Here is a 57,671-nt window from a genome sequence, read left to right on the forward strand (position 1 = left end):
AACACGAACATCATTATAGTTACGTACACCAATACCACATTCCATTCCGTTACGAACTTCATTAACGTCATCTTTAAAGCGACGAAGTGATTCAAGTTCGCCTTCATAAATAACCACGTTATCACGTAAAACACGGATTGGATTATGACGTTTAACCACACCTTCAGTAACCATACAACCAGCGATTGCACCAAATTTAGGTGATTTAAACACATCACGGACTTCGGCAAGACCAATAATTTCTTGTTTGTACTCTGGAGCTAGCATACCACTCATGGCTTGTTTCACTTCATCAATCAGATCATAAATAACTGAATAGTAGCGAAGGTCTAAATTTTCTGTTTCAATCACTTTACGAGCTGAAGCATCGGCACGTACGTTAAAGCCTAAAATTATGGCATTAGAAGCCGCAGCAAGCGATGCGTCCGTTTCGGTAATTCCACCAACACCCGAACCAATAATTTTAACTTTAACTTCATCGGTTGAGAGTTTAAGTAGTGAGTCAGAAATCGCTTCAACCGAACCTTGAACGTCGGCTTTTAGCACGATATTAAGTTCAGATACATCACCTTCAGTCATGTTAGTAAACATGTTTTCGAGTTTCGCTTTTTGTTGTCGAGCAAGTTTAACGTCACGGAATTTTCCTTGACGATATAATGCCACTTCACGTGCTTTCTTTTCATCACGTACAACTGTTGCTTCATCACCAGCAGAAGGTACGCCCGATAGACCTAAAATCTCAACAGGAATTGATGGACCTGCTTCAGTCACTTCTTTACCTAATTCGTTGCGCATTGCACGAATACGACCATATTCAAACCCACATAGAACGATATCGCCTTTACGTAATGTTCCTGATTGAACAAGTACTGTAGCAACAGAACCACGACCTTTATCAAGGAATGATTCAATAACCACACCACTAGCCATACCGGTTTCGTAAGCTGTGAGTTCAAGCACTTCCGCTTGTAACAAAATGGCTTCAAGCAGTTGATCTATACCTGTTCCTGCTTTAGCTGATACATGAACAAATTGTGTGTCTCCACCCCAATCTTCTGACATGACACCATATTGTGCAAGTTCACCTTTTACACGTTCTGGATCGGCTTCGGGTTTATCGATTTTGTTTACGGCAACAACCATAGGTACATTTGCAGCTTTAGCATGTTGGATTGCTTCGATAGTTTGAGGCATGACGCCATCATCAGCTGCCACGACAAGAACAACAATATCAGTTGCTCTTGCACCACGAGCACGCATTGAAGTAAATGCCGCATGTCCCGGTGTATCTAAGAAAGTGATCTCACCATTTGCTGTTTTAACATGATAAGCACCGATATGCTGAGTAATACCACCTGCTTCGCCTGAGGCAACTTTTGCTTTACGAATATAGTCAAGCAATGAAGTTTTACCATGGTCTACATGTCCCATAATGGTCACAACCGGAGCCCGTGACACTTTTTCCGCACCCGTATCACGATCACTCATTAAAGATTCTTCTAGTTCGTTTTCACGACGAAGAACGACTTTGTGTCCCATTTCTTCAGCAACTAGCTGAGCTGTTTCCTGATCGATAACCTGATTAATGGTTGCCATTGCTCCCATTTTCATCATCGTTTTGATAACTTCTGAACCTTTTACTGCCATTTTGTTAGCGAGTTCAGCAACGGTAATCGTTTCACCAATAACTACATCTCGGTTAACCGCTTGTACAGGTTTATTAAAACTTTGTTGTAAGGTACTTTTACCTTTCTTTTTATTATTACCACGAGTAACAGCACGTGCTTCTTCACGTTCTGCTTTACCTTCAGATAATTTGCTGCCTTTTTTCTGTTTGGTCTGTTTTGCATTACGACCTCGACCACGTGCGCTTTCAACTTCACGGTCGGTATCGTCTTCTGCTGCGCGTGCAAATTTAGACGTAGTAACATGATAATCTTCTTCATCACCATTGTTGTCATTGTCATTATCATCAGCATCACTATATTGTTCTGCTAATTTTCGCGCTTCTTCAGCCATGCGTTTAGCTTCGGCTTCTAGTTTGCGACGATTTTCTTCTTCAGCTTTACGTTTAATTTCGTTAGCTTCGGCTTCAAGACGCGCTTTTTCTTCTTGTGCTTTTTTTACCTTAGGTGTCACTGGTTGTTCTGCTGCTTTTTCAGCTTCTTTCGCTTTTGCTTCTTGTGCACGTTTTTCAGCTTCGGCCTCTTCACGTTTTTTGGCTTCTTGAGCAGCTAATTGTGCTTGCGCTTCAGCTTCTTTACGTGCTTTTAATTCAGCTTCCTGTTTGGCTTTGCGTTCAGCTTCAAGTCGTGCTTTTTCAAGTTCAGCAGGATCTTGCTTAACAATTGTACGTTTTTTGCGTACTTCTATTTTAATTTCTTTGCTTTTGCCACCGCCACTCGATACATTCAAGGTAGAATGTGTTTTACGTTGTAACGTTAATTTTGTTGGGCCTTGCTGAGGATTTAGATGCGCAAGCAAAGCTTCTTTTTCCTTTTGTGTAACAGTATCTGTTGCAGTTTTTTTAATACCTGCATCAGCAAACTGTTGCAAAAGTGTTTGCACTGGAGTATTTATCTCTTGAGCCAGTGTTTCGATTGATACTTTGGTCATGTATTACTATCCCTCAATTATTCATTTGCAAACCAACAAATATTACGAGCAGCCATAATAAAGTCGCCAGCTTGATTACTTGTTAAACCTTCAATCCCGACTAGATCATCTGTACCTTGTTCAGCTAAGTCTTCCAAGGTGATTACATCATGTTGGGCTAATTGATAGGCTAATTCTTGTGTCATACCTGGCAAATCTAATAAATCTTGCGCAGGTCGTTTATCACCACTATTCGCTAATGCTATTGTGGTTAATGCATCTTTAGCTCGGTTTCTTAATGCTTCAACGAGTTCTTCATCAAGTTCTTCAATTTCAAGCAATTCATCAACAGGAACGTAAGCAAGTTCTTCCAGTGAAGTAAATCCTTCTTCTACTAAAAGTTTTGCTAACTCTTCATCAATGTCCAGATGTTTAATCAGATTATTAATTGCTGCAAATGATTCTGCATGATGCTTTTCTTGCAAATCTTCGGTACTCATGACATTTAATGTCCAGCCGGTCAGCTGCGAAGCTAAACGAATATTTTGACCGTTACGACCAATTGCCTGTGGTAAAGTGTCGGCATTGACAGCAACATCCATTGTATGTTTATCTTCATCAACAACAATAGAAACTACATCGGCAGGCGCCATAGCATTAATTACAAATTGTGCCGGATTATCATCCCATAAAACGATATCAATACGCTCACCACCAAATTCATTGGATACAGCCTGAACACGCGCACCACGCATCCCAACACAAGCACCAACAGGATCGATACGACGATCATTACTGCTTACTGCGATTTTAGCGCGTGAGCCTGGATCACGAGCAACACCTTTAATATCAATCATTTCTTCACCAATTTCTGGTACTTCAATGCGGAATAACTCTTCCATCATTTGTGGATTTGAACGACTGATACAAAGTTGTGCCGGTTTATTATCTTGTTCAACTAAATATAAGATCCCGCGAACCCTATCGCCTATACGAAAGTTTTCTCGTGGTAACATATCATGGCGGGACATCATCGCATCAGCATTATTTCCTAAGTCAAGGATAACGCTATCACGATTAGTCTTTTTAACAATACCTGTTACGATATCGCCGATTCGATTTCTAAACATGTCGATAACCATCGCACGTTCAGCTTCACGAACTTTTTGCACAATCACTTGTTTGGCTGTTTGCGTAGTAATACGGTCGAAGGCAACCGATTCTATCTGCTCTTGAACGTAATCACCAATTTTTACTGAAGGATCTTCGTATTGCGCAGCTTCTAAAGTCATTTCTTTCGTCGGTTGAGTAACTTCGTTCACAACAAGCCAACGACGGAATGTGTCATAATCACCCGTTTTGTGATCAATCTTAACGACAACATCAATATCAACTGTATGTTTCTTTTTGGTTGCCGTCGCTAATGCGGTTTCTAACGCCTCAAAAATTTTATCTCGCGTAAGTGCTTTTTCATTTGATACCGCTTCAACAACAGCTAAAATTTCTTTATTCATCCTTTACACCCGTACTCTATTTAAGGTTAAAATTAGGTACAATGTTTGCTTTTTGTATATTACTAAAAGCAAATACCTCATCATTATTATCAACTGTTAATGTAATCATCTCATTATCAATGGATTTAATATGTCCTTTCCATTTACGACGATTAGCAACAGGGATACGTAAACTCATCGTAATTTCTTCACCAATAAAACGTTTATAATGCTCAAGCGTGAATAATGGTCTGTCCATACCTGGTGATGAGACTTCAAGATTGTAGGCATCTTTGATAGGATCTTCGACATCAAGTACCGCACTAATTTGTCGGCTAACATCAGCACAATCATCAACAGAAATACCCTCTTCACTATCAATATAAACTCGTAACACTGGGTAACGGCCACGGATATATTCAATACCGACTAATTCAAAACCAAGCGCATTAACAGGCTCTTGAATGATATCGGTCAATTGTTGCTCTATATTAGCCAAACAAACCTCCACTGCAGAAAATAAAAAAGGGCATGAAGCCCAACATTCCTTAAAAACTTACGCTTAAATCGAAACGTAAAAAAACCTCGACATGCGAGGCTTACATTTAAAACTAACTATAATGAAGCCACTTGTTTCGAACTTTCATGCAATAATAACAGGATAAATGGTTATGGATGAAAAGTTAAGTGGTTGCGGGGGCTGGATTTGAACCAACGACCTTCGGGTTATGAGCCCGACGAGCTACCAAGCTGCTCCACCCCGCGATAGATGGTTGATGAGTATACTATATTTTGAAAAAAATGCAACTGAAAATCACGCTTTTTTAACAGTTTTACTTGAAGTTATTGAAATATTTCAGATAGTCATTTTGTCTTATTTTTTTAATTACTCACATTAAATTACATTATAATATTTTCTAATGAAATCATAAGGATTTCCGCTGATTTTTCAGCGGAAAAACGTGTTTTTGTGATTAATATTAAATAACGATTTTTGGAGGCTATTTTATAGTTGCATTTTTCATTTTATTGACAAAAATGGCTAATTCATGCAACATTTTTTGAGGGTTATCCAAATGTTGCTCAATAATTTTGACTGTCGCAGAACCAGCAATTGCTCCCGCTGCTCCCGATTTAATTGCTTCACTTACTTGGTTAGGATCAGATATACCAAATCCTTGAATAGCAGGAGGTGCATTAAATTCAATGAGTTTTTTCAATAAATGGGTAAGGGGTTTATTGGCACGATTTTCAGTTCCTGTAACACCAGCGCGAGACACCAAATAAGTATACCCTTTACCATATTTAGCAATATTTTTAATCACTTCATCATCGGCATTAGGTGGACAAATAAATATAGGGGCAATACCATTTTTTTCAGCTGAGCCTATAAACTCTTGCGCATACTCAACAGGTAAATCTGCAATCAATACAGAATCTATCCCTGCTTTAGCGCACTTGGCATAGAAGTTATCAATACCATTTTTAAATACTAAGTTAGCATAGATGAGTAATCCAATAGGGATATTGGCATTATGATTTCTGATGTTGGCTAAAATATCGAAGCATTTATCTACGGTGATACCACCTTGAAATGCCCGAATATTGGCGTTTTGAATGGTGGGACCATCCGCCATGGGATCCGAAAATGGAATGCCTAGTTCCAATGCATCAGCACCCGCATCAATTAATGTTTGAATTATTTGTAATGAGAGCTTTGGATTGGGATCACCAACGGGAACAAAAGGAACAAATGCACCTCGTTTTTCTTGCTTTAACTTATCAAATAGTTTTTGATAGCGGCTCATTCAACTTCTCCTTTTGCTTTTAAAATATCATAAACAGTAAAGATATCTTTATCCCCACGACCAGATAAATTGACAATTAATAACTGTTCTTTGTTTGGATTTTCTTTGATCATCTTAATAGCGTACGCTAAGGCATGCGATGACTCTAATGCGGGGATTATGCCTTCGCTACGTGATAGAGCTTTAAAGGCCGCTAATGCTTCGTCATCAGTAATCGATACATAATCAGCCCGTCCAATACTGTCTAAATATGCATGTTGAGGTCCTACCGACGGAAAATCCAAACCCGCAGATATCGAATAAGATTCTTCAATTTGTCCTTCATCGGTTTGCATCATTGGCGATTTCATCCCAAAATAAATGCCTAGTTTACCATGTTTTAATGATGCGCCATGCTCGCCACTATCAATACCATGACCTCCCGGTTCAACACCAATTAATCTGACCGATTTATCTTCAATAAAATTGGCAAACATTCCAATAGCGTTTGACCCCCCTCCAACACAAGCAATGACAGCATCAGGCAAGCGACCTTCTTTTTCTAAAATTTGCTGTTTTGCTTCACGGCTGATCATTTGTTGAAACTCTCGGACAATGGTCGGAAACGGATGCGGTCCGGCAGCTGTGCCTAACATATAATGTGCTTTTTCATAACTACCTGACCAGTCTCGTAATGCTTCGTTACAAGCATCTTTCAATGTTGCAGAACCTGTTTCAACAGGAATGACTGTTGCGCCCATTAAACGCATTCTAAAAACATTGGGTGCTTGGCGCTTAACATCTTTTGCCCCCATATAAATGCGGCATTTTAGACCTAATAGTGCGCACGCTAAAGCCGACGCAACGCCATGTTGCCCTGCACCGGTTTCGGCGATTATTTCCGTTTTTCCCATTCTTTTGGCTAGTAAAGCTTGCCCTAATACTTGATTTGTTTTGTGTGCCCCACCATGCACAAGATCTTCTCGTTTTAAATAGAGTTTGGTTTTCGTACCCGCCGTTAAATTTTTACATAATGTGAGTGCTGTAGGTCGACCTGCATAGTTAACTAACAAATCGTTAAACTCTTTTTGGAAGCTGGGATCGTTGATCGCAGAGATAAAAGCATCCTCAAGTTGTTCAAGTACAGGCATCAATATTTGAGGGACATATTGCCCGCCAAATTCACCAAAATAAGGATTTAATTTAGACATAACCATTCCTTTTTAAAATTAATTAAATTTGTTCAAATACGGCTTTAATTTTCTGTTTATCTTTAATTCCAGCAGACATTTCCACACCGGAATTAATATCAACGCCAATAACTTTAGTGGCTAATGCAGATTTGACATTTTGTGAATTTATACCACCCGCTAAAATCACATTATTTAAATCCAGTCCATTTAGTAATGACCAATCAAAACGTTGTCCTGTTCCCCCTGCTCCATGATCAAAGATATAGCGACTAATTAGCGGATGATGATGTTCTGGGATGACATCGCTAATACTTAGCGCTTTCCAGATTTGACAGGATTGAGGCAGCTGTTGACGTAAGGTTTGTAAATACTCTTCGTTTTCATCGCCATGTAATTGAACGGCATAAAGTGATAATTGTTTGGCAATTTGACTTACTTGCTCGATGTCTTCATTTTTAAACACACCAACCCAATTAAGTGGAGCCACTGACATAAGCGAACGCGCTTTAATGGGTGAAATATAGCGTGGTGATTGGGGGACAAAAATTAATCCACCATAAACAGCGCCAGCTTGATAAGCCGCAACAGCATCTTCTGTTCGCGTCAAACCACATACTTTATTTTCACCTAGCATAACTTTTCGAATCGCTATCGCTAAGTTAGATTCCGACATTAATGCACTGCCAATTAAAAAACCATTAGCAAATTGACTGAGTTCTTTCACCTGATTATGGGTGTATATACCTGATTCACTGATAATGATGCGATCCGTCGGAATTGTTTTAGACAAATTCTTGACCCGATTTAAATCGACACTTAAATCACGTAAATTACGATTATTTATACCGATGACTTTAGCACCAAGTTCAATGGCTCGTTCGACTTCTTTTTCAGTACTCGCTTCAGTTAGTACACCCATATTAAGTTGATGAGCAATCTGACTTAAATGACGATATTCATCATCGGTAACAACAGATAGCATTAATAAAATAGCATCTGCTTGATAATAACGCGCTAAATAGATTTGGTATTCGTCAATAATAAAATCTTTACATAGAACGGGTTGTGTCACTTCGTTGCGAACAATTGGCAAAAATTCAAAACGACCTTGAAAGTATTTTTCATCAGTCAGTACAGAAATAGCCGAAGCATAATCTTTATAGACTTTAGCAATACTCGCTGGATCAAAATCGTTACGAATTAAGCCTTTTGAAGGCGACGCTTTTTTACACTCTAAAATAAACACCGTTTTAGGCTGATTTAAGGCTTGATAAAAATCACGATCACTTGGTTTAATTTCTGATTGAAATGTGTCTAGTGGTTTTTGTTTTTTTTGTTCGATTAGCCATTGCTTTTTATCATCAATGATCTGTTTTAAAACAGTCGCCATTTCAACATTTTCGGTTAATGTATTTACAACCATGTTACTCTCCATTTTACCTTGCTGCTAATTGTTGTAACAGCGTATAGGCTTTGCCACTATGCATCATATCAATTGCTTGCTGCGCATTTTGTTTTAAATCTGACTGACCAAACAGGCTCATTAACATGGCGACATTAGCAGCAATGGCTGCTTCATGCGCCGGTTTACCATGCCCTTGTAAAATGGCAATTAACATATCACGATTCATTTCTGGTGTGCCGCCTTCAATGTCTTTTAAGGTATACTGTTTTAGCCCAAAATCTTGTGGCATCAAAGTAAAATAGCGAATTTCGCCATTTCGAACTTCAGCCACTTGGGTTTCACCATGAATAGCAACTTCATCCATTCCAGAGCCATGAACGACATAAGCATGAGTATAACCGAGCATTTTTAGCGTTTCAGCAATTGGTTTGATTAAATCGGGATGATAAACTCCTAATAAAATACGTTTTGGTCTGGACGGATTTATCAACGGCCCAAGCACATTGAAAATAGTCCTTGTTTTTAATTGCTGACGTACGGGCGCAGCATGACGAAAGCCTGAATGATATTGTTGAGCAAATAAAAAACAGACCCCCAATTCATCTAATGCTTTACGAGATGCTTCCGCAGGCATATTTAACTTTATCCCTAAAGCGGATAATACATCGGACGATCCCGATTTACTTGATACACCACGATTACCATGCTTAGCCACTTTATAGCCTAATGCTGCTGCAACAAAAGCGCTTGCTGTGGAGATATTAATACTATTGGTGCCATCGCCACCGGTTCCCACAATATCGGTAAAGTCATAATCGGGAATATCAAAACTATCCGCATTTTCCAGCAAGGCTTGAGCAGCGCCAGCAATTTCATCAGGTTTTTCACCCCTTACTTTCATGCTAATCACCGCAGTTGCTAAAACGGTTGGTTCAATTTTGCCTTGAATAATAAGATTAAATAAAATTTTACTCTCATTTTGGGTTAATGTTTGTCCTAAATACAATTTATTAATAATAGGTTGAATGTTGTATTCTTGTTTATCAATAATGGCCTCAGGTTTCGATTGTGACTCTGATTGTGGTGGATTGAGTGCCCACTCAATCGTTTGTTCTAACAATTTTACACCTTGAATCGTTAAAATTGATTCGGGGTGAAATTGAAAGCCATAAACCCGATCATGATCATTGCGCACCGCCATTACAATATTATTACAAAGTGCATTAATGGTGAGTGTATTTGGAATATTTTCGCCTTTTAATGAATGGTATCGAGCAACAGGTAGTGGGTTGGATAACCCTTTAAACATAGCTTGTTCATCGTGTTCAATAAGCGATGCTTTACCATGTAAGATATCACCTGCTGGTACAATACTTCCCCCATAGGACTCGACAATTGCTTGATGACCAAGACAGATACCAATTATTGGCAATTTTCCTTTCAGACGCTTAAGTAGTTCTGGCATGCATCCTGCTTCGCTTGGCGTACCGGGACCTGGTGATAGCATTAAAATAGGATTTTGCATTTGAGATAATTTTTCAATAATGACGTCGGCTGGAATCGTATTACGATAAACAGTGACACAATGTTTGCTATTACGCAGTTGATCGACTAAGTTATAAGTAAAGGAATCAACATTATCAATAAATAAAATATTAGCCATTAAAATACACCTTCTACATGATGTGCTGCCATAATCGCACGAACAACGGCACGAGCTTTATTACGTGACTCATCAGACTCAAATTGTGGTTCTGAATCTAACACTACCCCCCCACCTGCTTGAACGGTTGCAATTCCTGCTTCCACGTAGGCACTACGAATGACTATGCAAGTATCCAAATCGCCATTGGCGGTAAAATATCCAACCGCTCCACCGTAACTACCTCGTTTAATTTTTTCCGATTCAGCAATTAATTGCATGGCTCGAACTTTCGGCGCTCCCGTTAACGTTCCCATATTCATTGTTGCTTGATAAGCATGTAAGGCATCCAAATCATGTCTTAATTGTCCCACCACTCTTGATACCAAATGCATAACAAAAGAGTAACGATCAACTTTTAATAATTCTTTAGTATAGCGAGTACCGGGTTGACATATACGCGCTAAATCATTACGGGCTAAGTCAACTAACATTAAATGTTCTGCTAACTCTTTCTTATCGGTACGCATATCAAGTTCTAATCGACTGTCTAAATCATAATCAATTTCACCATTCGCCGTTAATCCTCGAGGGCGAGTACCAGCAATCGGGTAGATTTCAACTTGATTTGTCGCTTTAGTATATTTAAGCGCGCTTTCAGGTGATGCCCCAAACAAGACAAAATCACGATCTTGCATATAAAACATATATGGACTTGGATTGTTATTTTTTAGCACTTGATAAGCCGATAATGGGGCTGGACAAGGTAACGTAAAACGTCTGGAAGGCACTGCCTGAAAAATTTCGCCTTGTTGGATAGCATCTTGCATTTTTTTTACAACCGTGTTGAAATCGTCATCACTTTTATTACACGTAACATCAATGCTTGCCAGTGATTGAGTTTGAATTGGTTTCATCGGCTTGCTTAATCTCACATCTAATTCAGCTAAACGATGAGTTAAGCGAGATATTTCAATCTGATCTGACGTAAAAGCGGTAGCCTTCAAAATTGATACATGATCTTGATGATTAATTTCTAATAGAGTTTCCGCTAAATAGAAACAAAAATCTTGGCAACGTTGTTCTGTTGGTAAAATAGGTAAGTTTTCAAATCCTGCCACCAAGTCATAACAAAATAACCCACCAACAAATATGACATCCGAGCTACTTTGTTCAGGGATATTTACTATTTTAAGTAAAGTTCTTAACGCATCGAAAATCGATAGCGACTTTAAACGAGAATCCTCATCTTGCAGGCTATCAATCGTTGGAAAACTCAAGGTTAATTTTTGGGAATGATCGAATATTTTAATGACCTTTTCGTCAAAAGCATGGTGCAATAAAGGTAACAACTTTTCACCATTAGTGGTCAAGGCTTCAAAAGTCACTTGCGTGTTTATTGCCGAGATACGTAATGCACTATCAACAATCATGACACTTTTAATACCTTGCTTATTATCAATTTCAGCCGATTCGAGCAATAACGTTGCAGGACGATTTTCACATAATTGGTTAAATACTAACGTCGGATCTTGATGATAACAAATAGTTTTAGTTAGCTGGGTTAAAGTTGGCTTATTCATTGTCGACTCACTATTATCAAATTTTTATTTAATTTTTTTATCATTAATTCAAAACTAAAAAACCCGCTTTAAGCGGGTTTATGAAAAAAACAGATAATCACATCACCCGAAATAGCTAATGTGCCACCGACCAAAGCCTATGAATGAATAAATAACTAGGTATAAGTACTGTAATGTCATCATCATTATCTGTTTAATATATTTTGTACTATTAAACTAGTTCATTAGTGTGTTGTCAACAATTAAATTTAAGTAAAGTATCGATAACCGTTTTAATATAAATAAGTTAATAATAACTAGTCAAATTAGAAATTTATCATTAAAATAGCCCCGAATTCTAATTACTAAGGAAATGTTGTCTATGCCTACTTTTTACATCGTTATTGGCGTTATCGTTATACTTGCTTTAATTACTGTATTAAAAGCCATTACTATTGTTCCGCAAGGTTTTCAATATACTATAGAGCGCTTTGGTAAATATACCCATACTCTTGAACCCGGATTAAATATCATTATTCCATTTATGGATGGTGTGGGACGAAAAATTAATATGATGGAACAAGTGCTTGATATTCCATCACAAGAAGTAATTTCAAAAGATAATGCGAATGTGCAAATTGATGCGGTTTGTTTTATCCAAGTACAAGATGCAGCAAGAGCCGCTTATCAAGTTAATCAATTAGAGCGTGCTGTGATTAACTTAATGATGACCAATATACGTACTGTACTGGGTAGTATGGAACTTGATGAAATGTTATCACAACGTGATCATATTAACTCAAAATTATTGGGTATTGTCGATGATGCAACTAGCCCTTGGGGTATTAAAATTACCCGTATTGAAATTCGTGACGTTCGTCCACCTGCTGAATTAATTGCAGCTATGAATGCTCAAATGAAAGCAGAACGTAATAAGCGTGCTGAAATTCTTGAAGCAGAAGGTATTCGCCAAGCAGCAATTTTACGTTCAGAAGGTGAAAAACAATCTGAAATTCTTAAAGCTGAGGGTGAAAAACAAGCCGCATTCTTACAAGCTGAAGCGCGTGAACGTGCTGCTGAAGCCGAAGCAAAAGCAACTCAAATGGTTTCTGAAGCTATTGCCGCCGGTAATATCAATGCAATTAATTATTTTGTTGCGCAAAAATATACCGAAGCACTTCAAGAAATTGGTTCTGCTAAAAATAGCAAAGTGATAATGATGCCGTTGGATGCTTCAAATCTAATGGGTAGTATTGGCGGTATTGCAGAATTAATTAAAGAATCAAAAACTAATTCATAATAATTTTTCGATAATTATGCCTCTAATTTAGCGAATTTATACAGTGCTAAAGCAGAGGCATTATTTTAATTTTTATAAAATGAAAGGTAAAAATAATGGCTGATTTTTTTACAGTTATTTATAACTCTCCTCAATGGATTTTCATTGCCTTAGGCGTTATTTTTCTGATTGCCGAATTATTGGGTATAGGTGGATATGCACTTTGGTGTGGAATTTCAGCCATTTGTGTGGGAATAATAGCTTGGGTAATTCCATTATCTTGGCCAACTTTATGGTTCTTATTTTCAATTTTTACGGTCGTTTCTGTTTATCTCTGGTATGTCTGGCTTAAAAGCAAAGGAAAACATCGTTCAAGTAAAAACCAAATTAATCAACCTCAACAAGACTTAATTGGTATTAAAACCGTTGTCACTGATGCAATTATTAATGGTACTGGTCGAGTTAAAATTAAAGATGGCACATGGTCAGCTAGATGTAATCAAGATTTACCAGTAGGTCAATCCGTTATTGTTACTTCTGTCGATGGAATAATTTTAAGTGTTGAACCTATCATTTAAAATGTTTTCATATCATATTTGAAAAACAAATATCAGAAAAATAACATTGAGAAGATGATTGAAATTTGTAAAGAAAATAAGATTTATATATGGAAAGATGATACCCAAAATGCACCAAAATTTATGCATTCTTTATTGTGTAACAAAGCAGTATCATTGATTCGATACTATTAATCTTAACATTCATTTATCCTATTAGCCAATAATCATTATTGGCTAATTTTTTTAGTTAATAAACCGCAAATATTTGTCATAACAGTGACGATAAATTGTTCACCTTCCTTTGACTTATCCATGCGATATGCTATCACACTGGTAATGACATATAGAGAGTTATGCCGACAACGCTAAATTTCTTAATTTAACAAGTTTTATTTAGAATATTGTAAGCATTTTTTCATTGCAAAAATAGAAAAGCCCAACAATGTCTCATTGTTGAGCTTTAACTAAAATAATTGGAGTTTACTATCGAGAGGTAATATCACTATGACATCTCGCTCCAGACCACTTAATGTGACATAGAAGTTTTAACACCACCTTCTGGTATAGGAACATAAGCGGTTTCTTTATCTGTTCTTTGTTTATTGTTGCGAACTTTAAGCGCGGTTTTAATACCAAAGAAAATAATCGTATATACCACAAGTAAGAATAAAATACTTAATCCTGCATTGGTATAATTATTGATAATAATATGATGCATATTATCAATTTGTTGAGCAGTTAACTCTTTACTACCTTCAGCAATTTGACGTTTATATTCATTAGCTAAATAGAAGAAGCCTTCTAATTGCGGATTATCACTGAATAATTTTAGACCTAATGCCCATGTTGTACAGATTAACAACCAAATTGCCGGAATGATCGTGACCCAAATGTATTGCGCACGTTTCATTTTAATCAATACGACTGTTGCTAAAATCAGCGCGACAGCAGCTAACATTTGATTAGATATACCGAATAGTGGCCATAAACTCTTCACACCACCTAATGGGTCAACAACGCCTTGATAGAGGAGATATCCCCATAATCCTACACACCCCAGCGTACCAATAAAGCCGGCGATAAGTGAGTCTGTTTTTTTCAAGAACGGTACAAAATTACCTAATAAATCTTGTAACATAAATCGACCTGAACGTGTTCCTGCATCAAGCGCCGTTAAAATAAATAGGGCTTCAAACAAAATACCGAAATGATACCAAAAGCCCATATTCGCTCCTGGTAATATTTGGTTGAATACATAAGCAATCCCTACCGCTAGCGTTGGTGCACCACCTGCACGATTCAAGACGGACGGTTCACCTATGTCTTTGGCGGTTTGTAGGATTTGTTCAGGAGAGATCACAAAGCCCCATGAACTCACTGTCGCAGCTGCATGAACGGTGACATCTTTTAATTGCGCCATTATCATTGGTGCATCATCAGTCCCCAATTTATGCAAATCAGGCATTGTAATCCCTAATCCTGCTGGCGGAGTATTCATCGCAAAATAGAGACCAGGCTCAATAATTGAAGCTGCTACTAACGCCATTATGGCGACAAATGACTCCATTAACATTGCACCATATCCGATAAAGCGTGCGTCTTTTTCGTTAGCTAATAATTTAGGCGTGGTACCAGAAGAAATAAGCGCATGGAATCCAGAAACCGCACCACAAGCTATCGTAATAAATAAGAATGGAAATAATGATCCCTTCCAAACAGGGCCCGTCCCATCAACATATTGTGTTACATCTGGCATTTTTAAATCAGGATTTAATATGACTATTCCTATTGCTAAACCAACAATGACGCCAATTTTCAGAAACGTCGCTAAATAATCACGTGGTGCCAATATTAACCATACAGGTAACATCGCAGAGATAAAGGCATAACCGACTAGCACATAAGTGATCGTTGTGTCTTTAAATGTTAACGCTGGTCCCCAGTAAGGATCGTGAGCAATAACGCCCCCAAACCAAATGGATAATATAAGTAAAACGATACCAATGACTGAGATTTCAAGAACTCGACCGGGTCTTAAAAATCGCATATAGATACCCATAAACAGCGCAATGGGTACGGTTGAACACACCGTGAAAACACCCCAAGGACTTTCTGCTAATGCTTTCACAACAATTAACGCTAAAACCGCTAAAATGATAAGCATAATCAAAAAGCAACCAAATAAGGCGATAGCACCTGGAATTGGCCCCATCTCGCTTTTAATCATTTCACCCAGTGAAGAACCATTACGGCGAGATGAAAGGAAAAGCACCATAAAATCTTGTACGGCGCCAGCAAAAACAACACCAGCAAGTAGCCAAAGTGTACCGGGCAAATAACCAACTTGTGCAGCAAGAACGGGACCAACTAGTGGACCTGCACCAGCTATAGCAGCAAAATGGTGACCAAATAAAACATATTTATTGGTTGGAACATAATTTAGTCCGTCGTTATTAATGACAGCAGGCGTTGCTCGAGTAGGATCTAATCGCATAACCTTATTAGCGATATAAAGGCTATAATATCGATAAGCAACTAAATATACAGATACAGCAGCAGCAACAATCCATAATGCACTGATGTGTTCACCTCGCCGTAATGCAACAACTGCTAGACAGCATGCACCAACAAAAGCAAGAATGACCCAAGGAATATGCTTTAATATTTTATTATTCATAATGATTCTCTTTTTGGGTTTTAAGATTATAAAAACGATACTTAACACCATTAAAATGCTACTTGGCTTGGTGTTTGGATAAATAAAAAACAATTTTTTTACTATCTTCCACTATTCCTTACCTATTTTATGGTTTTGAGTATACCTTTGTGACTTATATATCAAGCTTATAGTAAATTTTTGTTGATAAGAATGGTATCGCTATTTAAGCCATAGGTTGAATGGCAACAATGAGTGGTTAAAATCAGTCAATGAGCGGTTTAATAAAATTTACATAAATCGATAATTGAAATCATAATCCTAACATTTCTTTGAGTGATTTTAGATATCGACGACTAACAGGGACTGAAATATCGTTATTTAAAATAATACTTACGCCCGTTGATTCATTAAAGCGAATCTCTTTAAGTTTTTTTAAATTAACTAAGTATTGTCTGTGACATCGAATAAGAGGGGTTTTATCTTCTAATGTCTTTAAAGTTAACTCAGTAAAATATTCATCATTGTTTTGATTAAATACATAGATACCACTTATTTTGGAAGCGATATAAAATACATCATCTAAATTTAATAAATAGATACGGTTATGACCAACACAAGGGATATAATCTAAATTTTGATTAACCATATCTAAATGCTTTACATTATTAGGTAATTGATATTGATGTAAACGGCATAGTGTTTTATTGAGACGGTCTTGTTCTACCGGTTTAAGTAAATAATCAAAGGCTTGTTCTTCAAAAGCTTTAACGGCAAATTCACTGTATGCAGTTAAAAAGACAATGCTAGGCATCGTCTGGGGATCAAGCATCGATAACATTTCAAACCCATTTATTTTGGGCATATGTATATCTAAAAATACCACGTCAGGTTGTAGGCGGTGTATTTTACTGATTGCTTCCATTGCATTATGACACTCAGCAATAATAGCAACATCGGGATCTTTTTCGAGCAAACAACGTAAATTTTCACGTGCAGGGAGTTCATCATCCACAATAATAACATTTAACATTAACTAATTACATCCTCTTGCAATGGTAGTGATAATATCACTTTCGTATATTCGTCAGGTTGACAGAAAATCGCTAAACCATATCTTTCACCATAACGAATATGAATTCTTTTATCGACTAAATTTAGTCCTAATCCTTTCATATCTTTTTTATTTTCTCGATAATTACCCGCATTATCGATGACTTCTAAATACAATGTTAAATCTTTTGTATAAGCATTTATACTCACTTTTCCTTCACCAATCAATTGGGAAGTACCATGTTTTATGGCATTTTCAACGATTGGTTGCAATGAAAATGCAGGAAGACGAGCATTTTCTAAATCTGCTGGAATATGAATATCAAGCGTGAGTTGATCCATAAAACGCATTTTTTCAATTTGTAAATAAGCATTAACATGCTCTATTTCATCTTTGAGCGTAACTATTTCGTCCGTTCTTTTTAGATTTTTTCGAAAAAATGTCGATAGATTTTGCACCAGCTCAGATGCTTGCACTTTATCACGCCGAATAACCGCGACTAGCGTATTTAAGGCATTAAATAAGAAATGTGGATTAACTTGAGCGTGTAATAACTTAATTTCGGTTTTAGACAATAATTGTTTGTAATGCTCATTTTGACCCGCTAGGATTTGTGCCGATAATAAACTGGCTATCCCTTCCCCTAATGTTCGATTGATTGAACTAAATAAAGTATTTTTTGCCTCATATAATTTAATCGTACCAACGACAGTATTATTTTCACCTCGCAGTGGAATTACCAGCGTTGATCCAAGACGGCAATTTTTATTAATTGAACATTGATACGGTAAATGTGCGCCATCCAGATATTGTACTTCATTTTTTTCAATAGCTTCTAAAGTACTATTTGACGTGATCAGTGTACCCGGTAAATGGTGATCATCTCCAATTCCAATAAAAGCCAAGATTTTTTCTCTGTCAGTAATGGAAACCGCACCAATATCCAACTCTTGATAAATAATTTCTGCCACTTTTGTACTATTTTCTTGATTGAAACCATCACGTAACAGCCCCTCAGTGCTCACTGCAATTTGTAATGCTTTTGCCGAAAAAGCCGAGGTATAGCGTTCGAAAATAGCTCGTCGATCCAATAAAATTCGCATAAACATCGCTGAACCAATACTATTGGCGATAATCATGGGCGCTGCAATACTTTTTACCGCATGTAAAACAGTATCAAAAGGGCGTGAGATTAATAATACTAAAATCATTTCAAGCGATTCGACCAATAAACCCAGCACGCCGACTAACAAAGGATTATAGATAAGATCAACCCGACCTTTTTTCATTAACGCGTAATGCAATAATCCACTGATTAGCCCAATTAATATAGTCGATAACATACAACTTTCAGCCGTTATTCCCCCCAATGTATAGCGGTGAATCCCCCCTGTCACACCGACTAAAAAACCAACCATAGGACCACCAAGAAGACCACCTAAGATCGCCCCGATAGCACGGGTATTTGCAATAGTATCTTCAATGTGAAGTCCAAAATAGCTCCCCATAATACAAAACAGTGAGAAGATAAAATAGCAAACTAATTTATGCGGTAAATGCACTGTGACTTGCATGAGCGGAATAACAATTGGGGTTTTACTTAGTAAATAGGCAATAACCAAATAAACACACATCTGTTGTAAAAGTTGTAAAATTAGATCGAATTCAAGCATAATTTAAATCTATTAAGCCTATCCCACTAACGAAGGTTAATGGGATAAAAAAGTTTAGTTATTCAATAAAGTAAAAGTTTGTTTGTTTTGTGTAGTTGAATCCGAGCCAATAAACACATTAAATTTACCTGGCTCTGCCACATATTGCATTTTGTCATTCCAAAATTTTAACATTTCAGGCTTAATAATAAAGTGCACTTCTCCTTTTTCATGTGCTTTCAATGTAATGCTCTCAAAGCCTTTTAGTTCTTTAACGGGTCTACTTACCGAAGCAGTCACATCTTGTAAGTAAAGTTGAACGGTTTGAGTACCTTCCCTGTTTCCTGTATTTTCAACTATTGCTGTCACAATAATTTGACCATTTTGTTGCATTTCTGTCGCTGAAAGAGAAAAAGTGATGTTGAAATCAGTATAACTTAGTCCATAGCCAAAAGAGAACAAAGGTTCATTAGGACTGTCCAAATAAGATGTCGTGTATTTCCCCATATTCTCCGTTCCGTGTGGGCGACCTGTGTTTAAATGGCTGTAATAGACAGGTATCTGTCCAACATTACGTGGAAATGACATAGGTAATTTTCCAGACGGATTATAATCGCCAAACAATACATCAGCAATGGCATTACCGCCTTCTGTACCTAAAAACCATGTTTCAAGCATCGCATCGGCTTGTTGAAATTCATCGACTAATGTTAACGGGCGACCATTCATTAAAGCAATAACAAGGGGTTTACCGGTTGCTTTAAGTGCTCGAAGTAATCTTTTTTGACTTTCAGGAAGGGAAATATCTGTTCGACTTGACGACTCATGTGCCATTCCTTGCGCTTCACCAACGAAAGCGACAACAACATCTGCATTTTTCGCTAATTCGACCGCTTCACTAATCATCTTTTCAACAGGTCTGTCATCAAATTTTGCCGTAACTTCGTAAAGATTTAAGAATTTAAATAGTGCGGGATCATCCGAAAGATTAGCACCCAATGCATAACTGACATTTTTGGGGTTGTTTATTGCGTGATTAATGCCTTCCAAGGGAGTCACGGCTAAATTAGCTCGACCTGCACCCGACCAACTCCCTAATATATCGCGTTTGGAGTCTGCTAGTGGACCAATAACCGCAATTTTTTGATCTTTAGATAAAGGTAAAACCTTATTATCATTTTTTAATAACACAATACTGCGTCGTGCCACTTCTCTGGCTTCTTTTCGATGTAATCGATTATCAGCAAACATCGTTTCAATGTCTAAGTTTGGATCTAAATTACGATGAGGGTGACGAAACAATCCCATATCATATTTAAGCGACAACACGTGTCGACATGCATTGTTAATATCATCTTCACTCAATGCCCCTTCTTTGACCAGTTGGGGGATAAATTGAAGGAAATATTCATCATTCATACTAACATCAATACCGGCTTTAATTGCAATGCGAACAGCATCTTTGGCATCACTGGCAACACCATGATTAATTAGTTCCCGAATTGCACCATGATCGCTAATGACTACGCCATTAAAATGCCATTGATGACGTAGCACATCGGTCAAAAGCCAATGATTTGCGGTAGCCGGAACACCATTTACCGTAACCAACGATACCATAATAGCTTGACTTCCTGCATCTATTGCCGCTTTGTAGGGAACCAGATATTCTTGAAACATTTTTCGTTCACTCATATCGGTACTATTGTATTCTCGCCACCTTCAACCGCACCATAAAGCGCAAAGTGTTTAACGGTTGTCACCAACGAATTTTTTTCCGCCAAAGACGGCTTTTGCATTTGTTCAACAAAAATCCGCCCAGCTTCTGAAGTAAGATAAGGATCTTCACCAAAACCTTCAGAAACTCTACCCCATCGTGGGTCTCGGGTAATATCAACCATGGGAGCCCAAGTAATATTAAGTCCATCAGAAGTAGCTTCATCAGCGGAAACTTGTGCGACAAGAGCCATTGCTTGGCGATCCCAAGTAGAGGCAATACCTAAATTGATTGGAAACACAGTGCGATGACCATGCACAATGTCAAATCCTAATAATAACGGGATCTTGTTAGGTGAATTTAAAGCACGATCTTGCATTCGTGACAAGTCAGGCTCGACAACAGTATTAAATATCCCCCCAATTTCGCCAGCTTCAATTTGATCTAAGACTTTATCGAGTGTGAGTTCTCCGCCCACACTGATTAAACGCAATTGTCCAACCTTCTGTTCAATGGTCATTTTTGATAATAGTGCATCAATAAAGGCTTTTTTATCCTCGCTATGTTCATTTTGCGCAAGAATAGAAGAAGAGAAGAGACACATGAATAACAATAAGATTAATTTTTTCATCATTAGGTTCGCTGTCACTGTCGTTGTGAGGATTAAAATAAGAATAGAATAGCTGAATCGCTAAAAAAAATCTCAATCTTTACTAAATTTGTGAAAATCAACTTTATGATAGTATGGTGAAATTTTTTAGTAATAATAAGAAAAAATGAGGATTATGCTAAAATGAAGACCGGATATTCAATAAGCAAACTTGCCGACAACATTATCGGCAAATTTAAGCGTTGTTTAGTCTCGAAAATTGGTAAATTGAAAAGGTTGTCCTAATTCACCATTCTTGACTAAAGCCATTGTCGCTTGTAAATCATCACGAGACTTACCAGTTACACGAACTTGATCACCTTGAACTTGAGCTTGAACTTTAATTTTACTATCTTTAATTAATTTCACTATTTTTTTAGCTAACTCTTTATCAATACCTTGCTTCAGTTTGACAGTGATACTGTAAAGTTTACCGCTATGCTCCAATTCTTCAGGAATGTCTAAAGCACCGCCATCAATACCACGTTTAGCCAATTTATCTCGTAAGATATCAAGAAGTTGCTGAACTTGAAACTCAGATTGACTGGTGGCTTTAATTGTCTCGTTTTTTTCGTTCAATTCAAACGAAGCTTCAACATTTTTAAAATCCCAGCGCGTGGTCAATTCACGTGACGCGTTCTCGACGCCATTTTTCACTTCTGGCATTTGGATTTCTGATACGATATCGAAAGAAGGCATAAACTCTCCTCTTCAAAAGATTAAAAATATAAATAGAATTCTAAGAAAAATACAAAGATATATGCCACTTAGTTAGTGGCATTTTTAAGTGTGATTAAAAAATTAATCGATAGTGCGAAGTAACTCATTGATACCCACTTTTCCTAAAGTTTTGGCATCCACTTTCTTAACAATAACGGCACAATAAAGGCTATATTTACCATCTTTAGTTGGTAAGTTACCGGAAACAACAACAGAACCTGCAGGCACACGACCATAATGAACTTCACCGGTTGCACGATCATAAATTTTGGTACTTTGCCCAATAAATACGCCCATTGAAATAACCGAACCTTCTTCAACTACCACGCCTTCTACAATTTCACTACGGGCACCGATAAAGCAGTTATCTTCAATAATCGTTGGATTTGCTTGTAATGGCTCTAAGACTCCACCAATACCTACACCACCAGACAAATGAACATTTTTACCAATTTGGGCACATGAACCAACTGTAACCCATGTATCAACCATTGTTCCTTCATCAACATAAGCACCAATATTAACATAAGATGGCATTAATACGGTGTTACGAGCGACATAAGCCCCTTTACGAGCAATGGCAGACGGAACAACACGAAAACCCTCTTGCGCAAATCTAGCTTCATCATAGTCAGCAAATTTTAACGGCACTTTATCGTAATAATTAGTTGGACCAGCATTGATCAACTGATTTTCGTTAATACGAAACGAGAGCAATACAGCTTTTTTCAACCATTGATGGGTGACCCACTCACCATTAATTTTTTCAGCGACACGCATTTTTCCGCTATCTAATAGATGAATACATTGATTAATTGCATCACGTGTAACAGCATCTACATTGGATGGTGTGATTTCCGCACGACGTTCAAATGCGGCGTCAATAATAGTTTGTAATTGTTGCATCTCTTGTTTCCTTTAACTTTTAAGTCCGTTGGCAAATTTAATCAGGATTGACAGTATAATATAATATCCGGCACTTTTTAAGCGGTTTGTCATATCATCTTAATACTGTTTAATAAAAAGGACATTAATTTGTGAAATGTGTTCCAATTTTGACAATAAAAAATCGTTATTTGAATGTCATTATTTACTATCATCATATCGCTAATTTAACCAATATGTATAATGCAAAATTCAGGATTTTCTTTATTAGAGTTGATCGTTGTTGTGGGCATTTGTGCCATATTTGCTTCCATTGGTGTAACACAATGGAAAACGTTACAACTTAAAGAAGAATTACTTACCACCACTAAACAATTAACGCATTTTTTTAACGAAGTGCAAATTAACGCATACACTTATAATCATACTTATCATTTCTATCTTTTTTCCTCGCCTTGGTGTTTAGTTGCCAGTAAAGGCGATAAACCCAATTCCTGTATGGAGAGTGAATTACGATATATTAAATCCAACAATTCGGTGGAAATAAGCGGTTTAACCAATAAAAAAATCATTTCCTTTTGGGGACGAAGAAACATGGCACAAACAGCTTCTTTAAAACTTCATAATCAGATAGGCGAAACAAAAATTTTTATCTCATTTCGAGGAAGGGTTCGCTTTTGTTATGAGCAAGGTTATCTATCCGATATGCCTCCATGTTAAAACAATCAGGATTTTCGCTATTTGAAGTATTAATCTGTTTAATGATAGCAAGTTTAATTTTGATTGGCACAAGTCAATGTTATCAACAACTCCAAATGCGGCTAAGTGATGATTATTTAAAATCACATTTACAACAAACAGTTCATCAAGCACTGGCTGGCTTATCTAAAGATATTAAGCGTGCTGGGTTTACGCATCATATTTCTACAGAAATAAAATTTAAACCCATTGAAATTAATGATCGACAAGATTGTATTGTTATTCGTTATGACAGTGGATTAGGTGATAATGGGAGTAGCAACTCTTTATATTCTACTTATTTTGATGTCTTTACTTTTCGCTATCACCAAAATAATCTTGAATACAAACACGCAGCCACAAAATGTGATGGTTTAAATTGGCAACGCCTGTTTGATCCAAATGATGTGAGTGTCACTCAATTTAGTATCAAGCAACGCAGTCAGACAATTGAAATAAAGTTAACTGCTGAATTAAAAAAACATGCTCATATTCAGTATCACCTTACCAAGATAATCAAAAATGAAAACAGGTAATCGTTTTGTTAATCAATCGGGATTTAGTGCTATTGTTATGGTGATTATTTTAATGATAATAGGCTTATCTTTATTGTTCGGATTTCATATTTTAGTTGCATCATGGCAAAAAATTGCCATGACAGAAAGACGATACTATCAACAATTTAATACCGCCAGTTCATCATTAAGTTGGGCAATAACGCAACGTTGGCAGCGCCCTAAACCCCATTGGCAATGCCAACATGAGCTAAATTTACAATTAAAAGTTTGTATTAAACAATCGAACTTGAGTCACGATAATGCCATTTTAGTACGAGGAGAAGCTAATGGGTTTTTTCTTTATACTTTAGCGCATTTAGACAATGGCAAACTCATCGTTCATAAAGGACAGTGGCTTGATTATTGCCCAGAGAAAAGAAGTCATGATTGTGAATAAACATGCTGGCGGTTTTAGTTTGATTGAAGTATTGATCGCCTCACTACTATTTTCAATCATTCTTCTTTGTTTTATGCAGTTGGAAAAAGCCTTATTTCATCAGCGCCATTACATTACCAACAAACTACATGCTGATCAGGTTATCTTCCAATTACTCGATAGCTATCCTGATATTGCCCAACATATTATTCCAACACATTGGACATACCTCGTACAAAATAAAACGTACAATAATCAATGTACACTGGTAATCATAACCGTTACTATACCTAATTATAATAAAAGTGAGCAACAACGATTATTTTGCCAATAACAATTAAATCTTATTTTCGATAAACTCATGCAATGCCATTAACACTTGAGCCGTTTTTTCAGCATGAACATTGTGACCGGCTCCTTCAATAGTTACAATTTTAGCCTGTGGAAATTGCGAAAACAGTGTATCCAAATATTGATCAGCTAAGTATGTTGAATTCCCACCACGAATAAATAAAATGGGTTTCATACTGGGCGCGTCTGCTTGCCAATCACTTAAATCAGAATAATTTTTAACAATAATGTTAGCATTAAATAGCCAGTGATCGTTTTTAAATGATTTTAATAAAAAATAGATAGTCGCTGTATTCACACCTTGTTGCTCCATAATATGCATAATCTGTTTTTTATCAGTAATATGCTGTGAACAACACTTTTCTAATGATTGAATAACATCAAAATTAGGCGACTGTAAATATTTTACGGGTGCAATATCCATGACGACAACTTTCTGAATAATTTCAGGCACAATTCGAATTAATTGCATTGCTACTTTTCCACCCATTGAATGGCCGACAATTATAAGATTTTTCAATTGTAATTCATGACAAAGCTCAGCAACATCATTAGCCATAGCGTCATAATTCATTTCATCTGACCACGGCGAAAGTCCGTGATTACGCAGATCGACCTGAATAGTTTGATAAAGCGGAGCAAAATCTTTTGCTAACATATTCAAATTATCCAAGCTACCAAACATACCATGCAAAAATAAAATAGGCTGTCCTTCGCCCTGAATTTTATAGTTTAGTTTCATATTTCCACTCTAATATTTATGTTTAAAATTTATTCAAATAGTTGATAATAATTTAGTGATTAATTCTGTAACAATATAAGCTATAAATGTGTTAGAATTCAGCACTTATTTTCATTATATATTAAGTCATATGTTTCAAAATAACCCATTACTCGCACAACTAAAGCAAGAGCTTCATCAACAAACGCCACGCATTGAAGGCACAGTCCGAGCCCATGAGAAAGGATTCGGTTTTTTAGACGTTGATAACAAAACCAGTTATTTTATACCAATGGCTAAAATGAAAACCGTTTGTCATGGCGACAAAGTTTCTGGAATCGTTGTCAAAAACAACGATAAAGAATTTTTTGAACCTGAAGTATTACTTGAAAGCGCATTAGAATCATTTATTGGAAGAATAGGTTTCCAAGACCGTTCAATGGTTATCTATCCAGAAAACATGCCTAGTAGTTTTTCGATCCCCTGCAAAGTAAATACTCAACTTCCACAAAAATTGAAAGAAAATGACTGGGTCGTTGCAACACTAATTTCACATCCTTTGAACGCAGACAAAAAAAAATTTGTTGCAGCCATTACCGATTTCATCGTTAAAGATGATTCAAAATACAAATTATGGCTTAAAACACTAGCACGTTATAATTTAGAAACAACAGTACCGCAAGCTGATACTTTATCGATTATTGAAAAAGAGCTTGAAAATCGTCAAGATTTAACTGACGTCTGTTTTTTTACCATAGATAGTGAAAACACTCAAGATATGGATGATGCGATTTCGGTTAATATGGATGAACAAGGTAATTTTAATCTTCATGTCGCCATTGCCGATCCCACAGCATTTGTCTTGAAAGATAGTGATATTGATAATATTGCAAAAATGAGGAATTTTACGACCTACCTTCCCGATTTCAATATCCCAATGTTACCTAAAGAGTTAGCCGATGATTTATGTTCTTTGCAAGCGAATGTAAAACGCCCGGCAATGGTCTGCAAGCTAAAACTTGATTCATCAGGGAATATCTTATTTGATAGCATCAGTTTCACCTCTGCTTGGATAGAATCGAAAGCCAAACTTGCTTATCACAATGTTTCTGACTTCTTGGAAAACAATGAGCAATTATCTTCAAGTCATTCATCTTTACCCGAACAACTTAATATTTTAGCCAATTTAGCTAAAGTCAGAATAAATTGGCGACAAGAAAATGCACTTGTTTTTAAGGATGTAACCGACTACCGTTTCGTACTTGATGAAAATCGCCAAGTTGAAGCTATTATAAAAGAACCGCGTCGCATCGCTAATCAAATTGTTGAAGAAGTCATGGTGATTGCAAACCAAGCATTAACCATGATGTTAAATGAAAACATTGGTTTTGGTATTTATAATATTCACACCGGTTTTGACACCAAATATCTGGATCAAATATTAAAAATTCTAGCCGACAACGGGATAACTGAGTTTGATAAAACGTCACTAACTTCGTTTGCAGGTTATATAAAACTTCGTCGCATCATTGATAATGATCCGTTTTTAGCCATGCGATTACGAAAATTCCAAAGTCCGGCTGATTTTTCAATTGAACCTCAACCTCATTTTGGATTGGGATTTGACGCTTATGCAACTTGGACATCACCAATTCGTAAATATGGCGATATGGTTAATCATCGTTTATTGAAAGCTTATATGCGCCAGGAAGCGTTAACACCACCGGATACAAATCAACTCAAAACCATGAATGAACGGCGAAAAATGTTAAGATTGGCAGAACGAGATATGGCCGAAAATCTATTTGCTCAATACTTATCAGATAAAATTGGTCAAACATACACAGCTGAAATTGTGGATATCAATCGTGGCGGTGCCAGAGTTCGTCTTACCGATATTGGTGCTTATGCTTTTTTACCTTTATCCATGCTACATTCTGTAAGGGAAGAAATCGTTTCATTACCCGATGAAGGCGTGATTAAAATAAACGATAACATCGGTTATAAACTCACAAATATTATCCCTGTTTCTATCTTTCAAGTAAAAAATGAAAATCAATCAATTATCGTTAAGTTAACAAATATTAATGAATAATTAAAAATATGATGCCTAGCAGATTAATGATAATTAATCTTTACCTAATGCTGTAATTATTTAGCATCAAGGCATCATATATTGACAATATCTTAACGATTAAATCCTTTTGTTTCGTGATAAGATCTGATATCTTTTCCAACCTTGTTAAAACATTGCTTTTATAAGATAAATGGGTTATAAAAGTGTCGTTGTTATAGCATTAATCGGTAACATCAAGAGGGATTTATGGTATCAATTCATGGTCATGAAGTTTTACAAATGATGGAAGGGAATAGCTACACAGAATTATCTCTACTGGCAGCTATTGAACAACGATTTGGAAAACATGCTAAATTTCATACTTGCTCTAAAACAGATATGAATGCATCTGAACTGATTGCTTTTTTGAAAGCGAAAGCAAAATTTTCACCTGTAACAAATACGCAATTTACAGTTAATATTCAGAAGATCTGTCACCACTAATGATAAAGTTGTAAGTTCTATCACATTTTTTACAAAAAAATACGTCGTTATAAAGTGTTATTATAAAAAAAAGTATATAATTTTTTTAATAATAGCTATATAGCATCCTATTGAATTATAACTCAAGAATAAGTTCATGGAATTTTATATATGAAAATAAGTAATATTTTAACATGTGCCATTGTTGCTATTCTTGTTTCAAGTTGCGCACTTCGATCTGATTTGTCACAGAAAAAAGCTGAAGGGAATACTGAAACAGATCAATTATTGGCTTTACAAAATAAAACTGAATATAACAATCCCTATGTTGTTAATGCAAAAAATCAACTAGCTCAATTAATTGGCAACAAAAATTTTAATAACTATGTTATTAAGCGAGGATTGCTAACGTGTAAAAATGATGATAATTCAGCCTTTTGTGTTTTAAATTTTTATTTGACTGAATATTATAAGCTGAAATCTGATCTGCAACTCAAAAAAATAACTGAAGAAAACGAAGCTGAGCGTCAAATTGAACTGAATAAAATCAAGGCATCTCGCAGCAATATCAAAAATTATTGTGATCTTTCTGCTGATTTTGTCTCGGCAATTTATACAAAAGATACAACCAAGATTGCCAACTACTATCAACCCTTATTTAAAATGTCTGAGCAAGATATGTCAGCACTCTATTCTAAAATCAATAAAGATAATTATGCTCACTTTTTGATTGACCAAAACCCAAGTATTATTTTAGAAATGAAAAACGATTATGTTGAAAAGTGTTTAGGCAATCCAAAAGATAATATTATTAATTATTTCAATATATTTAGATAAACCCAATGTGAGTATTTTATGCACAATTTATTGCCAAACAGCCAATTTTATAAAACAGTCACATGCAAAATATTTTGCGTGTGTGCTGTTTCGTTAATTAGCTTTTCTTCTTGGGCATTTTCGTATGAGGATGTGATAAACAAAGCTAAAGACTTGTCAAAAAAAGCTTATCAGCAACCATCCAAAAATATCCCGAGTGAACTTGCATCATTACAATTTGCAGACTATCAGAAAATTCAATTTAATCATCAAAAAGCTTATTGGAATGATGAAGATACTCGTTTTAAACTTGAGTTTTATCATGAAGGTATGTATTTCGATACCCCCGTTAAGATTAATGAGGTCGTCAATAATCACGCTCAAGAAATAAAATATGATCCTAGTTATTTTGACCTTAGTCAGATTCACTTAGATAAATTAGATACTAAAAATTTAGGCTTTGCGGGATTTAAAGTACATTATCCTATCAATTCGCCAACAAAAACCGATGATGAAGTTTTTACTGCACTCGGTGGTAGTTACTTTCGGGCAATAGGTAAAAACCAAATCTATGGTCTTTCAGCGAGAGGGCTTGCTATCGATACAGGTGAAATATCGGGAGAAGAGTTTCCTCGTTTTAAAGAATTTTGGATAGAAAGACCCGAACCGAATCAGAAACATTTAGTGATTTATGCGCTTCTTGATTCATCTAGTGTAACAGGTGCATACAAAATAACGTTAATCCCAAGTGTTGATACCACTGTCACGGTTGAAGCTAAAGTTTTCTTCCGTACATCAGTAAAAAAACTTGGTGTGGCACCTTTAACCAGTATGTTTTTATATGGGCCAAATCAACCTTCGCCAATTTTGAATTATCGCCCTGCTATGCATGATTCCAATGGGTTATCCATTTTAACCAACAATAATGAATGGATTTGGCGTCCGTTAAACAATCCTAAGCGTCTGTCGTTTTCATCTTATAGCTTGGAAAACCCTAAACAATTTGGCTTAATTCAACGTGATAATGGTTTTCAAGATTACCAAGACCTTGACGATCATTATGAGCAAAGACCAAGTGTTTGGACAGAAATTCTTGGCGATTGGCAAAAAGGTCGTGTGGAACTCGTTGAAATACCGACCGCCGATGAAACTAACGATAATATCGTAACGTTCTGGGTTCCGAAAAAACAGTACAATGCTGGTGATGTTCTTGATATTAGCTATCGATTACACTATACGTTAAATGATCAGCAACGTTATCCAAGTAATGTTGCCAGAGCAGTTAGTACGCGTTTATCGCTAGGCGATATCAAACAGGCAAATCTAATTCGTAAACTTGATGGTTCTAATGCTTACGTCATTGATTTTGCAGGACCTCAATTATCCAATAAAATACCTGTTAAGGTGATTTCAAGTATCACCAATGGATCGATTGTTAGCACAGACTCACAATATAATTCGGTCACGAAAGGATGGCGTGTCATTGTAAGGTTTAATGTTGAAGATAACAAAAAAGCCACTGATATTCGTATTCAATTAGCTTCTGAGAAAACTAACGAAATTTTATCCGAAACATGGAGTGGTCAATACCCTGCACAATAGTGATAATCCTATGAAAAATGATTACTTTTCACATCTTTCTGACGCCGATAACTGGTGTCAGAAATCAAATGAACAGGAAATGCCTTCTGATGATGTGGCATTTTTGAAGTATCGCTTGCATCAAATTAGTGATACTCGTGATTTTAATGATGACAGAAAGCAACAACCTACCTATCCAGACATTGAGCGTGTAGCAATCCAACCTCAAATTTGGAATAAACCTTTCAAAGCAAAATCCAAGCCAAATAGAAGTTTTATTGCCACAATTCGGCGTTTGATCATGTTTTTGTTGATTGCCATTCAAACTTATTTAGGCACAAATTATTTATCTTCTTTGCTACCCTATCAAAGTTGGGACAAAATTAATTTTATGGCTAATTGGCAGCTAAATCCTGAACTGGCAATATATAACGTGATTCCCTATATTATTCAAGGAATTATAATAGTCCTCTTTGCTATCTTGTTTTGTTGGATCTCAATTGGTTTTTGGACAAGTATTATGGGATTAATTTTAGCGGTCATAGGTAAAGATCGATTCACCATACCGATTCCAACTGATCCTGTATCCCATATTGACAATACGCATCGCACTGCTTTAGTTATGCCAATTTGTAATGAAGATGTGGCACGTGTTTTTGCCGGATTAGAAGCAACTTACCAATCACTCGTCGAAACCGGTCATGCCGCATGTTGTGACTTTTACATTTTAAGTGATACCAATGATCCCGATCTTTATGTTAATGAACTGAAAGCTTGGGCTGATTTCAACGCTAAAAAAGCCGATAACGGATGTCAAATTTTTTACCGTCACCGCAAACGCCGCGTAAAACGTAAAAGTGGTAACATCGATGATTTTTGTCGTCGTTGGGGTCATTTATATGAATATATGATGATTCTTGATGCAGACAGTATTATGACTGGCGATTGTATTTTAAAAATGATTGCCATGATGGAAATGACACCAAATGCAGGTATTTTGCAATCCCCTCCGAAGTCAGTCAGAATGAAAACACTCTATGGGCGTATTCAACAATTCGCTAATCAAATATATAGTGATATATTTTGTTCAGGTACTCACTTTTGGCAATTGGGTGAAGCACAATATTGGGGACATAATGCGATGATTCGTTTAAAACCTTTTATTGAACACTGTATTTTGTCGCCTTTACAAAAACGTAAAGGGCCTCTTCATATATTGTCACATGATCTTGTCGAAGCGACATTAATGCGACGGGCTGGTTATGGAGTTTGGATTGCTTATAATCTTAATGGTAGCTATGAAGAGCTTCCTGGCAACATGATTGAAGATCTTAAACGAGATAATCGCTGGTGTATGGGAAATCTAATCAATTTAAGATTAATCTTTAAAAGTGGAATTACCTTCACCCACCGCATTATGTTTTTGACCAGTGGTATGGCTTATATATCGTCACTTTTATGGTTGGTCTTTTTAATCTTTTCTACATTATTATTATTGGTATTTAACATTTCAGAACCACAATATTTTTACCAATCCAATCAATTTTATCCTACTTGGCCTAAATGGGATGAACAGTTAGCAATAAGACTATTATCGACAACGTTAATATTATTATTTGCGCCAAAATTTTTTAGCTACGGTATTATCATTGCCAAAACCAGAGCAAAAGACGTAGGTGGAATTTTTAAATTAACCTTATCTATCCTTATTGAAATGATATGGTCGATGATTTTAGCCCCTATCCGCATGATATTTCATAGTAAATTTGTGGTAAAAGCATGGTTGGGTAGTAAAATCCAGTGGAAATCCCCTTCACGAAATGATGACGCGTTAACATGGGGCGAGTCATTCTATTTTTGCTGGCCACTGTCAATATTAGGCATTATTTGGTTAGCGATAATAATTTGGCTCAACCCGCAATTTACCTATTGGTACATTGCAATCCTGATACCGTTAACTATTTCTCCATTGGTTATTCGTGTTTCGGGTCTTTCTAGTGTGGGAATCAAAGCTCAAAAAGCAGGTTTATTTTTAACCCCTGAAGAAACGCATCCAACTCGTGCCGTCACATTGACAGACGATTATTTACAACAAACCGAGGCTGCTTTTGTGCAACATGGCTTTATTATGGCACTTGTAGATCCGGTTTATAATGCGCTGGCATGTGCATTATCTACTTCACGTCATTTAGCGAATGAAAAAAATCAATTAGTACGTGACGAATTAGTTCATCACTATTTACACACAGATCTTGAAAAAATTACTAAAGAACAACAATTGGCAATTTTAGAAGATCCTTTCATCCTTTCTCAATTGCATCGCCATATTTGGCTGCAACAAGAAAAATACGACAATTTGTTCCAATTATGGCAAAATGAGCGTCAATAGTAATTTATAGGGCTTTAGCCCTATTTCTTTTTTTATGAATTATCAACCCTCATGGATTTTTTTATGACTTGGCAACCTTCTGCATCTATCACTAACCTTCTTAAGCGCGCAAAAATCGTTTCTCAAGTAAGACAATTCTTTGCTGACCGATGTATTTTAGAAGTTGAAACTCCAACTTTAAGCCAATATGCTGTCACGGATGTGCATTTAAGTTCCTTTGATACCACTTTTTATAAACCAGGCGAATTTGAACTATCTCAAGGACAAAAAATGACGCTCATTACCAGTCCTGAATACCATATGAAACGCTTACTGGCTGCGGGCAGTGGTCCTATTTATCAAATCTGTAAATCCTTTCGTAATCATGAAGAAGTGAGTCGAATTCACAATCCCGAGTTTACTATGCTTGAATGGTATCGAATTCAATTTGATATGATGCAAATGATCAACGAAGTCGACGATCTATTACAATACGTCTTAGATTGTGAGCCAGCTGAAAGAATTTCATACCAAAAAGCTTTTCAACGTCATTTAAATATCGACCCGCTCGAAGCAGATCACCAAACATTAATTACTGCTGCAAATCAACTCAACATGGGTATTAAAACTGAAGATTATGATCGAGATTCATTATTACAGTGCTTGTTTACCTTAGGCGTTGAACCGCATATCGGGAAAGATAGACCCATAGCTGTCTTTAATTTTCCTGCTTCTCAAGCAGCATTAGCCACTATCAGTTCCGAAGATCATCGTGTTGCAAGTCGTTTTGAGTTCTATTATAAAGGTGTAGAACTTGCCAATGGATTTAAAGAACTGACAAATGCGCAAGAACAAAAGCTACGATTTGAACAAAATAATCTGGATCGCACCAAATTAAACTTACCACAACAAAATATTGATGTTGAATTATTAGCAGCAATGGAAGCAGGATTGCCTGATTGTGCAGGTGTTGCGGTAGGATTAGATCGCCTAATCATGCTAGCGCTTGAGTCACAAAGCTTAGCGGATGTGGTATCATTTACTTTTGAAAGGGCTTAATTATGCTTGCTGCGTTGGGATTAATTGATTGGATTGCAATTATTTTTTGTTGTGTATCCTTAATTTTATTGATAATCGTTTTTAAGTACCAATTTACCAGCCATAATCTCAAACAATTATTTGATATTCAATTGTCACAGAAAAAAGAGGAATTGCAGACTCTTGTCAAACAAGTCATGCAGTTAGAAAATGAACTTAATGCGTATCGACAACAACACGTTGCTCAAAATATGAAAATTAGCGAACTGAAAACTCGCTTAGAAGAAACGCTTAATTCTGCGCATGAACGTCAAACTATTCTTGAACAAAGCGAGCAACGTCTTACAACCCAATTTGAAAACTTAGCTAACCGCATATTTGAACACAGTGGTAAAAAAATTGAACAACAAAATAAACAAAGTTTAGATTTTTTATTGTCACCACTTAAAGAGCAGTTAGAAGGCTTTAAAAAACAAGTTCAAGATAGTTTTGGTCAAGAAGCGAAAGAGCGTCATACACTGACACACGAAATTCGTAATTTGCAGCAACTCAATGAGCTTATGACTAAAGAAGCGATTAATCTTACCAATGCCTTAAAAGGAAATAATAAAACTCAAGGAAATTGGGGTGAATTTATCCTCAGTCAAATTTTGGATAATTCTGGATTACGTTTAGGTTATGAATATGAAACACAAGTAAATCTAACCAATGACGATAATCGACGATTACAGCCTGATGTCATTGTACATTTACCTCAAGGTGGTGATGTTGTGATTGATTCAAAAGTCACCCTTGTTGCTTATGAGCGCTATTTTAATGGCGAAGATGAGGTCATCAAAGCTAAAGCCATGTCAGACCACTTGATAGCAGTCCGTAATCATCTTAAACAACTTAGCCAAAAAGACTATCATAAACTTATCGGCATTAATTCGTTAGATTATATTCTGATGTTTATTCCCGTCGAACCCGCTTTTTTATGTGCCATAGATCAGGATCCCTCATTAATCAATGAGGCACTAAAAAATAATATTATGATAGTCAGTCCAACCACGCTTTTAGTGGCACTGCGAACTATTCATAATCTATGGCGATTTGAATATCAAAATCGCAATGCAGAATTAATTGCCGATAGAGCAAGTAAGCTTTATGATAAAGTCCGTGGTTTTGTTGAGGATATGGAAAATTTGGGTAACTGTTTAGATAAAGCACAACAAACATTTCAAAATTCAATGAATAAATTGGCTAAAGGACGAGGTAACGTCATTGGTCAAATTGAAAAATTTCGGGAATTAGGTGTTGAAGTTAAAAAACCGATCGATCCTGATCTTGCTTTAGTGTCACTAGATGAATTGGAGCAGAAACAAGAGACTATTTCAAATAATCACGGTAACTAGGTATTGTATTGATAATGAAGAACGTCAGGCATTGAAGATCGCTAAATTCTAGAATATACAGATAAAGTGTCATTCACCATTCTTAAAATAACGTGTATACTCACTGAGTAAAAAGAGGATTACCTTATGCCCAAAAAAACGACTAAAGAACCGAGTTTTGAAGAAACACTGAAACAGCTTGAAACTATCGTCACACATTTAGAAAATGGTGACCTCCCCCTAGATGAAGCATTGAATGAATTTGAAAAAGGGGTCAAGCTTGCCAGAGCGGGTCAAAAACAGTTAAAACAAGCGGAGCAACGGATACAAATTTTATTATCTGAAAATAGTGAAGCTGAATTGTCAGATTTTTTAGTGGATGATGATGAATAACTTAAAAACGTTGCAAGATCGTATTGATGCTTTTTTAACATCGTATTTATCAGAAAAATCGGCATCGACTTTGCAACAAGCTATGAGTTACAGTTTACTTGCTGGTGGTAAGCGAATACGCCCTATTTTAGTCTATTTAACAGGTCAAATGTTTGGTTGTCCACTTGCTAATTTGGACGAACCGGCAGCCGCAATTGAATCGATCCATACCTATTCGCTTATTCATGATGACCTACCTGCTATGGATAATGATGATTTACGGCGAGGTAAACCTACTTGCCATATTCAATTTAATGAAGCACAGGCTATCTTAGCCGGAGACGCATTACAATCATTAGCATTTACATTATTAGCTGAAAGCCAATTCATCGATGATCAAGCCAAAATTAGAATGATAACCGAACTGGCACAAGCAAGTGGTTTAGATGGGATGTGTTTAGGACAATCACTTGATTTACAAGCTGAACACCAATCGATATCACTTGAGCATTTACAAAAAATTCACTGCTACAAAACTGGCGCTTTGATAAAAGCAGCGATACGCTTAGGCGCCTATGCGAGCGGTAATCAAGCTATCCCTTATTATGCTAATTTAGATCATTATGCAAAGGCAATTGGACTTGCTTTTCAAATTCAAGATGACATTTTAGATATTATTGGCGAACAAGCCATTATGGGAAAACCACAAGGTTCGGATATTGCGCATGAAAAAAGCACTTATCCGGCCTTAATGGGATTAAAAAATGCGCAACAGTTGACACAACAACTTTATCAACAAGCTATCGATAGTGTGAAGCAAATACCTTATAATAGTAAGCCATTACAAGACCTTGCTAGTTATATTATTAATCGTAATAGTTAACACACTCACTCAATAATAAAGATGAATTTAGATAATTATCCGCTATTAAAACAAATTAACTCTCCAACCGATCTTAGGCGCTATCCGCTTTCGCAATTATCTGCGATTTGTCGTGAGCTTAGGCAATTTTTGTTAACTAGTGTAAGTCAATCCAGTGGACATTTAGCTTCCGGTCTTGGCGTAGTTGAATTAACGGTCGCCCTCCATTACGTTTATCATACGCCATTCGATAAAATTATTTGGGATGTTGGACATCAAGCCTATCCACATAAAATTTTAACGGGTCGCCGTGATCAGATGCTGACTATTCGCCAAAAAGACGGCATACATTCTTTTCCACATCGAGAAGAAAGCGAATATGACGTATTAACTACAGGACATTCTTCAACTTCAATCAGTGCGGCATTGGGTATTGCCATTAGTGAACAAAAAAAACAATCAGGTCAAAAAGTTGCAGCCATTATCGGAGACGGTGCATTAACAGCAGGCATGGCATTTGAAGCAATGAATCATACAGGTCATATCAAACCCGATATGTTAGTGATTATAAATGATAATGATATGTCCATTTCTGAAAATACCGGAGCATTAAATCAACATTTAACGCAAATTTTATCCAGTAAGGCCTATACTTCTTTTCGAGAAAGTGGCAAACGTGTTCTTTCCAATATTCCACCATTAAAAGAGTTAGTTAAAAAAACAGAAGAACATTTAAAAGGTTTAATCACTCCTGCCATTTTATTTGAAGAACTGGGTTTTAATTACATTGGCCCCATTGATGGACATGATATTGAAAATTTAGTCTCCACATTACAAAGAGTGCGACAATTAAAAGGTCCTCAGTTATTGCATGTCATTACACAGAAAGGGAAAGGCTATGAGCCTGCTGAAAAGAACCCGACACTCTGGCATGGTGTACCAAAGTTTGATCCTATTGATGGAACTTTCCCGTTAGATAAAAAAATTGCACCCACCTATTCGCAAGTTTTTGGTGAATGGCTGTGTGAAATGGCAGAAAAGGACGAGCGATTGATCGCTATTACCCCCGCAATGAGTGAAGGTTCTGGTATGACTGAATTTGCTAAACGTTATCCCAACCAGTTTTATGATGTGGCTATTGCTGAGCAACATGCGGTAACGTTAGCGGCAGGTTTTGCTATTAGTGACTTTAAACCGATTGTGGCAATCTATTCTACTTTTTTACAACGTGCTTATGATCAAGTTATTCATGATATTGCAATACAAAATCTGCCTGTTTTGTTTGCAATAGATCGCGCGGGGATCGTGGGTGCAGATGGAGAAACCCATCAAGGGGCATTTGATTTAAGTTTTTTAAGATGTATACCAAATCTAGTTATCATGACACCAAGTGATGAAAATGAATGTCGTCAAATGCTATATACTGGCTATCTTCATCAAGGGCCTGCAGCGGTACGTTATCCTCGAGGAGAAGGAACAGGAACACCGCTAGCACCTTTAAATGCCATTCCATTAGGTCAATCTAAGGTATGCCGAGAAGGCGAAAAAATAGCTTTACTCAATTTTGGCACATTACTCCCTGAAGTTTTACAAGCTGCCGAGCAAATTAATGCTACAGTTATTGATATGCGCTTTGTAAAACCATTAGATGAGAAAGTACTTTTGCAGATTAGCCAAACCCATAATATACTAGTCACAATAGAAGAAAATAGTATTAAAGGCGGAGCAGGAAGTAGCATCAATGAATTCCTGTTATCGAAAAAAATAAAATGTGATATTTTAAACATTGGATTACCTGACAGGTTTATTCCACAAGGATCACAAAGTGAAATTAGGGCTGAAATGGGATTAAACTCAGAACATATTATCGATAAAATCAATAAATTTATAAATCAATAGGTAAAATATGGAAACTCAAGCTGTCACTATTCAAATTTTTGGACGAACGTTAAAATTTAATTGTCCAGTTGATGAAGTGGACGCCCTCAATAATGCTGCGAGAGATCTCGATCTACGCTTGACAAATTTACGTGAAAAATCACCACAAGTTGGAAGTGATCAACTAATTATGACGGCTGCACTGAATATCTCTTACGAACTGACTAAAGAAAAAGAAAAGAGTGATCAGTTTAGTGGTCGCTTAAAATTATTACAACAGTTACTTGATTCGGCTTTAAACTCTAACAATGAATCACTCTAATTGTAAATTTAATAAAAATACTATTGTATGATTTTTCAAATTTTGTATTATGTTACCCATCTCTGGGATGTTCGCGATTAAGGGTTAGTCCCCTGAGCCGATATTCTTTACTTTAGAATGATGTGACTTTTAATTGGTGTGTATGCCTTAATGTTAAGGAAACCTAAAAATTAAAACACGTTGTTCACCTTGAACCTTGGGTTCAAGGGTTACGACCCTAACGACATCTTGGAGTTTTCCTTTTCTTCATAAGTGATAACTTAATGAACATCCGACAGATTATTCGCCAAAAAAGGCGTCAATTATCGCCTCATGAACGTCAAATTGCCCAGCAACAAGTTTACCAAAAAATTGCTGATCATACTGCCGTTGGACAAGCCAAGAATATCGCAATATTTCTCTCTTTTGATGGCGAAATTGAAACTAAACCTATTATTGAATATTTATGGCAGCAAAATAAAGCTGTCTATTTACCGATAATTCATCCTTTTGTGTCCACTCACTTACTTTTTATTCAATACACGCCTAACAGTCAATTAATCAAAAATAAGTATGGTATTTTAGAACCCGCTTTAAATGTATTAAATGTCATTCCCCATCAAAAATTAGATATTGTTTTCACTCCTTTAGTTGCATTCGATGATCGAGGTTATCGTTTAGGAATGGGCGGCGGATTTTATGATCGTTTGCTAGCTAATTATAAAGCAGACCAAATTTTACCTATAGGTTTAGGTTTTGCCTGCCAAAAAGTTCAGCAACTAAGCAACCAACCTTGGGATATCCAATTACCTCAAATCATTTATGCCTGAATCACCTTTACAATTATATTAAAAAAAGTGATTGAAATTTGTATCATTTAAAATTGAATAGTTGTATACTTATTTACGCTTCATTTCTTAACTTTGTTTTTTTAAACAATGGCTATTCAAAAGTAATAATTTGTAAATTACAATCTTTCTTTTTACAGTATGTTATTCATCCTTTTAGTTCTTTTTTTGTTTTGTATTATTGTTTCATACTCAAGTCTTAGGGAATAAATATTCTAACTCATGGTGGAATTTTATTTCTTAAGACTTTTTTTTATAATAAAAAGGAGTGTAGCAATGTCAGAAAAAAAAGCCTTAACCACCAACAATGGAGCTCCAATAGCCGATAATCAAAATTCCCGTACCGCAGGTCCTCGAGGCCCTGTATTAATTGATGATTATCAGCTTATTGAGAAACTTGCACAATTTAATCGTGAGAACATTCCTGAAAGACGTGTACATGCTAAGGGTTCGGGTGCACATGGTACATTTACCGTGACTAATGATATCACTCAATATACTTATGCCAGTATTTTTGCCAAAGTAGGCAAACAAACTCCTGTGTTTGCCCGATTTTCAACTGTTGGCGGTGAACGAGGTTCATCCGATACAGCCCGTGATCCTAGAGGATTTTCTGTAAAATTTTATACCGATCAGGGAAACTGGGATATTGTAGGTAACAATACACCGGTATTTTTTATACGTGATGCCCTCAAATTCCCGGATTTTATTCACACTCAAAAACGTGATCCTAAAACCAACTTAAAAGATCCGCAAATGATGTGGGATTTTTGGTCTTTGTCACCGGAGTCACTTCATCAAGTTACCATTTTGTTCTCTGACCGTGGTATTCCTGACGGCTTTAGACATATGCATGGTTTTGGTAGTCATACTTACAGTATTATTAATAAAGATAATGTTCGGACTTGGGTTAAATGGCATTTTAGAACGGAACAAGGTATTAAAAATATCCATCCTAAAAAAGCAGCCGAATTAGATGGTAGTAATCCCGACTCAGCACAAGAAGACTTATTTAATGCAATTGAACGCGGTGACTATCCTAAATGGCGCCTTTACATGCAGGTAATGACTGAAGAACAAGCCAATCATCATCCTGAAAACCCTTTTGATGTGACAAAAGTGTGGTCACAAAAACAGTATCCATTAATTGAAGTGGGCGTAATGGAACTTAATCGTAATCCAGAAAACTATTTTGCTGAAGTTGAACAAGCCGCATTTGAACCAAGTAATGTCGTGCCTGGAACGGGGTTATCGCCAGATAAGATGTTACAAGGGCGAATTTTTGCTTATGCCGATGCACATCGTTATCGTATAGGCACAAACTACCAACAATTACCGATCAATGCGCCGAAATGTCCGGTACACAATTATCAACGTGATGGAGCTATGCGCTTTTATACACCAGATAATGCGCCTAATTATGAGCCAAATAGTGTTGATAGCGCACCTAAACAACAACCACAATATGCTGAGCCACCGATGCATGTGCCTGCTGGTACAATGGATAGACATGATCATCGTGTTGACGATGATTACTATTCACAGCCACGCGCATTATTCAATTTAATGCGTCCTGATCAAAAACAGCTCCTAATTGATAATATTGTCGGTTCAATGAAAAACGTTGATCGTGATATCCAAATTAGACAGCTTAAACACTTTTATAAAGTCCACCCTGATTATGGTTCTGGTGTTGCCAATGGGTTAGGAATTGAAATCGATCTTATCAAAAGTTAGTTCACCATATAACCACAGTGCCGACTTTGCTTAATCGGCACTGTATGGTTAATAAATTTAGCGCTAAGTTAAATAAACAGGATATTTATTTGTATTTACTCTTATTTTGGCTGGTGAACAGGACTTAACCCTATTGTTGAAAATTCATAGATAAATATAAAACTGTTTTGATGGTTATTTGGAAGAATTTCTTGAGAAAACAATCAAATATTGTTTTATTTACAGCTTGGTTAGTGGTTTAACTAAACCAAGCTTATTGTCCTTTTTAACTACTTATTTTTTTGTCTGACTATCTCAAATAAGCAAATGCCCGTTGCCACCGAGACATTAAGCGAAGACACAATTCCCGCCATTGGAATACTGACCAATTCATCACAATGTTCTTTGGTTAAACGTCGCATGCCTTCCCCTTCTGCGCCCATAACCAGAGCCAGTGGAATACTTGTTGATGATTTGTAAAAGTCGGTTTGATAAAGTGTACGTTCTGCTTCTCCAGCCGTGCCCACAATCCACACATGATACTCATCTTTTAACATTCGCATGGTACGAGCTAAATTGGTTACCCGAACAACAGGGATACTTTCAGCGGCTCCACAAGCCACTTTTTGTGCCGTCGAATTAAGCGGAGCCGAACGATCTTTCGGGACAATAATAAAATTAACCCCTGCGGCGTCTGCTGTTCTGATGCAGGCACCAAGATTATGTGGATCTGTTACGCCATCTAAAATCAGAATAACGGGATTGGGTTGCTGTTCAACTAGTAATGGAATGTCATTTTCTTGATAGGTACGACAGGGTTTTACTATTGCTAAAATACCTTGATGTACACCATTTTTAGATTTGTCATCTAACCACTGGCGATGGGTTATTTTCACGATTAAACCAAGTTGTTCTATTTCATGCACAAGACTATTAAGACGTTTATCTTCCCGCCCTTTGGCGATGTAAACCTCAATAATTCTTTCAGGGGCACGTGTTAAAAGTGCTTCTATAGCATGGATACCGTAAACTGTTTCACTCATCTATTTTTTACTCTTTACTTTCTTACTTTTAGCCGTTTTACTTGTTGATGTCGATGCGATTTGAACCGCATTTTTATCTACCTTTTTGCGCTTTCCTTTATTTTTATTTGTCGCTTTCACCTTTTTTCTAACGCTGCCACTCACTACTTGTTTTTTGCTTTTACGCTTTTTAGCCGGTGCAATATCGTTATTATTTTTATCATTTAGCTGTTTAGCCTTAGTTTTTGCGGTTTTACCATGACGCTTAGGCTTATTATTACTACTGACCAAGGCAAAATCAATTTTTCTTTCTTCAGGATTAACATTTTCTACTTTAACGCTAACTTTATCACCTAAACGGTAACTGTAATGGGTATTTTCACCAATTAAACGATTTCGAGATGCGTCATATATATAATAATCATTTTCAAGCGATGAAACATGTACCAAACCGTCTATAAACAGATCATCTAATCTGACAAAAAACCCGAAGTTCACAACACTTGATATGGTACCATTAAAGACTTCACCCACATGATCTTGCATATAATCGCACTTGAGCCAATCAACCACATCACGCACTGCCTCATCGGCTCGACGTTCAGTCAGTGAACAATGTTCGCCAAAATAGAGCATTTCGTTAATGGTATAACGATGCCCGCCTGTCTTACTGGTTTTATGCTGTTCATTGGCTAATATCCACTTAATAGTTCGATGTAACAGTAAATCAGGGTAACGTCGAATTGGCGAGGTAAAATGACCATACTCTTCAAGTGCAAGCCCAAAATGACCCCGATTTTCTGGATCATAAATCGCTTGTTTCATCGAACGTAAAATAACTGTCTGTAACATATCACTATCAATACGATCTTCAATCGCTAGCATCAACTCGGCAATATCTTTTGATTTTGGGTTAACACCGCCACCTAACGATAATCCTAGTTCTTGTAAGATGCTACGTAAGTTATTCATTCGCTCTTCATCAGGACGATCATGAACACGAAACAAAGCAGGTACGTCCGCTTCAATCACCAGTTTTGCTGCTGCAACATTAGCTAAAATCATACACTCTTCAATAATTTTATGTGCATCATTACGTTGTGCTAACTCAATACTTTCGATCCGTTTATCGGCATTGAAAATGAATTTCGGTTCTTCCGATTCAAAACCAATCGCTCCACGAGCAATTCGTGACTTATCCAATATTTTGTATAAGCCATATAGGTTTTCTAAATGTGGCATTAAATCATGGTAATGTTGACGTAGTTCTTTATCACCGTCTAAAATTTTTGCAACTTTCGTGTAAGTCAATCTGGCATGTGAATTCATCACAGCGTCGTAAAATTGATAACCAGTCAAACGGCCTTTGTTTGATACGGTCATTTCACAAACTAAACATAGTCTATCTACCTGTGGATTAAGCGAACAAAGACCATTTGATAACGCTTCTGGCAACATCGGCACGACACGAGAAGGAAAATACACCGATGTACCGCGTAAGCAGGCTTCTTTATCTAGTGCTTTATCGGGTCTGACGTAATAACTGACATCAGCTATTGCCACCCATAATCGGTAACCTCCACCACGATTTTTTTGGCAATACACGGCATCATCAAAATCACGTGCATCTTCACCATCAATGGTAACTAAGGGTAGATCCCGTAAATCTTTACGCCCTTTTTTGGCTTTTTCGGGCACTTCATCACCGAATTTATTCACCTCTTTTTCAACAGCTTTAGGAAATTCATATGGGATTTCATGATTACGAAGGGCAATATCTATGGCTAAGTTAGTCCCCATGTTTTCACCAAGGACTTCTTTAATGACACCGACTGCTTTTTGACGACGTTCTGGGCGTTGTTGTAACTCAACAACGACGACCGTTCCCATGCGTACTGTGCGTTTCGGTTTACCAGTGATTAAAATATCAAAATTTAAGCGACTATCATCAGGCACCACAAATCCAACGCCTTGTTCAATAAAGTAACGACCAACAATTAAATTACTGCGAGGCTCTAAAATACGCACAACACGTGCTTCTGTTTTTCCACGATATTGATTACTCAGTGGTTGGGCTAAAATCACATCACCTTGTAAGACTTTTTTCATCTGTTCTGGCGATAAAAAGTAATCTTCAGGGTTTCCTTCAACACGTAAAAAGCCAAAACCATCACGATGTGCAATCACCTTCCCCTTAATCATATCTAACTTTTCAGGCAGTGCATAACATTTACGGCGTGTAAACACAACTTGACCATCGCGTTCCATTGCACGTAAGCGGCGATGTAGTGCTTCTTTTTGTTCTTCAGTTTTAATGGAAACGGCTTGGGCAATTTTTTCTAAATTAGCAGGCTTCGCCTCTTTGGTTAGGTAATCTAATATTAATTCGCGACTGGCTATCGGTGAATCATATTTCTGCGCTTCTCGTTCATAGAATGGATCGTTTATCATAAGGAATATCCAGAGATCATATTTAATTGGTAGCATAACATAGAGTTATGTAACTTAAAATAAACATTCCTTTTTACTACTAATCTTTATCGATATAATTTACATAGCTAAACAAAACTGAATTATTAACATCAAAACCGAATCTAATTCGGCATTTTTAAGTCCATAAATGATATAAATTCAATCTTTTACTCATCTATTTAGTGTTTTTTCACGCTCAATAGCTCGATAACCGATATCATGACGGTAAAAACAGCCATGCCAATGGATTTTATCAACTTGTTGATAAGCACGTTGCTGAGCTTCCAATACTGTATCGCCTAAAGCGGTGACACAAAGCACACGACCACCGTTAGTTAACACATGCCCTTTTTCAAAACTGGTACCTGCATGGAACACTTTACAATTAGATGTTGATTCGGTAGGTAAACCCATGATTGTATCTTGAGTATTATATTCACCTGGATAACCACCAGCCGCCATAACGACACCTAATGCAGGTCTTCTATCCCACTTGGATTTAACCTTACTTAATTGACCATTTACCGCCGCCAAACATAACTCAATCAAGTCTGATTGCATACGCATCATAATGGGTTGGGTTTCGGGATCGCCAAAGCGACAATTAAATTCAATTACTTTAGGATTACCCTGTTTATCAATCATCAAGCCTGCATACAAAAAGCCAACATAAACATTGCCTTCTTGAGCCATGCCATTTACAGTTGGATAGATAATTTGTTCCATAACTTTGGTAAACACGTCATCTGTCACAACAGGTGCTGGAGAGTAAGCGCCCATTCCCCCCGTATTTAAACCCGTATCACCGTCACCAACTCGCTTATGATCTTGACTTGTTGCCATTGGCTCGACATGCTTGCCGTCAACCATAACAATAAAACTGGCTTCTTCGCCGGTTAAAAATTCTTCAATAACCACTCGATGACCCGCATCACCAAATGCATTACCCGCTAGCATGTCACGTACAGCATTTTCAGCTTCTTCAAGGGTCATGGCAACAATAACCCCTTTACCGGCTGCTAACCCGTCGGCTTTAATCACAATTGGGGCGCCTTTGTCACGTATATAGGCAATGGCAGGATCAATTTCAGTAAAAGTTTGATATTCAGCTGTGGGGATTTGGTGACGCGCTAAAAAATCTTTAGTAAAAGCTTTAGAACCTTCTAGCTGAGCTGCCGATTTAGTTGGCCCAAAAATGTTTAATCCAGCTTTTTGAAAACTATCAACAACACCAAGTACTAATGGGACTTCAGGCCCCACTATAGTTAAATCAATTTGCTGTTGCTGGGCAAAATTAAGTAATCCACTAATATCATTTGCTTTGATATTAATATTTTCTAAATTAGGCTCAAGTGCTGTACCTGCATTACCCGGTGCGACAAAAACTTTTGTAACCAAAGGGGACTGTGCCGCTTTCCATGCTAAAGCATGCTCACGACCACCATTACCAATAACTAATACTTTCATACCCATTCCTTTAATTTGTTCTTAACTGACATTTATATTATACGATCAATGTCTAAAATGACGCATATTAGTAAAAATCATTGCAATATTATGTTCATTAGCAGCTTGAATAACCTCATCATCACGGATAGATCCACCTGGTTGAATGACACAAGTTACCCCGACTTTAGCCGCAGCATCAATGCCGTCTCTGAATGGAAAAAATGCATCAGATGCGACCACACAGCCCGCTACTTCTAAATTTTCATCTTTCGCTTTTATACCGGCTATTTTAGCCGAATACACACGACTCATTTGTCCTGCTCCAATTCCAATGGTCATGTTGTCTTTGGCATAAACAATAGCATTGGATTTAACAAACTTAGCCACTTTCCAGCAAAACAGTGCATCAGATAGTTCTTTTTTAGTTGGTTGCCGTTTGGTCACCACTGTCAATTGATTTTCGGTGACCATACTTAAGTCATGTTCTTGAACTAACAGTCCACCATTTACTCGCTTAAAATCTAAACGACTATTCGATGATTGCGACCATTGACCACATGCTAATACACGTACATTTTTTTTCGTCTGCATTATGGCAAGTGCATCTTCATTAATTGACGGTGCTATAATCACTTCTACAAATTGGTTTTCTATAACTCTGGTTGCCGTTTTTGCATCTAAAGAACGATTAAAAGCAATAATCCCACCAAAAGCAGACGTTGGATCGGTTTTAAACGCATTTAAGTAAGCATTCAAAAGGGTGTCACTCACAGCCACTCCGCAAGGATTAGCGTGTTTGACAATCACACACGCTGGCTTATCAAATGATTTAACGCATTCAAGTGCTGCATCCGCATCCGCAATATTGTTATAAGAAAGTGCCTTACCTTGTAATTGTTTAGCTGCCGCAATTGATACGTCGTTTATATCTTCATCAATATAAAAAGCTGCTTTTTGATGTGCATTTTCACCATAACGCATGTCCTGCTTTTTGATAAATTGAAGATTCAATGTTCGTGGAAATTGTCCAGACACTTTATCGGTTTCACCATAATAAGGCGGCACTAACTGCCCAAAATAGTTGGCAATCATGCCATCATATTTTGCTGTGTGTTCAAAAGCTTTAATCGCCAAATTGAAACGATATGGGTAGCTAAGAGAATTATCTTGCTGATCAAGCAATTCAATAATGGTCGAATAGTCATTGTAATCAACAATAATAGCGACATCTTGATGATTTTTAGCCGCTGCACGTACCATGGTGGGGCCACCAATATCAATATTTTCAACGGCATCTTCTAAACGGCAATCTGATTTAGCGACGGTGTCAGCAAAGGGATACAAGTTAACCACGACCATATCAATCGGTGCAATTTGATGTTGATGCATCACATCATCATCTAAACCTCGCCGCCCTAAAATTCCACCATGAATTTTAGGATGAAGCGTTTTGACTCTTCCTTCCATCATCTCAGGAAATCCGGTATAGTCTGAAACCTCAATGACGGGAATATTGTGTTTCATAAGCAATTTAGCGGTACCGCCCGTAGAAAGAAGTTCAACGTTTCGTTGATGAAGAGCTTGGGCAAATTCGATAATACCGGTTTTGTCAGATACGCTAAGTAAAGCGCGATGAATAGGTCGAAACTGCTGCATGATGGGGCTCCGAAGTTAATACTTTAAATCCAAATCAATTGAATCGATATTATATAGAAAAGCATCATCGATGTTTAGTGATTAGTTTATATTCTGATAAATTTAATTATATCCTGCAAAGCGAATCTAGCATTTTAAGTGTAGTGTATGGAGCATTTGAAAATTTACCTTGAAAAATAGAACAAGCTTTTTTAGCTATAAAAGTGATCTGATTTTAAAAAATAAAGAGTATTGTTTGATTGGTAGTAACCGAAAAATTGATAAATAGGTAGTTTTAATGTATTCCTATCGCAATAAAATTTATTTGGTTAAAAAATGAGTTATCAATAAAGCGGAATAACCTAAACTAAATTGATAACTCATTAAATAACCAAGCAATAAGGTTTAATCGTCACTATAGCCAAGACTGCGTAATGCACGCTCGTCATCAGCCCAACCCGCTTTGACTTTAACCCATAACTCTAAATGAACCTTGGTATCAAAAAAAGATTGCATATCTTTACGTGCTTCAATCCCAATTTTTTTGATCTTTTCACCTTTATTGCCGATAACCATTTTCTTTTGACCATCACGTTCGACCAATATTAGACCATTGATTCGATACATGCCAGTTCGTTCATCAACTTTGAATTGTTCGATTTCAACGGTTACCGAATAAGGCAATTCATCCCCTAAAAAACGCATTAATTTTTCACGAATGATTTCAGATGCCATAAACCGTTGCGATCGGTCAGTAATGTAATCTTCTGGAAAATGGTGTTCACCAACCGGTAAATGTTTTTTTACAATATCTTTGATGATATCAATGCCTTCACCCTTTTCAGCGCTAATTGGTACGACATCAAGAAAATTGATTTTTTGGCTGATTTCTTGAATATGAGGTAACAATTGGGTTTTATCGGTAACATTATCAATTTTATTGATCACTAATAAAACAGGCGATTTACAATCTTTCAGTTTATTGGCAACCATTTCGTCATCATCGGTCCAGTGCGTACCTTCAACGACAAAAATCACCAACTCTACATCACCAATAGAACTACTCGCCGCTCGATTCATGAGGCGGTTAATTGCTCTTTTTTCTTCAATGTGAAGACCGGGTGTATCGATATAAATTATTTGGTCATTACCTTGAGTATCAATGCCCACTATACGATGACGTGTTGTTTGAGCTTTACGCGAGGTAATTGAAACTTTTTGACCTAATAATTGATTTAATAATGTTGATTTGCCGACATTTGGTCGACCTACAATGGCAACGAATCCACAATGTTGTGTTGTTTCTTTCATTTTATACCTAATTGATTGAGTGCTTGTTGAGCAGCAGCTTGTTCGGCTTTACGGCGACTAAGTCCTCGCCCTAAATATTGATGATCATCATTTTCAAGTTTGCATTGAATCAAAAATTCTTGCTCGTGTTTATCACCTGTAACTTCAAGGATCAAATAACAGGGACGTTCTTGATGTATACCTTGTAAGTATTCTTGAAGTCTTGTTTTTGAATCTTTTTGTTTCACGCCCGGCTTAATTTCTGCTAACCGGCTCTGATACCAAGACAGTATTAACCGCCTGACATTTTCAATATTACTATCTAAATAGATCGCACCAATAATGGCTTCAACTGCATCAGCGATAATTGATTCCCGACGAAAACCACCGCTTTTTAATTCACCTTGTCCTAAGGTCAGATAATTTCCTAAATTGAATGCTTTACCTATTTCAGCCAATGTTGTGCCACAAACTAAGCTTGCTCGCATCTGACTTAAATCGCCTTCATCTTGCTGCTTAAATCGATGAAAAAGATCGTCTGCAATGGCAAAGCTTAAAATAGAATCGCCTAGAAACTCTAGGCGTTCGTTATGTCGTTTATTCGCACTTCGATGAGTTAAGGCTAATTCAAGTAACGAAAGGTTTTGAAACTGATAGCCAATCGACTGTTGCAAAGATTTTAAATTTTTAATACTCATGGCGACTAGTGTATGCCTCCAATACGGCTAAAGCGAATCCCCGTAGGCCATTCATCGGGTTGTTTTTCAAAGCTAATCCATATTGCTGTCGCTTTACCAACGAAGTTTGATTCAGGCACGAATCCGAAATAACGGCTGTCGCCACTGTTATCACGATTATCACCCATCATAAAGTAATTGCCTTCCGGTACAACCCAAGTCGCAAGCGGTTGTCCATTTTGATGGAAGAAGTATTGAGGTTTTTCAATTATGTTTTCCGTTGTTAAAATATCGTGTGGTTTCTCACCCAGTGTTTCTTGCTGTATGTTTATATTTAATGATTCGACAGAGTTTGAATCAGCAATCCCTTTTTCTTTATACTGTTCTAAAGTATAAAAATTAGGCCCTGATTTGAATTGCTGATAAACTTGTTTCCAATTACTTAATTTTGGTTCACTGTAATGTAAATCCAGTGGTTGCGTTTTTTGCCCTACACAGTTGGTATCACTACTTTGGCAAGCAGGATAAATAAAGAGTTTTTTGTCTTGAACTGAGTAAACAATTTTATCACCAGGCAAGCCAACTACACGCTTAATTAAATCCATTTTTGAACCATCTGGGTGTTTAAAAACGGCAACATCTCCGCGTTTAGGGTGCCCTGTCGATATAATGACCGTATTAGTAATGGGATCACGCAATCCATAAGAATATTTCTGAACAGCAATAAAATCACCAATCAAAAGTGTCTGCATCATCGAACCAGACGGAATCTGAAACGGTTCATATAGAAACGAGCGGATGAAAAATACAACAAAAAGAACGGGGAAAAATGAGGCTAAATTCTCTACCCAACCTTTTGGTTTACCGACTTCAGCCAGCACTTTTCCATCGATTTCACCATTGCATTGTTTACGGACTTCCTCAACTTTACGCTGTCTTGCAGGCTTCCAGCGGTATTTTTCTAAAAACCAAAAGATACCTGTTATCAATGTTGCTATTGTTAATATGATGGCGAATGTATTAGCCATTTTTTTTCCTCTTTTACTGGTTAATCTTTACCGACATGTAAAATAGCTAAAAACGCTTCTTGTGGTAATTCAACATTACCCACTTGTTTCATGCGTTTTTTACCCTCTTTTTGCTTTTGTAAAAGTTTTTTCTTACGACTAACGTCACCACCATAACATTTTGCTAATACATTTTTACGTAATTGCTTAACGGTTGAACGAGCAATGATATGATTTCCGATTGCTGCTTGAATAGCAATATCAAATTGTTGACGTGGAATTAAATCTTTCATTTTTTCAACTAATTCGCGACCGCGATAAGGTGCATTGTCCTTATGAGTGATTAACGCTAACGCATCGACACGTTCTCCGTTAATAAGTACATCTAACCTGACCATATCGGCAACTTGGAAACGTTTGAAACTGTAATCCAATGAAGCATAACCACGAGAAGTTGACTTTAACTTGTCAAAGAAATCTAAAACCACTTCGGTCATAGGGATTTCATAGGTTAGCGCTACCTGATTTCCATGATAAACCATATGCGTTTGTACTCCACGCTTTTCAACACAAAGTGTAATAACATTGCCAAGATAAGTCTGTGGTACCAAAATGTTACACTCGGCAATAGGCTCACGCAATTCTTGAATATTGTTAACAGCAGGTAATTTAGCAGGGCTGTCAACATAGATTATCTCGTTTGACGTTGTCAGCACTTCGTAAACTACTGTTGGCGCTGTCGTAATCAAATCTAAGTTGTATTCACGCTCTAACCGCTCTTGAATGATTTCCATGTGTAATAATCCAAGGAAACCACAACGGAAACCAAACCCTAATGCACCTGAGTTTTCTGGCTCATAAAATAGCGATGCATCATTTAGGCTTAATTTTCCAAGTGCATCACGAAAGGCTTCATAATCATCCGAACTAGTCGGGAATAACCCAGCATAAACCTGGGGTTTTACTTTTTTGAACCCCGGTAATGGGTTTTCTGCTGGCGTTTTAGCAGATGTTAATGTATCACCAACAGGAGCCCCTAAAATATCTTTAATTGCACAGACAACCCAACCTACTTCACCACATTGTAAACAGGTTTTGTCGACTTGTTTTGGGGTAAATATTCCAAGGCGATCAACATTGTAAGTCATTCCTGTGCTCATCACTTTGATTTTATCCCCTTTCTTTAGTTCACCATTTTTAATGCGAATTAAAGACACAACACCAAGATAATTATCAAACCATGAATCAATTATCAATGCCTGCAAAGGTGCATTTGAATCGCCTTCAGGTGGCGGAATATCATTAACCAATTGTTCGAGTACATCAATAACCCCCACACCTGTTTTTGCTGAACAGCGAACAGCATTAGAGGCATCAATACCAACAATATCTTCGATTTCTTCTGCCACACGTTCCGGCTCAGCAGCGGGCAAATCAATTTTATTTAGCACTGGGACAACTTCAAGATTCATATCTAAAGCGGTATAACAGTTTGCCAGAGTTTGTGCTTCAACGCCTTGACCTGCATCAACCACTAACAACGCCCCTTCACAAGCCGCTAACGATCGCGATACTTCGTAAGAGAAGTCAACATGACCGGGGGTGTCAATAAAATTAAGCTGATATGTCTCACCATTTTTTGCATGATAATCGAGCGTAACACTTTGTGCTTTAATTGTTATACCACGTTCACGTTCAAGATCCATTGAATCTAAAACTTGTGCTGCCATTTCACGATCAGAAAGGCCTCCACAAATTTGTATGATGCGGTCTGAAAGTGTAGATTTACCATGGTCAATATGAGCAATAATTGAAAAATTGCGGATATTTTTATTCATATCAATAAATTATATTTTGTATTTTAGTTGTAAACAATTAACTATTTAAATACCGAATAGTGATAAACAGTATCTCATAATAATTATAAAGCTAGAAAGAGTAGCATTTTACACATTTATCACTGCTAAGCATAGCGTTATCGAGAAGTTAACCACTATTTCTCAATAATATTTTGTGCAATACGTTCTATAGTCGTTCGCGGTAGATTACCAATAATGATAATATTCTTTTTAGCAATATTGGTTGAAAAAATGGTTCGTCCACCTTGTTGGATAAACTGATTAGCCTGATTTGCTTTTTCGGAAGAAACATTGACTGTAAATGAAAAAACGCCATCTGAAAAAAGCTTTGTGGCTATATCTGAATTATAAAAATTGACATTATATGCTGCCACTTCTTTAAATCCTTTGGGTAGCCATGCTAATCGCCATGAATCGAGTACGTTTTCTTGTTTTTCAATAGATAATAAAATAGGGTAGCTTCGAGTTTCGATGTATTCCTTTACTGCTTTTTTATCAAAATTTTCGTCGAGATCGACTACTTTAAGTTGGCTGATAATTTCGCTATGTTGATCTAATAAATCTATACGAATCGGTAGGTAAATTTCATCATCAACCCAAATAACATAGCTATAACGATCTTTATCTTTTGCGACCATTTTAACCAATTGTACGCTACGATTTGCTGTCCGTGTTTTTCCTAATAAAGTAAAGTCATATACATCGGTAAGTTCATTAAAATTGTTATATATAATATCTGGGAAAGCCTCAACAATTCGTGAACTGCTTATCGAAAAGGATTCGCTATCCGGTTGGAAGTAGCTAATGACGTTTTCATGTAAAATAATTTCTCTCGCAGCACCTTCAAGATAAAGTAACAATGCTTTGACATCTTTTTTATTTTCCGCACCTAAATGCGTATATTCATATGTAGTAACGTATTGATTTTTATCTTGTGATAAAAAGTGAATTTGATAATCTTGAGTTTGCACTGCCTTGCTCATTTTATTAAGCAGAGCGACTGGATCATTATTTTCACTAGCTTGAATTGACAGGGACAATAACAGAAAAAACAGACTAGCAAATATATAGCTACTCTGTTTTATCATTGTTTGGAAATTTGAATAAAATTTTAATTTCATTTCGGATTACTGAGCATTTAACCTTTTTTGCAGTTCATAATCTTGTACAAGTAATCTGATTTTATCATATTGTCTTTTTTCTAAAAGTTGCTGATCATTTTGTTGCTGTAGTCCTCCAACAGGCGCAACATTGACACCAACAGGGATGGTATTTAAAGTTGGAATATTACTATCACTATCAGATTGACGTTGTTGATATTGTACACCCGCAATAATCGCTAAAGTAACGCAAGCAGCAAGACCAACTTGACTGACTTTTGCCATGACGTCTTTGAGACGAATCCAAATAAGATTTTGTTTATTTGGTCGCGATATTTCATCCTGATTAGGTTGATTGGTTAATTTGTTATAGATATCTTCTTTAGCAATGGCGTTTGCCACTTGTTTAGAAATATCCAAAGTTAATGCGCTACTATGCAAGTCACCACGCATTGCTTCTCTGGCAATATGATAGCGATGCCAACATGATTGAAGGCTTTCATCATTTGATATTTCATCAATGAAATGATCACTTGTAAACTCGCCATCCATAAGCAATGAAAGTTGCTCTTTCTGTTCAATTCGCATAGTAGATACCTTAAATTTATGACTACTCATTATCATTTTGTATTCAACCAATTAATGGTTTTAATTTTTCATCAATCGCATCTCTTGCTCTAAAAATGCGTGATCTCACTGTTCCAACCGGCGTATCCATTATTTCTGCAATCTCCTCATAACTTAAACCATCAATTTCACGTAATGTAATTGCTATTCTTAAATCATCAGGAAGCGCATCAATTGCTTCAAATACGGCTTTTTTAACTTCATCAGAAAGCGCTAAATTCTCAGGATTATCAAGATCCCTGAGCGAATCAGCTCCTTCATAACTTTCCGCCTCGCTTGCATCAATATCCGATGAAGGTGGTCTTCGACCTTGAGACGTTAAATAATTCTTTGCTGTGTTAACCGCTATGCGGTATAACCATGTGTAAAAAACACTTTCCCCTTTAAATAAGCTTAACGAACGATAAGCTTTGATAAAGGTTTCTTGTACAACATCTGGCACTTCAGAAGCGAGTACATAACGAGAAACCAAGTGAGACAATTTATTTTGATAACGAACCACAAGTAAATTGAACGCATTTTTATCTCCGTTTAATACACGGTCAACTAAAACTTGGTCTGTTACTTGCTCCCCCATTAAAGGCCATTCCTCATTATGTTAATAACTGTTGCTCGGCCAAAACGCTGCACTCACACAGTTAGATTCTTAAATTAAAAAAAAGTTCCATTATTTTAATAGAAATTTTATTTTGGGATCTATTAATAATTAGATTAAAGTTTTTTAAAATTAAAACCAGTTGATTTATTTAACTATTTTTCATAACACTATTGTGTAATGACATTTTAAATAATTCTAATTTAATAAAAAGATCTCACGCTTACCAGCATCATTATAGGTGATTTGGTAGAATTGAGGTAGATTAAAATTGACTGAACTACTCGTTTTAAAGGTAAAACGATCATCGGATAGCACATAAAAATCATTTATATCTTTAACCATACTCTCCTTTGTGCCGTTGCAATTACGGTAAATTTCTATTTGGTTATTTTCATTCAAAATGTAAAGATCGAATCCTGAATCGGTATCTTCAAAAAAGAATTGAATGATTCCCTCATAGGCAACACTGTCAATTTCTTTTGGTAACTCATTTGTTTGATCCAAAATATTTAACGGGCGACCTTGTACTTTATTGTTCGATACTGCCCCATAAAAATCGATTGCATTATCAAACTGATGAAAAGAGACCCCTAACCTTTCAAAAAAGAGATACCATGAAGAACCACCTATCCGTAATGGTTTAACTTGTGTCGAATTATTTTGTGTCGTGGTTAATCGTAATTCTATACATTCATCCATTAATGTTTTCATTTGTTGCTTAATTTCATTACCTAAATATTTACTGTAGCAAAAAATTTCCATAGGATTAGGTAAATCCGCATCTTTGTGCATGCGATTTAATAACGTTTTAATCGCTTCCAGTACGCACAACGCTCCGCTAAAATGTAGTACACGTATTTCATTCCATGAATTGCGATAAAGCAAATCAACTGATCCCACTAAACTTAACTCTTTTTTTCCGTAATTTAACACATTGTTGCTAAACTCAAATTCAAAATCTAGATTAGTACTAGGATCATCTTCAAGATTTAACATGATTGCTAAATGACGAATTTCACAAGGCCCATATAACTGTTCTTCCGTCGCCTTTGGAATTTCTATAGGAAAATATTCTTTTAAGTTTTCAATTAATTTATTGATTTTCGAGTTATCTCTTTTTTCACCGTTATGACAGTAAAATTGAGTTTTATCTGAGATTAAGCCATTAAAATAACACCAACCGACTAGTTTAACCAGATATTTACTATATTCTAAATATTGATGACCTGAAATTGAGTTTAATACCGGTTTTTGATTATACACATACCAACCGGCACGATTAATTCTATCTTCTTTTACGTGGATAAACGTTAATGTTTGTTCTTGCAAATTATTAGCAATATTTAACTTTAACGTCGTTATTTTTCCGGGTAATACTTCAAAAGAAGCATAAAGCTTGCGAGTTAAAATTGCCATATCTTGTGGACTAATGAGAGAATCCAAATTATTACGGCGCCCAAAATTAAGTAAATTTCGGTATCCTGTCATCATGGTTTGCAGTAATATTTCATGCATTTCTCGAACTTGCTCTATCTTCCAGGTATGACTCGCATCCAATTTAGCTAAACGCTCTGACGTCCAGCCCCACTCTTTTACCAGATCATTCAAAACGTCCCGACGCCATGAAACAGCTTTTTTTGTTTGAGAAAGTTTTTCGTTTACTTTTAGATAAAAACAGATTCTGATCAGATCCAGCCTTTCAAAATCTTTAATCTCGATTAAATATTGAGTGATCCTATCTAAAAGCATATAGTAAGAATCTAAATTTATTCCCTTTTGAGTTAGCGATTTTTGGATACATTCTCGCATTTCATAAGCTATGGGGCTATTTTGCGGATATATCCAAGAATAAGCTTCTAGTAGTAACGTTTTGAGCACCGCTTTAAAAGGAGAATCGATACTTTTGTAGAGTTGCCATAAACTGGCTCCAAAATACTCTTCAGCAGAAAGACCTGTTAAAGGTCCAAAATCGATCCACTCTTCCCGCTTAATTAGCTTTGAATCAACCAAAGCATTCACACACTGTTCATAAGTCGAATAGCTAACGTTATTCACGGTGAAGTTATAGGGCACCACAAACCATAACAAATATTTTCCTGCTAATAGTGTGGCTGTTCGATAAAATTCCTCAAGTAATAAAATGTGTTGCGCAGAACCACAATTTTCCCCCATTAAACATTCATGATGTTTATTGATGAAGCGATCCACATCAACGACAAATAAGGTTAATTTTACATTTTGTTCTTTAGCCCAATTTTCGACTAAACGACATTTTTCAATTAAGGCTTGCTTTCTTTTTTCGGATAAATTATTTTCAATACAAAGCCAAATATCTAAATCGGATTCGACTGATTGTCCAATGGAACATGTACTACCCATGGAGTAGAGTGCCGATATTTCGGGATTGTTCACATTTGGAATAGCCTCAAATTCAAAACAGTTCTTGAGTTGCAAACAAATCTCATCGGTTGTCTGGTAATAAGCGATTCCTGATGGAGTATCTTCAGCAAGATAGCCGGGCAATTTAGGGTGATGAAAATGAAAAATGGCGGGTAGCAAAGAAAATACACGTTGAAACTCAATTGACATCCCAGTCAAAGCACGTTCATGTTTTAGATGGACAAGATCTTTAAGTTCTTTTTTTATGTTAT

General features: G+C 36.6%; 45 protein-coding genes, 1 tRNA gene, 1 other RNA gene and 1 pseudogene (2 of these 48 running past the window's edge). 20 read left to right on the plus strand and 28 right to left on the minus strand.

Features of this window, described 5'->3' with window-relative positions; translation table 11 throughout:
• The 9 genes from infB to ACGH47_RS00530 all read right to left on the minus strand — a co-directional run.
• A protein-coding gene (gene infB / locus ACGH47_RS00490) for a translation initiation factor IF-2 (RefSeq protein WP_411589987.1) crosses the window boundary here: on the minus strand, positions 1–2,616 show its 5' portion. It extends 51 nt beyond the left edge of the window; only the first 2,616 of its 2,667 coding nucleotides appear in the window; it begins with the start codon at positions 2,614–2,616; the stop codon falls past the left edge of the window.
• Between the two features lie 17 nt (positions 2,617–2,633).
• Positions 2,634–4,109: a transcription termination factor NusA gene (nusA, locus tag ACGH47_RS00495; protein ID WP_065559533.1), complete on the minus strand. Its 1,476-nt coding sequence runs from the start codon at positions 4,107–4,109 to the stop codon at positions 2,634–2,636.
• Between the two features lie 16 nt (positions 4,110–4,125).
• Entirely contained in the window at positions 4,126–4,587 is a 462-nt protein-coding gene (gene rimP, locus ACGH47_RS00500; RefSeq protein WP_065559534.1) for a ribosome maturation factor RimP, read from the minus strand.
• 189 nt (positions 4,588–4,776) lie between these two features.
• A tRNA-Met gene (locus ACGH47_RS00505) sits at positions 4,777–4,853 on the minus strand.
• A gap of 236 nt (positions 4,854–5,089) precedes the next feature.
• A complete protein-coding gene (gene trpA, locus ACGH47_RS00510; protein WP_411622355.1) occupies positions 5,090–5,896 on the minus strand; it encodes a tryptophan synthase subunit alpha in 807 nt (268 codons plus the stop codon).
• Positions 5,893–7,086: a tryptophan synthase subunit beta gene (gene trpB / locus ACGH47_RS00515; protein WP_411622356.1), complete on the minus strand. Its 1,194-nt coding sequence runs from the start codon at positions 7,084–7,086 to the stop codon at positions 5,893–5,895. Before trpB ends, trpA begins: the two co-directional genes overlap by 4 nt.
• A gap of 22 nt (positions 7,087–7,108) precedes the next feature.
• Entirely contained in the window at positions 7,109–8,491 is a 1,383-nt protein-coding gene (gene trpCF / locus ACGH47_RS00520; RefSeq protein WP_411589992.1) for a bifunctional indole-3-glycerol-phosphate synthase TrpC/phosphoribosylanthranilate isomerase TrpF, read from the minus strand.
• Between the two features lie 13 nt (positions 8,492–8,504).
• Positions 8,505–10,136, minus strand: coding sequence for a bifunctional anthranilate synthase glutamate amidotransferase component TrpG/anthranilate phosphoribosyltransferase TrpD (gene trpD / locus ACGH47_RS00525; RefSeq protein WP_411622358.1), 1,632 nt, complete (start codon positions 10,134–10,136; stop codon positions 8,505–8,507).
• Positions 10,136–11,698, minus strand: a complete 1,563-nt coding sequence (locus ACGH47_RS00530; protein WP_267379266.1) for an anthranilate synthase component 1 — start codon at positions 11,696–11,698, stop codon at positions 10,136–10,138. The genes trpD and ACGH47_RS00530 overlap by 1 nt, the downstream gene beginning before the upstream one ends.
• Before the next feature lie 361 nt (positions 11,699–12,059).
• On the opposite strand from ACGH47_RS00530, the gene ACGH47_RS00535 reads away from it, so the two are divergent.
• Both ACGH47_RS00535 and ACGH47_RS00540 read left to right on the plus strand, forming a co-directional pair.
• Positions 12,060–12,977, plus strand: coding sequence for an SPFH domain-containing protein (locus ACGH47_RS00535; RefSeq protein ID WP_411622360.1), 918 nt, complete (start codon positions 12,060–12,062; stop codon positions 12,975–12,977).
• A 95-nt stretch (positions 12,978–13,072) separates the two neighbouring features.
• Positions 13,073–13,534 (plus strand): NfeD family protein, encoded by a 462-nt coding sequence (locus ACGH47_RS00540; protein ID WP_267350526.1) that lies wholly within the window; start codon positions 13,073–13,075, stop codon positions 13,532–13,534.
• Between the two features lie 508 nt (positions 13,535–14,042).
• Here ACGH47_RS00540 and ACGH47_RS00545 read toward each other — a convergent pair.
• The 6 genes and pseudogenes from ACGH47_RS00545 to dapD all read right to left on the minus strand — a co-directional run bounded on the left by ACGH47_RS00545 (position 14,043) and on the right by dapD (position 22,870).
• Complete coding sequence (locus tag ACGH47_RS00545; RefSeq protein WP_411589998.1) at positions 14,043–16,193, minus strand: carbon starvation CstA family protein; 2,151 nt, start codon at positions 16,191–16,193, stop codon at positions 14,043–14,045.
• A 292-nt stretch (positions 16,194–16,485) separates the two neighbouring features.
• Complete coding sequence (btsR, locus tag ACGH47_RS00550; protein ID WP_411622361.1) at positions 16,486–17,205, minus strand: two-component system response regulator BtsR; 720 nt, start codon at positions 17,203–17,205, stop codon at positions 16,486–16,488.
• Positions 17,205–18,899 (minus strand): sensor histidine kinase, encoded by a 1,695-nt coding sequence (locus ACGH47_RS00555; RefSeq protein ID WP_267361046.1) that lies wholly within the window; start codon positions 18,897–18,899, stop codon positions 17,205–17,207. The genes btsR and ACGH47_RS00555 overlap by 1 nt, the downstream gene beginning before the upstream one ends.
• Positions 18,900–18,953: 54 nt before the next feature.
• Positions 18,954–21,229: pseudogene (bglX, locus tag ACGH47_RS00560) on the minus strand (beta-glucosidase BglX).
• Positions 21,230–21,451: 222 nt separating this feature from the next.
• On the minus strand, positions 21,452–21,943 hold the full coding sequence (locus tag ACGH47_RS00565) for a YajQ family cyclic di-GMP-binding protein (protein WP_267350533.1): 492 nt from the start codon (positions 21,941–21,943) through the stop codon (positions 21,452–21,454).
• Positions 21,944–22,045: 102 nt separating this feature from the next.
• Positions 22,046–22,870 (minus strand): 2,3,4,5-tetrahydropyridine-2,6-dicarboxylate N-succinyltransferase, encoded by an 825-nt coding sequence (gene dapD / locus ACGH47_RS00570; protein ID WP_411597185.1) that lies wholly within the window; start codon positions 22,868–22,870, stop codon positions 22,046–22,048.
• Positions 22,871–23,092: 222 nt separating this feature from the next.
• On the opposite strand from dapD, the gene ACGH47_RS00575 reads away from it, so the two are divergent.
• Genes ACGH47_RS00575 through ACGH47_RS00590 form a run of 4 tightly spaced genes read left to right on the plus strand, consistent with a single transcriptional unit; the run spans position 23,093 to position 24,854 of the window.
• The gene (locus ACGH47_RS00575) at positions 23,093–23,569 is read left to right on the plus strand and encodes a prepilin-type N-terminal cleavage/methylation domain-containing protein (protein WP_411622363.1); all 477 of its coding nucleotides are present in this window, start codon (positions 23,093–23,095) and stop codon (positions 23,567–23,569) included.
• On the plus strand, positions 23,563–24,123 hold the full coding sequence (locus ACGH47_RS00580) for a prepilin peptidase-dependent protein (RefSeq protein WP_411622365.1): 561 nt from the start codon (positions 23,563–23,565) through the stop codon (positions 24,121–24,123). The genes ACGH47_RS00575 and ACGH47_RS00580 overlap by 7 nt, the downstream gene beginning before the upstream one ends.
• Positions 24,110–24,541: a DUF2509 family protein gene (locus ACGH47_RS00585; protein ID WP_267350541.1), complete on the plus strand. Its 432-nt coding sequence runs from the start codon at positions 24,110–24,112 to the stop codon at positions 24,539–24,541. Before ACGH47_RS00580 ends, ACGH47_RS00585 begins: the two co-directional genes overlap by 14 nt.
• Positions 24,528–24,854, plus strand: coding sequence for a prepilin-type N-terminal cleavage/methylation domain-containing protein (locus ACGH47_RS00590; RefSeq protein ID WP_411622366.1), 327 nt, complete (start codon positions 24,528–24,530; stop codon positions 24,852–24,854). Before ACGH47_RS00585 ends, ACGH47_RS00590 begins: the two co-directional genes overlap by 14 nt.
• A gap of 3 nt (positions 24,855–24,857) precedes the next feature.
• Here ACGH47_RS00590 and ACGH47_RS00595 read toward each other — a convergent pair whose 3' ends face one another.
• Entirely contained in the window at positions 24,858–25,613 is a 756-nt protein-coding gene (locus ACGH47_RS00595) for an alpha/beta fold hydrolase (RefSeq protein ID WP_411622368.1), read from the minus strand.
• Positions 25,614–25,743: 130 nt separating this feature from the next.
• Between ACGH47_RS00595 and ACGH47_RS00600 the strand changes: the two genes are divergently transcribed.
• From ACGH47_RS00600 to ACGH47_RS00665, 14 genes are all read left to right on the plus strand, one after another.
• The gene (locus tag ACGH47_RS00600; protein WP_411622369.1) at positions 25,744–27,687 is read left to right on the plus strand and encodes an exoribonuclease II; all 1,944 of its coding nucleotides are present in this window, start codon (positions 25,744–25,746) and stop codon (positions 27,685–27,687) included.
• 228 nt (positions 27,688–27,915) lie between these two features.
• The gene (locus ACGH47_RS00605; protein ID WP_065559551.1) at positions 27,916–28,152 is read left to right on the plus strand and encodes a YecH family metal-binding protein; all 237 of its coding nucleotides are present in this window, start codon (positions 27,916–27,918) and stop codon (positions 28,150–28,152) included.
• 150 nt (positions 28,153–28,302) lie between these two features.
• A complete protein-coding gene (locus ACGH47_RS00610; RefSeq protein WP_411622371.1) occupies positions 28,303–28,968 on the plus strand; it encodes a hypothetical protein in 666 nt (221 codons plus the stop codon).
• A gap of 18 nt (positions 28,969–28,986) precedes the next feature.
• Positions 28,987–30,549: a glucan biosynthesis protein G gene (locus ACGH47_RS00615; protein WP_267350551.1), complete on the plus strand. Its 1,563-nt coding sequence runs from the start codon at positions 28,987–28,989 to the stop codon at positions 30,547–30,549.
• A gap of 10 nt (positions 30,550–30,559) precedes the next feature.
• Entirely contained in the window at positions 30,560–32,917 is a 2,358-nt protein-coding gene (gene mdoH, locus ACGH47_RS00620) for a glucans biosynthesis glucosyltransferase MdoH (protein ID WP_411622372.1), read from the plus strand.
• Positions 32,918–32,980: 63 nt separating this feature from the next.
• Positions 32,981–33,955: an elongation factor P--(R)-beta-lysine ligase gene (gene epmA, locus ACGH47_RS00625; protein ID WP_267361064.1), complete on the plus strand. Its 975-nt coding sequence runs from the start codon at positions 32,981–32,983 to the stop codon at positions 33,953–33,955.
• Between the two features lie 2 nt (positions 33,956–33,957).
• Positions 33,958–35,328 carry a DNA recombination protein RmuC gene (rmuC, locus tag ACGH47_RS00630; protein ID WP_411622374.1) on the plus strand — a complete coding sequence of 457 codons (1,371 nt, stop codon included), beginning with the start codon at positions 33,958–33,960 and terminating at the stop codon, positions 35,326–35,328.
• Between the two features lie 126 nt (positions 35,329–35,454).
• Complete coding sequence (xseB, locus tag ACGH47_RS00635; protein ID WP_267350558.1) at positions 35,455–35,700, plus strand: exodeoxyribonuclease VII small subunit; 246 nt, start codon at positions 35,455–35,457, stop codon at positions 35,698–35,700.
• Positions 35,690–36,562, plus strand: a complete 873-nt coding sequence (gene ispA / locus ACGH47_RS00640) for a (2E,6E)-farnesyl diphosphate synthase (RefSeq protein WP_411597176.1) — start codon at positions 35,690–35,692, stop codon at positions 36,560–36,562. Before xseB ends, ispA begins: the two co-directional genes overlap by 11 nt.
• Positions 36,563–36,577: 15 nt before the next feature.
• Positions 36,578–38,440, plus strand: a complete 1,863-nt coding sequence (gene dxs / locus ACGH47_RS00645) for a 1-deoxy-D-xylulose-5-phosphate synthase (RefSeq protein ID WP_411622618.1) — start codon at positions 36,578–36,580, stop codon at positions 38,438–38,440.
• A 7-nt stretch (positions 38,441–38,447) separates the two neighbouring features.
• Positions 38,448–38,741, plus strand: coding sequence for a cell division protein ZapA (gene zapA / locus ACGH47_RS00650; protein WP_065559560.1), 294 nt, complete (start codon positions 38,448–38,450; stop codon positions 38,739–38,741).
• Positions 38,742–38,797: 56 nt separating this feature from the next.
• Positions 38,798–38,980, plus strand: a non-coding RNA gene (gene ssrS / locus ACGH47_RS00655) — 6S RNA.
• Positions 38,981–39,004: 24 nt separating this feature from the next.
• A complete protein-coding gene (locus ACGH47_RS00660; protein ID WP_411590014.1) occupies positions 39,005–39,550 on the plus strand; it encodes a 5-formyltetrahydrofolate cyclo-ligase in 546 nt (181 codons plus the stop codon).
• Between the two features lie 294 nt (positions 39,551–39,844).
• Positions 39,845–41,305: a catalase gene (locus ACGH47_RS00665; protein WP_267361072.1), complete on the plus strand. Its 1,461-nt coding sequence runs from the start codon at positions 39,845–39,847 to the stop codon at positions 41,303–41,305.
• Between the two features lie 269 nt (positions 41,306–41,574).
• Here ACGH47_RS00665 and rlmB read toward each other — a convergent pair whose 3' ends face one another.
• The 12 genes from rlmB to ACGH47_RS00725 all read right to left on the minus strand — a co-directional run.
• Positions 41,575–42,327, minus strand: coding sequence for a 23S rRNA (guanosine(2251)-2'-O)-methyltransferase RlmB (gene rlmB / locus ACGH47_RS00670; protein WP_411622376.1), 753 nt, complete (start codon positions 42,325–42,327; stop codon positions 41,575–41,577).
• Complete coding sequence (gene rnr / locus ACGH47_RS00675) at positions 42,328–44,757, minus strand: ribonuclease R (protein ID WP_411622378.1); 2,430 nt, start codon at positions 44,755–44,757, stop codon at positions 42,328–42,330.
• 192 nt (positions 44,758–44,949) lie between these two features.
• Positions 44,950–46,245, minus strand: coding sequence for a phosphoribosylamine--glycine ligase (gene purD / locus ACGH47_RS00680; protein ID WP_411622379.1), 1,296 nt, complete (start codon positions 46,243–46,245; stop codon positions 44,950–44,952).
• A 45-nt stretch (positions 46,246–46,290) separates the two neighbouring features.
• On the minus strand, positions 46,291–47,883 hold the full coding sequence (gene purH / locus ACGH47_RS00685; RefSeq protein ID WP_411622380.1) for a bifunctional phosphoribosylaminoimidazolecarboxamide formyltransferase/IMP cyclohydrolase: 1,593 nt from the start codon (positions 47,881–47,883) through the stop codon (positions 46,291–46,293).
• A 384-nt stretch (positions 47,884–48,267) separates the two neighbouring features.
• Positions 48,268–49,173, minus strand: coding sequence for a GTPase Era (gene era, locus ACGH47_RS00690; RefSeq protein WP_411622381.1), 906 nt, complete (start codon positions 49,171–49,173; stop codon positions 48,268–48,270).
• The gene (gene rnc / locus ACGH47_RS00695) at positions 49,170–49,850 is read right to left on the minus strand and encodes a ribonuclease III (RefSeq protein ID WP_267350575.1); all 681 of its coding nucleotides are present in this window, start codon (positions 49,848–49,850) and stop codon (positions 49,170–49,172) included. The genes era and rnc overlap by 4 nt, the downstream gene beginning before the upstream one ends.
• Before the next feature lie 5 nt (positions 49,851–49,855).
• Entirely contained in the window at positions 49,856–50,857 is a 1,002-nt protein-coding gene (gene lepB / locus ACGH47_RS00700; RefSeq protein WP_411622382.1) for a signal peptidase I, read from the minus strand.
• Positions 50,858–50,877: 20 nt separating this feature from the next.
• Positions 50,878–52,674: a translation elongation factor 4 gene (lepA, locus tag ACGH47_RS00705; protein ID WP_065559570.1), complete on the minus strand. Its 1,797-nt coding sequence runs from the start codon at positions 52,672–52,674 to the stop codon at positions 50,878–50,880.
• Positions 52,675–52,829: 155 nt separating this feature from the next.
• Complete coding sequence (locus ACGH47_RS00710) at positions 52,830–53,816, minus strand: MucB/RseB C-terminal domain-containing protein (RefSeq protein ID WP_411622384.1); 987 nt, start codon at positions 53,814–53,816, stop codon at positions 52,830–52,832.
• A 6-nt stretch (positions 53,817–53,822) separates the two neighbouring features.
• Positions 53,823–54,383, minus strand: coding sequence for an RseA family anti-sigma factor (locus ACGH47_RS00715; RefSeq protein ID WP_267350581.1), 561 nt, complete (start codon positions 54,381–54,383; stop codon positions 53,823–53,825).
• 43 nt (positions 54,384–54,426) lie between these two features.
• Positions 54,427–54,999, minus strand: a complete 573-nt coding sequence (rpoE, locus tag ACGH47_RS00720) for an RNA polymerase sigma factor RpoE (RefSeq protein ID WP_267350583.1) — start codon at positions 54,997–54,999, stop codon at positions 54,427–54,429.
• A 216-nt stretch (positions 55,000–55,215) separates the two neighbouring features.
• Positions 55,216–57,671, minus strand: partial view of a class I adenylate cyclase gene (locus ACGH47_RS00725; RefSeq protein WP_411622385.1) — the 3' portion only. It continues 16 nt past the right edge of the window; 2,456 of the gene's 2,472 nt are visible here — the last part of the coding sequence; its start codon lies off the right edge, out of view; its stop codon occupies positions 55,216–55,218.

Source organism: Gilliamella sp. CG16 (assembly GCF_046635785.1).
In the GTDB taxonomy this organism is placed as follows: domain Bacteria; phylum Pseudomonadota; class Gammaproteobacteria; order Enterobacterales; family Orbaceae; genus Gilliamella; species Gilliamella apicola_I.

Excerpts from the sequence above, each read along its gene's own strand:
- rpoE (WP_267350583.1), bottom strand. The coding sequence starts at position 54,999 with ATGGGGGAGCAAGTAACAGACCAAGTTTTAGTTGACCGTGTATTAAAC.
- mdoH (WP_411622372.1), top strand. The coding sequence starts at position 30,560 with ATGAAAAATGATTACTTTTCACATCTTTCTGACGCCGATAACTGGTGT.
- zapA (WP_065559560.1), top strand. The coding sequence starts at position 38,448 with ATGGAAACTCAAGCTGTCACTATTCAAATTTTTGGACGAACGTTAAAA.
- ACGH47_RS00610 (WP_411622371.1), top strand. The coding sequence starts at position 28,303 with ATGAAAATAAGTAATATTTTAACATGTGCCATTGTTGCTATTCTTGTT.
- ACGH47_RS00715 (WP_267350581.1), bottom strand. The coding sequence starts at position 54,383 with ATGCGAATTGAACAGAAAGAGCAACTTTCATTGCTTATGGATGGCGAG.
- ACGH47_RS00565 (WP_267350533.1), bottom strand. The coding sequence starts at position 21,943 with ATGCCTTCTTTCGATATCGTATCAGAAATCCAAATGCCAGAAGTGAAA.
- ACGH47_RS00660 (WP_411590014.1), top strand. The coding sequence starts at position 39,005 with ATGAACATCCGACAGATTATTCGCCAAAAAAGGCGTCAATTATCGCCT.
- ACGH47_RS00580 (WP_411622365.1), top strand. The coding sequence starts at position 23,563 with ATGTTAAAACAATCAGGATTTTCGCTATTTGAAGTATTAATCTGTTTA.
- btsR (WP_411622361.1), bottom strand. The coding sequence starts at position 17,205 with ATGTTAAATGTTATTATTGTGGATGATGAACTCCCTGCACGTGAAAAT.
- rnc (WP_267350575.1), bottom strand. The coding sequence starts at position 49,850 with ATGAGTATTAAAAATTTAAAATCTTTGCAACAGTCGATTGGCTATCAG.
- xseB (WP_267350558.1), top strand. The coding sequence starts at position 35,455 with ATGCCCAAAAAAACGACTAAAGAACCGAGTTTTGAAGAAACACTGAAA.
- rnr (WP_411622378.1), bottom strand. The coding sequence starts at position 44,757 with ATGATAAACGATCCATTCTATGAACGAGAAGCGCAGAAATATGATTCA.
- epmA (WP_267361064.1), top strand. The coding sequence starts at position 32,981 with ATGACTTGGCAACCTTCTGCATCTATCACTAACCTTCTTAAGCGCGCA.
- ACGH47_RS00615 (WP_267350551.1), top strand. The coding sequence starts at position 28,987 with ATGCACAATTTATTGCCAAACAGCCAATTTTATAAAACAGTCACATGC.
- nusA (WP_065559533.1), bottom strand. The coding sequence starts at position 4,109 with ATGAATAAAGAAATTTTAGCTGTTGTTGAAGCGGTATCAAATGAAAAA.
- ACGH47_RS00545 (WP_411589998.1), bottom strand. The coding sequence starts at position 16,193 with ATGAATAATAAAATATTAAAGCATATTCCTTGGGTCATTCTTGCTTTT.
- ACGH47_RS00540 (WP_267350526.1), top strand. The coding sequence starts at position 13,073 with ATGGCTGATTTTTTTACAGTTATTTATAACTCTCCTCAATGGATTTTC.
- lepB (WP_411622382.1), bottom strand. The coding sequence starts at position 50,857 with ATGGCTAATACATTCGCCATCATATTAACAATAGCAACATTGATAACA.
- ACGH47_RS00590 (WP_411622366.1), top strand. The coding sequence starts at position 24,528 with ATGATTGTGAATAAACATGCTGGCGGTTTTAGTTTGATTGAAGTATTG.
- era (WP_411622381.1), bottom strand. The coding sequence starts at position 49,173 with ATGAAAGAAACAACACAACATTGTGGATTCGTTGCCATTGTAGGTCGA.
- rlmB (WP_411622376.1), bottom strand. The coding sequence starts at position 42,327 with ATGAGTGAAACAGTTTACGGTATCCATGCTATAGAAGCACTTTTAACA.
- lepA (WP_065559570.1), bottom strand. The coding sequence starts at position 52,674 with ATGAATAAAAATATCCGCAATTTTTCAATTATTGCTCATATTGACCAT.
- ACGH47_RS00555 (WP_267361046.1), bottom strand. The coding sequence starts at position 18,899 with ATGCTTGAATTCGATCTAATTTTACAACTTTTACAACAGATGTGTGTT.
- purH (WP_411622380.1), bottom strand. The coding sequence starts at position 47,883 with ATGCAGCAGTTTCGACCTATTCATCGCGCTTTACTTAGCGTATCTGAC.
- rmuC (WP_411622374.1), top strand. The coding sequence starts at position 33,958 with ATGCTTGCTGCGTTGGGATTAATTGATTGGATTGCAATTATTTTTTGT.
- ACGH47_RS00585 (WP_267350541.1), top strand. The coding sequence starts at position 24,110 with ATGAAAACAGGTAATCGTTTTGTTAATCAATCGGGATTTAGTGCTATT.
- ACGH47_RS00605 (WP_065559551.1), top strand. The coding sequence starts at position 27,916 with ATGGTATCAATTCATGGTCATGAAGTTTTACAAATGATGGAAGGGAAT.
- ACGH47_RS00595 (WP_411622368.1), bottom strand. The coding sequence starts at position 25,613 with ATGAAACTAAACTATAAAATTCAGGGCGAAGGACAGCCTATTTTATTT.
- trpD (WP_411622358.1), bottom strand. The coding sequence starts at position 10,136 with ATGGCTAATATTTTATTTATTGATAATGTTGATTCCTTTACTTATAAC.
- trpB (WP_411622356.1), bottom strand. The coding sequence starts at position 7,086 with ATGTCTAAATTAAATCCTTATTTTGGTGAATTTGGCGGGCAATATGTC.
- ACGH47_RS00710 (WP_411622384.1), bottom strand. The coding sequence starts at position 53,816 with ATGAAATTAAAATTTTATTCAAATTTCCAAACAATGATAAAACAGAGT.
- ACGH47_RS00575 (WP_411622363.1), top strand. The coding sequence starts at position 23,093 with ATGCAAAATTCAGGATTTTCTTTATTAGAGTTGATCGTTGTTGTGGGC.
- ACGH47_RS00530 (WP_267379266.1), bottom strand. The coding sequence starts at position 11,698 with ATGAATAAGCCAACTTTAACCCAGCTAACTAAAACTATTTGTTATCAT.
- trpA (WP_411622355.1), bottom strand. The coding sequence starts at position 5,896 with ATGAGCCGCTATCAAAAACTATTTGATAAGTTAAAGCAAGAAAAACGA.
- ACGH47_RS00535 (WP_411622360.1), top strand. The coding sequence starts at position 12,060 with ATGCCTACTTTTTACATCGTTATTGGCGTTATCGTTATACTTGCTTTA.
- ACGH47_RS00665 (WP_267361072.1), top strand. The coding sequence starts at position 39,845 with ATGTCAGAAAAAAAAGCCTTAACCACCAACAATGGAGCTCCAATAGCC.
- trpCF (WP_411589992.1), bottom strand. The coding sequence starts at position 8,491 with ATGGTTGTAAATACATTAACCGAAAATGTTGAAATGGCGACTGTTTTA.
- ACGH47_RS00600 (WP_411622369.1), top strand. The coding sequence starts at position 25,744 with ATGTTTCAAAATAACCCATTACTCGCACAACTAAAGCAAGAGCTTCAT.
- ispA (WP_411597176.1), top strand. The coding sequence starts at position 35,690 with ATGATGAATAACTTAAAAACGTTGCAAGATCGTATTGATGCTTTTTTA.
- purD (WP_411622379.1), bottom strand. The coding sequence starts at position 46,245 with ATGAAAGTATTAGTTATTGGTAATGGTGGTCGTGAGCATGCTTTAGCA.
- dapD (WP_411597185.1), bottom strand. The coding sequence starts at position 22,870 with ATGCAACAATTACAAACTATTATTGACGCCGCATTTGAACGTCGTGCG.